Annotated in this window: 55 protein-coding genes and 1 riboswitch (1 of these 56 running past the window's edge); of the genes, 35 read left to right on the top strand and 20 right to left on the bottom strand. The window is 31.1% G+C overall.

Annotated elements, in window-relative coordinates; all coding sequences use genetic code 11:
- Together G0Q09_RS07960 and G0Q09_RS07955 are read right to left on the bottom strand one after the other, a co-directional pair.
- Positions 1-1,741, bottom strand: partial view of a fumarate reductase/succinate dehydrogenase flavoprotein subunit gene (locus tag G0Q09_RS07960; protein ID WP_219034493.1) — the 5' portion only. It extends 272 nt beyond the left edge of the window; the window shows 1,741 of its 2,013 coding nt (coding positions 1-1,741); the start codon lies at positions 1,739-1,741; its stop codon lies off the left edge, out of view.
- A gap of 17 nt (positions 1,742-1,758) precedes the next feature.
- Complete coding sequence (locus G0Q09_RS07955; protein WP_125349257.1) at positions 1,759-2,451, bottom strand: succinate dehydrogenase cytochrome b subunit; 693 nt, start codon at positions 2,449-2,451, stop codon at positions 1,759-1,761.
- 324 nt (positions 2,452-2,775) lie between these two features.
- Here G0Q09_RS07955 and G0Q09_RS07950 point away from each other — a divergent pair, with 324 nt between their 5' ends.
- From G0Q09_RS07950 to G0Q09_RS07915, 8 genes are all read left to right on the top strand, one after another.
- The gene (locus G0Q09_RS07950) at positions 2,776-3,276 is read left to right on the top strand and encodes an RNA polymerase sigma factor (RefSeq protein WP_038337221.1); all 501 of its coding nucleotides are present in this window, start codon (positions 2,776-2,778) and stop codon (positions 3,274-3,276) included.
- Positions 3,276-3,917 carry a DUF8845 family protein gene (locus G0Q09_RS07945; RefSeq protein ID WP_219034492.1) on the top strand — a complete coding sequence of 214 codons (642 nt, stop codon included), beginning with the start codon at positions 3,276-3,278 and terminating at the stop codon, positions 3,915-3,917. The genes G0Q09_RS07950 and G0Q09_RS07945 overlap by 1 nt, the downstream gene beginning before the upstream one ends.
- 21 nt (positions 3,918-3,938) lie before the next feature.
- Positions 3,939-4,250 (top strand): hypothetical protein, encoded by a 312-nt coding sequence (locus G0Q09_RS07940; protein ID WP_038337225.1) that lies wholly within the window; start codon positions 3,939-3,941, stop codon positions 4,248-4,250.
- 50 nt (positions 4,251-4,300) lie between these two features.
- A complete protein-coding gene (locus tag G0Q09_RS07935) occupies positions 4,301-6,685 on the top strand; it encodes a TonB-dependent receptor (protein ID WP_219034491.1) in 2,385 nt (794 codons plus the stop codon).
- Between the two features lie 7 nt (positions 6,686-6,692).
- Entirely contained in the window at positions 6,693-7,010 is a 318-nt protein-coding gene (locus G0Q09_RS07930) for a hypothetical protein (protein WP_038337229.1), read from the top strand.
- 53 nt (positions 7,011-7,063) lie between these two features.
- Positions 7,064-7,546, top strand: a complete 483-nt coding sequence (locus G0Q09_RS07925; protein WP_219034490.1) for a DUF4625 domain-containing protein — start codon at positions 7,064-7,066, stop codon at positions 7,544-7,546.
- Between the two features lie 100 nt (positions 7,547-7,646).
- On the top strand, positions 7,647-8,501 hold the full coding sequence (locus G0Q09_RS07920; RefSeq protein WP_219034489.1) for a BadF/BadG/BcrA/BcrD ATPase family protein: 855 nt from the start codon (positions 7,647-7,649) through the stop codon (positions 8,499-8,501).
- A 2-nt stretch (positions 8,502-8,503) separates the two neighbouring features.
- Positions 8,504-9,208, top strand: a complete 705-nt coding sequence (locus G0Q09_RS07915; RefSeq protein WP_115001095.1) for a formyltransferase family protein — start codon at positions 8,504-8,506, stop codon at positions 9,206-9,208.
- Between the two features lie 187 nt (positions 9,209-9,395).
- On the opposite strand, the gene G0Q09_RS07910 is transcribed toward G0Q09_RS07915, so the two are convergent.
- The 4 genes from G0Q09_RS07910 to G0Q09_RS07895 all read right to left on the bottom strand — a co-directional run bounded on the left by G0Q09_RS07910 (position 9,396) and on the right by G0Q09_RS07895 (position 14,360).
- Positions 9,396-9,920, bottom strand: coding sequence for a hypothetical protein (locus G0Q09_RS07910; RefSeq protein ID WP_219034488.1), 525 nt, complete (start codon positions 9,918-9,920; stop codon positions 9,396-9,398).
- 492 nt (positions 9,921-10,412) lie between these two features.
- Positions 10,413-11,975, bottom strand: a complete 1,563-nt coding sequence (locus G0Q09_RS07905; RefSeq protein WP_219034487.1) for an efflux MFS transporter permease — start codon at positions 11,973-11,975, stop codon at positions 10,413-10,415.
- Positions 11,976-11,979: 4 nt separating this feature from the next.
- Positions 11,980-13,026 carry an HlyD family secretion protein gene (locus G0Q09_RS07900; RefSeq protein ID WP_219034486.1) on the bottom strand — a complete coding sequence of 349 codons (1,047 nt, stop codon included), beginning with the start codon at positions 13,024-13,026 and terminating at the stop codon, positions 11,980-11,982.
- A gap of 2 nt (positions 13,027-13,028) precedes the next feature.
- The gene (locus G0Q09_RS07895) at positions 13,029-14,360 is read right to left on the bottom strand and encodes a TolC family protein (protein ID WP_257468115.1); all 1,332 of its coding nucleotides are present in this window, start codon (positions 14,358-14,360) and stop codon (positions 13,029-13,031) included.
- A gap of 161 nt (positions 14,361-14,521) precedes the next feature.
- Between G0Q09_RS07895 and G0Q09_RS07890 the strand changes: the two genes are divergently transcribed.
- The 3 genes from G0Q09_RS07890 (at position 14,522) to G0Q09_RS07880 (ending at position 16,513) form a co-directional block, all read left to right on the top strand.
- The gene (locus G0Q09_RS07890) at positions 14,522-15,334 is read left to right on the top strand and encodes an AraC family transcriptional regulator (protein WP_180904695.1); all 813 of its coding nucleotides are present in this window, start codon (positions 14,522-14,524) and stop codon (positions 15,332-15,334) included.
- 15 nt (positions 15,335-15,349) lie between these two features.
- Positions 15,350-15,877 (top strand): NADPH-dependent FMN reductase, encoded by a 528-nt coding sequence (locus G0Q09_RS07885; protein ID WP_180904696.1) that lies wholly within the window; start codon positions 15,350-15,352, stop codon positions 15,875-15,877.
- A gap of 90 nt (positions 15,878-15,967) precedes the next feature.
- Complete coding sequence (locus G0Q09_RS07880) at positions 15,968-16,513, top strand: NADPH-dependent FMN reductase (RefSeq protein ID WP_180904697.1); 546 nt, start codon at positions 15,968-15,970, stop codon at positions 16,511-16,513.
- A 61-nt stretch (positions 16,514-16,574) separates the two neighbouring features.
- Here G0Q09_RS07880 and G0Q09_RS07875 read toward each other — a convergent pair whose 3' ends face one another.
- Both G0Q09_RS07875 and G0Q09_RS07870 read right to left on the bottom strand, forming a co-directional pair.
- Positions 16,575-16,991 (bottom strand): OsmC family protein, encoded by a 417-nt coding sequence (locus G0Q09_RS07875; RefSeq protein WP_219034485.1) that lies wholly within the window; start codon positions 16,989-16,991, stop codon positions 16,575-16,577.
- Positions 16,992-17,307: 316 nt separating this feature from the next.
- On the bottom strand, positions 17,308-18,399 hold the full coding sequence (locus tag G0Q09_RS07870; RefSeq protein WP_219034484.1) for a M42 family metallopeptidase: 1,092 nt from the start codon (positions 18,397-18,399) through the stop codon (positions 17,308-17,310).
- 61 nt (positions 18,400-18,460) lie between these two features.
- Between G0Q09_RS07870 and G0Q09_RS07865 the strand changes: the two genes are divergently transcribed.
- The 6 genes from G0Q09_RS07865 to G0Q09_RS07840 all read left to right on the top strand — a co-directional run bounded on the left by G0Q09_RS07865 (position 18,461) and on the right by G0Q09_RS07840 (position 24,184).
- A complete protein-coding gene (locus tag G0Q09_RS07865) occupies positions 18,461-19,114 on the top strand; it encodes a DUF4294 domain-containing protein (protein ID WP_219034483.1) in 654 nt (217 codons plus the stop codon).
- A 72-nt stretch (positions 19,115-19,186) separates the two neighbouring features.
- Positions 19,187-20,170: a 6-phosphofructokinase gene (gene pfkA / locus G0Q09_RS07860; protein WP_280051123.1), complete on the top strand. Its 984-nt coding sequence runs from the start codon at positions 19,187-19,189 to the stop codon at positions 20,168-20,170.
- A 31-nt stretch (positions 20,171-20,201) separates the two neighbouring features.
- Positions 20,202-21,206: a type I glyceraldehyde-3-phosphate dehydrogenase gene (gap, locus tag G0Q09_RS07855; RefSeq protein ID WP_219034482.1), complete on the top strand. Its 1,005-nt coding sequence runs from the start codon at positions 20,202-20,204 to the stop codon at positions 21,204-21,206.
- 218 nt (positions 21,207-21,424) lie between these two features.
- Positions 21,425-22,021 carry an RNA polymerase sigma factor gene (locus tag G0Q09_RS07850; RefSeq protein WP_115001114.1) on the top strand — a complete coding sequence of 199 codons (597 nt, stop codon included), beginning with the start codon at positions 21,425-21,427 and terminating at the stop codon, positions 22,019-22,021.
- A gap of 322 nt (positions 22,022-22,343) precedes the next feature.
- Positions 22,344-23,309, top strand: coding sequence for an NAD(P)H-dependent flavin oxidoreductase (locus tag G0Q09_RS07845; RefSeq protein ID WP_115001115.1), 966 nt, complete (start codon positions 22,344-22,346; stop codon positions 23,307-23,309).
- A gap of 11 nt (positions 23,310-23,320) precedes the next feature.
- Positions 23,321-24,184, top strand: coding sequence for an acyl-CoA thioesterase (locus G0Q09_RS07840; RefSeq protein ID WP_115001117.1), 864 nt, complete (start codon positions 23,321-23,323; stop codon positions 24,182-24,184).
- A 159-nt stretch (positions 24,185-24,343) separates the two neighbouring features.
- Here the strand turns inward: G0Q09_RS07840 and G0Q09_RS07835 are convergent, their stop codons facing one another.
- From G0Q09_RS07835 to G0Q09_RS07800, 8 genes are all read right to left on the bottom strand, one after another.
- Entirely contained in the window at positions 24,344-24,583 is a 240-nt protein-coding gene (locus G0Q09_RS07835) for a hypothetical protein (RefSeq protein ID WP_115001118.1), read from the bottom strand.
- A gap of 3 nt (positions 24,584-24,586) precedes the next feature.
- Positions 24,587-25,432, bottom strand: coding sequence for an aldo/keto reductase (locus tag G0Q09_RS07830; RefSeq protein ID WP_115001120.1), 846 nt, complete (start codon positions 25,430-25,432; stop codon positions 24,587-24,589).
- 47 nt (positions 25,433-25,479) lie between these two features.
- Entirely contained in the window at positions 25,480-26,058 is a 579-nt protein-coding gene (locus G0Q09_RS07825; protein WP_125349248.1) for a hypothetical protein, read from the bottom strand.
- Positions 26,018-26,200, bottom strand: a complete 183-nt coding sequence (locus tag G0Q09_RS07820) for a hypothetical protein (RefSeq protein ID WP_125349247.1) — start codon at positions 26,198-26,200, stop codon at positions 26,018-26,020. The genes G0Q09_RS07825 and G0Q09_RS07820 overlap by 41 nt, the downstream gene beginning before the upstream one ends.
- A gap of 151 nt (positions 26,201-26,351) precedes the next feature.
- A complete protein-coding gene (locus tag G0Q09_RS07815; RefSeq protein ID WP_115001125.1) occupies positions 26,352-27,185 on the bottom strand; it encodes a hypothetical protein in 834 nt (277 codons plus the stop codon).
- A 29-nt stretch (positions 27,186-27,214) separates the two neighbouring features.
- Complete coding sequence (locus G0Q09_RS07810) at positions 27,215-27,955, bottom strand: MIP/aquaporin family protein (RefSeq protein ID WP_115001127.1); 741 nt, start codon at positions 27,953-27,955, stop codon at positions 27,215-27,217.
- A 12-nt stretch (positions 27,956-27,967) separates the two neighbouring features.
- Entirely contained in the window at positions 27,968-29,470 is a 1,503-nt protein-coding gene (gene glpK / locus G0Q09_RS07805) for a glycerol kinase GlpK (protein WP_219034481.1), read from the bottom strand.
- 57 nt (positions 29,471-29,527) lie between these two features.
- Entirely contained in the window at positions 29,528-31,087 is a 1,560-nt protein-coding gene (locus G0Q09_RS07800) for a glycerol-3-phosphate dehydrogenase/oxidase (protein WP_219034480.1), read from the bottom strand.
- 91 nt (positions 31,088-31,178) lie between these two features.
- On the opposite strand from G0Q09_RS07800, the gene G0Q09_RS07795 reads away from it, so the two are divergent.
- Entirely contained in the window at positions 31,179-31,955 is a 777-nt protein-coding gene (locus G0Q09_RS07795) for a DeoR/GlpR family DNA-binding transcription regulator (protein WP_219034479.1), read from the top strand.
- 75 nt (positions 31,956-32,030) lie between these two features.
- Here G0Q09_RS07795 and G0Q09_RS07790 read toward each other — a convergent pair whose 3' ends face one another.
- Entirely contained in the window at positions 32,031-32,633 is a 603-nt protein-coding gene (locus G0Q09_RS07790) for a DUF4126 domain-containing protein (protein ID WP_219034478.1), read from the bottom strand.
- A gap of 342 nt (positions 32,634-32,975) precedes the next feature.
- On the opposite strand from G0Q09_RS07790, the gene udk reads away from it, so the two are divergent.
- From udk to G0Q09_RS07730, 12 genes are all read left to right on the top strand, one after another.
- Entirely contained in the window at positions 32,976-33,644 is a 669-nt protein-coding gene (gene udk / locus G0Q09_RS07785) for a uridine kinase (protein ID WP_219034477.1), read from the top strand.
- Complete coding sequence (locus G0Q09_RS07780) at positions 33,644-34,033, top strand: FtsB family cell division protein (RefSeq protein WP_219034476.1); 390 nt, start codon at positions 33,644-33,646, stop codon at positions 34,031-34,033. The genes udk and G0Q09_RS07780 overlap by 1 nt, the downstream gene beginning before the upstream one ends.
- On the top strand, positions 34,026-35,300 hold the full coding sequence (locus tag G0Q09_RS07775) for a methylmalonyl-CoA mutase family protein (protein WP_219034475.1): 1,275 nt from the start codon (positions 34,026-34,028) through the stop codon (positions 35,298-35,300). Before G0Q09_RS07780 ends, G0Q09_RS07775 begins: the two co-directional genes overlap by 8 nt.
- 127 nt (positions 35,301-35,427) lie before the next feature.
- Positions 35,428-36,594 carry a THUMP-like domain-containing protein gene (locus G0Q09_RS07770; RefSeq protein WP_219034474.1) on the top strand — a complete coding sequence of 389 codons (1,167 nt, stop codon included), beginning with the start codon at positions 35,428-35,430 and terminating at the stop codon, positions 36,592-36,594.
- Between the two features lie 62 nt (positions 36,595-36,656).
- Entirely contained in the window at positions 36,657-38,834 is a 2,178-nt protein-coding gene (locus G0Q09_RS07765) for an FUSC family membrane protein (protein WP_219034473.1), read from the top strand.
- Between the two features lie 3 nt (positions 38,835-38,837).
- Positions 38,838-40,637, top strand: coding sequence for an ABC transporter ATP-binding protein (locus G0Q09_RS07760; protein ID WP_219034472.1), 1,800 nt, complete (start codon positions 38,838-38,840; stop codon positions 40,635-40,637).
- 60 nt (positions 40,638-40,697) lie between these two features.
- Entirely contained in the window at positions 40,698-41,372 is a 675-nt protein-coding gene (locus G0Q09_RS07755; protein ID WP_219034471.1) for a hypothetical protein, read from the top strand.
- Positions 41,373-41,426: 54 nt separating this feature from the next.
- A complete protein-coding gene (locus G0Q09_RS07750) occupies positions 41,427-42,815 on the top strand; it encodes a TolC family protein (RefSeq protein ID WP_219034470.1) in 1,389 nt (462 codons plus the stop codon).
- 1 nt (position 42,816) lies between these two features.
- Positions 42,817-43,800 carry an HlyD family secretion protein gene (locus G0Q09_RS07745; protein WP_219034469.1) on the top strand — a complete coding sequence of 328 codons (984 nt, stop codon included), beginning with the start codon at positions 42,817-42,819 and terminating at the stop codon, positions 43,798-43,800.
- A 7-nt stretch (positions 43,801-43,807) separates the two neighbouring features.
- The gene (locus G0Q09_RS07740) at positions 43,808-44,989 is read left to right on the top strand and encodes an ABC transporter permease (protein ID WP_115001148.1); all 1,182 of its coding nucleotides are present in this window, start codon (positions 43,808-43,810) and stop codon (positions 44,987-44,989) included.
- 35 nt (positions 44,990-45,024) lie between these two features.
- Positions 45,025-46,914: an ABC-F family ATP-binding cassette domain-containing protein gene (locus G0Q09_RS07735; protein ID WP_219034468.1), complete on the top strand. Its 1,890-nt coding sequence runs from the start codon at positions 45,025-45,027 to the stop codon at positions 46,912-46,914.
- A 67-nt stretch (positions 46,915-46,981) separates the two neighbouring features.
- A riboswitch (SAM-I-IV-variant riboswitch) is annotated at positions 46,982-47,081 on the top strand.
- A gap of 43 nt (positions 47,082-47,124) precedes the next feature.
- Entirely contained in the window at positions 47,125-47,370 is a 246-nt protein-coding gene (locus G0Q09_RS07730; RefSeq protein ID WP_219034467.1) for a hypothetical protein, read from the top strand.
- 57 nt (positions 47,371-47,427) lie between these two features.
- Here G0Q09_RS07730 and G0Q09_RS07725 read toward each other — a convergent pair whose 3' ends face one another.
- Positions 47,428-48,915 (bottom strand): helix-turn-helix domain-containing protein, encoded by a 1,488-nt coding sequence (locus G0Q09_RS07725; RefSeq protein ID WP_219034466.1) that lies wholly within the window; start codon positions 48,913-48,915, stop codon positions 47,428-47,430.
- Between the two features lie 117 nt (positions 48,916-49,032).
- Here G0Q09_RS07725 and aceB point away from each other — a divergent pair, with 117 nt between their 5' ends.
- Positions 49,033-50,619, top strand: coding sequence for a malate synthase A (aceB, locus tag G0Q09_RS07720; RefSeq protein ID WP_219034465.1), 1,587 nt, complete (start codon positions 49,033-49,035; stop codon positions 50,617-50,619).
- A gap of 77 nt (positions 50,620-50,696) precedes the next feature.
- Positions 50,697-51,974 (top strand): isocitrate lyase, encoded by a 1,278-nt coding sequence (aceA, locus tag G0Q09_RS07715; protein WP_257468114.1) that lies wholly within the window; start codon positions 50,697-50,699, stop codon positions 51,972-51,974.
- 51 nt (positions 51,975-52,025) lie between these two features.
- Here the strand turns inward: aceA and G0Q09_RS07710 are convergent, their stop codons facing one another.
- Positions 52,026-52,463, bottom strand: coding sequence for a hypothetical protein (locus G0Q09_RS07710; protein ID WP_219034464.1), 438 nt, complete (start codon positions 52,461-52,463; stop codon positions 52,026-52,028).
- A 9-nt stretch (positions 52,464-52,472) separates the two neighbouring features.
- Positions 52,473-53,663 (bottom strand): MFS transporter, encoded by a 1,191-nt coding sequence (locus G0Q09_RS07705; protein WP_219034463.1) that lies wholly within the window; start codon positions 53,661-53,663, stop codon positions 52,473-52,475.
- A gap of 293 nt (positions 53,664-53,956) precedes the next feature.
- Here G0Q09_RS07705 and G0Q09_RS07700 point away from each other — a divergent pair, with 293 nt between their 5' ends.
- The 3 genes from G0Q09_RS07700 to G0Q09_RS07690 all read left to right on the top strand — a co-directional run bounded on the left by G0Q09_RS07700 (position 53,957) and on the right by G0Q09_RS07690 (position 57,473).
- Positions 53,957-54,832 carry a helix-turn-helix domain-containing protein gene (locus G0Q09_RS07700; RefSeq protein WP_219034462.1) on the top strand — a complete coding sequence of 292 codons (876 nt, stop codon included), beginning with the start codon at positions 53,957-53,959 and terminating at the stop codon, positions 54,830-54,832.
- 93 nt (positions 54,833-54,925) lie between these two features.
- Positions 54,926-56,875, top strand: a complete 1,950-nt coding sequence (locus G0Q09_RS07695; RefSeq protein ID WP_219034461.1) for an oleate hydratase — start codon at positions 54,926-54,928, stop codon at positions 56,873-56,875.
- Positions 56,876-57,050: 175 nt separating this feature from the next.
- Positions 57,051-57,473, top strand: a complete 423-nt coding sequence (locus G0Q09_RS07690; RefSeq protein ID WP_219034460.1) for an organic hydroperoxide resistance protein — start codon at positions 57,051-57,053, stop codon at positions 57,471-57,473.
- The last annotated feature ends 198 nt before the right edge of the window (positions 57,474-57,671 follow it).

Below are 57,671 nucleotides of genomic sequence, written 5' to 3'. Positions count from 1 at the left end.
TTTCGTTAGCATCACCAGGAACTTTTACATCACGGTAGAATTCTTCACGTAAAGCAGCAATTTCAGTAATCGCTTCTTTTAAACCTTGAGCATTACGAGCCATACCTACTTTGTTCCACATAATATTTCCTAAACGTTTGTGGAAACTATCTACAGTTTTAGTTCCTTTATTGCTTAAGAAATGTTGAATTTGGTCTTTAACAGCCTTTTCAGCTTCATCAAATTCTGGTGTATTTGTAGGAATTTTACCTGTACGAATATCTGCTGATAAATAATCTGCAATTGTATAAGGTAATACGAAATAACCATCTGCTAAACCTTGCATTAATGCAGAAGCTCCTAAACGGTTAGCTCCGTGATCAGAGAAATTAGCTTCTCCTACTACGAAACATCCAGGAATTGTTGATTGTAAGTTGTAGTCAACCCAAACACCACCCATTGTGTAGTGAATTGCTGGATAGATACGCATTGGATTTTCGTATGGATTCTCATCTGTAATTTTCCAATACATTTGGAATAAGTTACCATATTTCTCCTCGATCCATTTTTTACCTAATTTCTCGATTTCAGCATCTGATGGATTTTGATCTCCGTTTGCGAAAGCAACTTCACGACCTTTTTTCTTGATCTCATCTGTAAAATCTAAGTAAACTCCTTCTCCAGTTTCATTTGCTTCAATACCATAACCAGCATCACAACGCTCTTTTGCAGCACGAGATGCAACGTCACGAGGAACTAAGTTACCAAATGCAGGATAACGTCTTTCTAAGTAGTAATCTCTGTCTTCTTCTTTGATATCAACTGCTTTTTTCTTACCAGCACGGATTGCTTCAGCATCTTCTTTCTTTTTAGGAACCCAGATACGACCAGAGTTACGTAAAGATTCAGACATTAAAGTCAATTTAGATTGATTTGTTCCGTGGATTGGAATACAAGTTGGGTGAATTTGTACATAACAAGGGTTAGCAAAATAAGCACCTTTTTTGTGAATTTTCCATGCTGAAGTTACGTTAGAACCCATTGCATTAGAAGATAAGAAATATACGTTTCCGTAACCACCAGTAGCAATAACTACTGCGTGAGCAGAATGTCTTTCGATTTCACCTGTAATTAAATTACGAGCGATAATACCACGAGCTTTACCATCTACAAGTACAATATCTAACATTTCGTGACGGTTGTACATTTGGATGTGCCCTAAGTGGATTTGCTGATTCATTGCTGAATAAGCTCCTAATAATAATTGTTGTCCTGTTTGACCTTTCGCATAGAAAGTACGAGATACTTGTACCCCACCAAAAGAACGGTTATCTAATAACCCACCGTAATCACGTGCAAAAGGAACCCCTTGCATTACACATTGGTCGATAATATTACCAGAAACCTCCGCTAAACGATAAACGTTAGACTCACGAGCGCGGTAATCACCACCTTTGATTGTATCGTAAAATAAACGGTAGATAGAGTCGTTATCTCCTTTATAATTTTTAGCAGCATTTATCCCCCCTTGTGCAGCAATAGAGTGCGCACGACGTGGTGAATCTTGATAACAGAAAGCTTTTACTTTATATCCTAACTCTGCTAAAGTAGCAGCTGCAGAACCACCAGCTAAACCAGTACCTACAACAATAACATCAATTTTATCACGGTTATTTGGAGCCACTAAGTTTAAGTGTGCTTTGTGTTCGCTCCATTGTTGTGCGATATCTCCTTGTGGAGATTTTGAATCTAATATACTCATTTCTTGATATTATTTAATTATTTAACAAAAAAATGGTAAACAGCGATGATAATGAAACCTGCTGGAATTAAAATTGAATACCATTTCCCGAAAGCAACAATTACTGGAGTGTATTTGTTGTGTCTTGCACCAATAGATTGGAATGCTGATGCAAATCCATGTTGTAAGTGTAATGATAAAAATACAAATGCAACAATGTAAATTACTAATCTTACAAAACTTAAAGCACCTTCTAATGTGAAAACGTGGTTTAAGTGATCCATAAAGTAATTTCCTTGAGCAAACTCAGGATTTGGAGCAATGTAGTGATCAGTAATTGTAGGAACCCAAAAGTCATACAAGTGTAATAATAAGAAAATTAAAATTACAGATCCAGAAACTAACATGTTTCTTGACATCCAAGAAGCATTTGCAGCACCATTATACTTTTGGTAAGCAACTGGTCCACGCGCTTTCTTGTTTTGCGCTTCTAATACAAACCCCATTACAAAGTGGTATACAACACCAATTAATAAAATAGGCTGCATTAAATATTGGATAAAAGGGTTATCACTCATGAAAGCCGAAACTTCATTGAACCCATTCGGATTAATAACAGATAATGCATTAATCACGAAATGTTGTAACAAGAACACGATCAAAAATAACGCTGAAAGCGCCATCGCGAACTTCTTACCAATCGACGATTTTAGTAATGATTCATTTGCCATAAAGCAATTCGTTTAATTTTTTAGATATTTCCACAAATTTAATCATCCCATTGCTCTAATCACAATGAATTATATCATTTCGTTAACAGATTTAGATAGTTTAGAATCATTCTTAGTTAATTAAGACATTTTAACAAATTTTCTAATTTTTTTTTGCTTAATAAATATTTAATTTCTATACTTGCAGTAGAAAAGTAGAACAACTTTTCATAGGTTTAAGTTAGTTAGGTTAATCCTCTTATAGTAATATAAGAGGGTTTTTTATTTTTTAGTTGTAACATTATTCTTTTTTTTACTACAAATAAAGAGCAACAGAATAATAGTTTGAATAATAAAGCAAAAATATTTACCGAATTAGTCGAGAAAAATCAGGGAATTATCCACAAGGTTTGTCGTATATATACAGACGACAAGGATTCTCATGACGATTTATTTCAGGAAATTGTATTGCAATTATGGCGCTCTTATGATTCCTTCAAAGGAGATTCAAAATTTAGTACATGGATGTATCGTGTTAGCTTGAACACAGCGATTACATTAATCAGAAAAAAAACAAAATCGAGTGAAACTGATTTTAATGAAGCTCAATTTTTAAATTTAAAATCAGACGACAAAGACGAATTTTTAGAAGAGCGTATCACACTTTTATACGCGGCAATTAGATTATTAAACGACGTAGAACGTGCATTGGTACTGCTATTTTTGGAAGACTTACCTTACAAAGACATTGCCGAAACTTTAGGAATTTCGGAAGTAAATGCACGAGTAAAGATGAACAGAGTGAAGATAAAATTAAAAGAAATAATGTCTAAAATGGAACAATAATGGAGTTAGATGACTTAAAATCAATTTGGGGTTCCATAAAGGAAGAAGAAAAGTTTGATCAAAATCAAATTTTTCAAATGTTGAAGAAAAAATCATCAACAACAATAAAATGGTTATTTATATTCACTTTTTTCGAATTTATCCTTTTTCTTGTCTACAATTTATATGTTTTAATTTCAGGAAAAAATTTTTTTAATAACGAAGTCAAAACATTAGTCGAAGAAAAAACAATTAACAATTACGAGATCGCTTCGGTTTTTAGTATTGTGATTACGTTTGGATTTTTGGTGATGGCTTATCGTTATTTCAAAAAAATAGATCTTAATCAATCTGTGGTCGATTTGATGAAAAACATTATTTCATTTCGTCGATTGGTGAACTTGTTTATTCTTTTCACCGTTTTAAGTTTAATTGTTTCTTCTGCCCCATTCTATTACGAATTAGGCCAATCTATTTATTTGGCAAAACACGCTCATGATATACAGCCAATTGTGAATAATGCTGCTGTTTATGGTTGGATTGCAATAATAACTGCTGTTGCTTTTATTGTGATTATAGGAACGGTTTATTATGGGATTATTTATTTTTTATTTTTAAGAAAACTTCAACAAAACATGAAAGAGTTGAAAGAAATGAAATAAAATCTTATTTTTGTAAACTGAATGAAAAAATTTATCCAATATATTATGCTTACGATTTCACTGTTTATGACAGTGTATCAGTCTGCGCATATATTGGATCATGCTCTAAATAAAGAGCACAAAGAGCTGAAAGACAAATTCTCTAACGTACACGATCATAGCTGTACAATTTGCCATTTCAATCAACATTTTATAGAAAATGATTCAGAAATTGAGTTATTTGAATGGTCACAATCATTTATCCAAAAAGATAAAACACTTTACACAACTCGTGTAAAACAAGCTGTATTACTTACTCAAAAAAGTCTTCGAGCACCGCCCTACGCAATTTAATTTCAGAAAAAACCACCTTATTTTTTTAACGTTATTAAATTATTGTATTTATGTCAATCAACATAAAATGTAGTATTGCAGCTACATTATTGTGCGGAACTGTGTTTGCACAAAACATTTTCGAAGGTCAAATTATAGATAAAAATCAAAAACCAATTCCTTTCGCAACTGTATATTTCAACAACGAAGAATATCACACAAATGCCGAAGGAAAATTTAGAATCGAAAACTTAAACAAAGGAAATTATCAAATTCAAATTGATGAGCAAGGTTACGAACCTTTTTCTCAAAATATTACGTTTGATTCACAACAAAAATTTGTTTTTACACTTACTTTTCACAAATCGTACAATTTAGATGAAGTTACTGTTTTAGGCCATCATCACGATTTTTCAACAGCTAATGTAGAACGTGTCGATCAATCTTATATTCAAGAAAATTATGCAGGATCGTTAGCAAAATCGCTCGAAAATATTGCAGGTGTCAATGCTTCAGGAATTGGATCATCAGCTTCAAAACCAATTATTCGTGGACTTGGTTTCAATCGATTAATTGTTGCTGAAAATGGTGTAAAACAAGAAGGACAACAATGGGGAGCCGATCATGGTTTGGAGATTGATGCACTAAATGTTGAAGATGTCGAAGTGATAAAAGGCCCTGCTGCTTTGGAGTACGGAAATGAGGCTATTGCTGGAGTTATCAAGATTAACAATAACAATTTACCAGCAAAACATTCACTTTCAGGAGAAGCAAAAACTTTGTATCAATCGATTAATGATAATTACGGAATTGGATTTAATTTAAAATCTCGAAACGATCATTTTTTCTATAAAATAAAAGGTTCGTATTCTGATTATGCCGACTACAGAACGACTACCGATCGCATTTATTATCTGAATCGCTATTTGCCAATTTACAATAAACGTGTTAAAAATACGGCTGGACAAGATTTGAATGCTGAAATACAAACAGGTTATATTGGCGAAAAATTTCGTTCAATTTTAACGGTTTCTAATGTTAATCAAAAAATTGGTTTTTTTCCTGGTTCGCACGGAATTCCTTCTGTAGATAGGCTTCAAGATGATGGAAATTATAGAAATATCGAATTTCCTTATCAAAAAGTTAATCATTTTAAAGTGATTTCCGAAAATGAATTTCGTTTAAATTCAAAAGATGTTTTAAAATTTTTGGCAAGTTATCAAAACAATCGTCGCCAAGAAGTTAGTTCGTTTCACACTCATTATGCGAATCAACCCGCTCCAACAAAAAATCCTGATTTAGAATTAGATTTTAATCTTTCTACTTATGATTCTCAATTAAAATTTGAACATAATCATAGCAAAAATTTCAAAACAATAATCGGTGCACAAGCACAATTGCAAGCCAATAATATTGCGGGTTACAATTATTTATTGCCAAAATATGATCGAAATATTTTTAGTGGATTTTTGATTGAAGAATTCAAAAAAGGAAATAAGTGGAAAGTTACAGCTGGTTTACGTTACGATTATTCGACGTTCAAATCGGAAGGTTATTTTGATGAATTTCTTTACAATTATTTGATTGAAAAAGGTAATTCTGAAGGCATTGCAGATTATTATGCAAATCGTAGCAAATCAATCGATCGTAGTTTCAGTAATTTAAACGGAATGATTGGTGCAACTTTTCAACCAAATGATTTATGGGATTTCAACTTGAATGTTGGAACAAATTTCCGTTTACCAACCGCTATAGAATTGGGTTCTAACGGAATTCATCACGGTAGTTTTAGACATGAACGAGGTGACGAAAATCTTGATATAGAAAAAGGAATTGCTGTAGATTTCAAATCTGTTTTTCACAAAAATGATTGGAATATTTCGCTAAGTCCGTATTTATATTATTTCAGCAATTATATTTTCTTAAAACCTTCGGGACAATTTTCGATTCTTCCTCATGGTGGACAAATTTATCAATATACACAAAGCAAAGCTTTGTTGACTGGTTTTGAATTTGAAGTTCGTAAGAAAATCAACGAAAATTTTGATGCAAATCTTGTGTACGAATATTTATACAATCGACAAATTACGGAAAATAAAAAATTCGGAAATTATCTTCCTTTCACTCCTGCAAATAATTTATTTGGACAAATTAATTATAAAATCAATCAAAATATTGCATTTTTAGAAGGTTTGAGCTTTTTTGCAAATGGAAAATATACATTTGAGCAAGATAAAATTGCACAAAATGAAGATATCACTCCAAGTTATTTCTTGGTTGGAATTGGAGGAAAAACGAAACTTAAATTCAATAATTTTAGTGCAAATTTAAGTGTTCAGGTTTCTAATTTATTCAATAAAAACTATTACAATCACACCAGTTTTTATCGTGCATTGCAATTACCAGAACAAGCTCGAAACATACAAATTATGTTAGGAATTCCGTTCGGAAAATAGTTGATACATGAAAAAGAAACATCCTATTTTTGGACTTTTCTTTAGTATTATTCTTTTTTCGATTCCAACTTTTAATCAATTACATTTTTCTTTAATCGATCATTCACAAGATTTTTCGAATCAAAAGAAAGAAATTATTCATCATCAATGTAATCATTTCACCTATTACTCTGTCTTTATTGACACGCATGATGAACCAAAAATAGAATCAAAACCGAACGAAGAATTTTACAGTAAAGAAAGTTTTGAACAAGTAGAAAAAATTAAACATTCTACAATTGAATATCATTTTACACGAGGTCCGCCTCAGGATTTTGTTTATTAATAAATCAACCAAAATCTTAAAAAAATAATATTCAATTCAAAAAAAATAAAACAATGAAAAATTCAATTTTAAACTATTCATTTATAACATTATCAGCATTATTCATTACATCTTGTTCATCAGATGATTCTTCATTAGATACAACAAAACCTGAAATTAATTTGATTGCACCTAAAGACCACGATGAATTTCATTTAGGCGAAACCATCTCAATTGATGCTATTTTGAAAGACAATGTAGAATTGGGAACGGTAAAAATTGAAATTCATTATGCAGGAGATGGACATACTCATAACCATCGTTCTGCTAGTGTACAAGAAGCTTCAAGTTCTACAAATACTCAATGGGAATTTACCAAAGAAGAGGCAATTCCTTCAGGTAAAAAGGAATATGCATACAATTATAAAGTTGCAATTCCTCAAGAAGGTATTGTAGATGGAGCATATCATTTAGGATTAATTTTAATTGATAAAGCAGGAAATCAATCCGAAACATACATCGAAATCGATATAGTTGACCATAGCCACGATCATTAATTTTTTTTTATATAAAAAGCCTGAAATTTCAGGCTTTTTTTTATGCGCATTGTTAAAAGAATGTTATTTTAGCACTCCTCAATTATATCAAAACAAAAAAATGATTGCAATAGCAGATAGCGGTTCTACTAAAACGGATTGGGTAATTTTAGATAGTGACCTTAATGAAGTTTTTAGAACAAGTACAATCGGATTTAATCCGTATTTTGTAACATCAGAAGATATTACGACTGAATTACAAAAAAATGAAGATTTTGCACCTGTTGCAAATGATTTTACAAAAGTCTTTTTTTATGGTGCAGGAACTTCCAGCGAAGCAATGCATGCTGTTGTTAAAGAAGGTTTAGAGAATTTCTTTACAAATGCAGAATTTGTCGTAGACCATGATTTATTAGCTGCTTGTTATGCCACTTACATGGGAAAACCTGCAATGGTTTGTATATTAGGAACAGGTTCTAATTCTTGTTATTTCGATGGAACATCAATGCGCGAAGAAACAAAATCTTTAGCTTATATCTTAGGTGACGAAGGTTCTGGAAATGACTTAGGAAAACGTGTATTACGCGCTTTTTACACAAAAAAAATGCCTCCACATTTAGCCAAAGCTTTTGATGATTATTATAAATTATCAGTAGATGAGTTAAATAAAAATGTGTACCAAAATAAATTTGCAAACACATATTTAGCATCTTTCAATAAATTTGTCGTCGAACATAAAAATGATCCATTTATTCAGAAAATTATTTATGATGCAATGTCTTCTTTTATCGAATATCAAATTATGCCTTACGAAGAAGCTCGTCATTCTGAATTAAATTTCATTGGTTCGATTGCTCATATTTACGAAGATGTTATTCGTTCAGTTGCGGCAGAATATCACTTAACAGTTGGTCATATTATTAGAAAACCAATTGATAATGTTGTTGATTATCACAAAAAATATTTGATTAAATAATCATGGCAACTCAACCAAAAATAGCAGTAATTTCTTACAATACTCCTCATCGCAAAACACAAGATGTTTTACACGGATTAAAAGCTAAAGGTTATCAAAATGTAAAAATATTTGCATTGCCTTTTGTACAAAGAGAAAATCCGTTCAAACCAATTTATCAACATCGTCCAAGTAAAGCGATTCAAGTAAATTTAGATGATTACTGTAATAGTTTTGGTTATAATTTTGATTTAACAACTGCTGAAACGTTGAATAATCAATTAAACGATTATAAAGCTGAATATGTAATTATTGCAGGTGCAGGATTATTACCAGATGAATTGGTTGAAAATCATAAAATTATCAATACACACCCAGGTTTTTTACCTTTGACAAGAGGTTTAGATTCATTAAAATGGGCAATCACAAAAGGAGTCGAAATTGGTGTTACAACTCATTTTGTAGACACAGAAGCCGATGCTGGTTTTTTGATTGAACAACAATATGTTCCTGTTTACGGGAATGATACGTTTCATTCTTTGGCTAATCGTCAATATGAAACAGAAATTGAAATGTTAGTTAATTCGATTGAATTAATACCAACACTTTCAGAATTCAAATCACTTTCATCAAATGAATTTGAAGCGACGCGCAGAATGCCAAAAGCTATCGAAGAAAATTTGATGCAAGCATTTGATACTTACAAAGAAAAATATAAAAGGGATTAAATATTTTTTAGAAAAAAATTAAAAAGCTAACCGAATTGGTTAGCTTTTTTGTTGAATCTATTTTTTAATTTGATTTTACTATCTTTAATAAAACAATTAAGATGAACAAAGAAAAACCTTTGAGCGAATTAACATTAGAAGAATTAAATGATAAAAGAAAAAAAGTTAATAAACTTAATCTTAGCATTCAAATTCCTTTATTACTCATTGCAATCGTTTTATTAATTCTGAAGATGACAAACAAATATGATATCAATGTAACATTCGTTATTTTATTATCATGTTCTGTAACTTTTATTCCTCTTATAACAGGTTTAGCGAAAATAATTAGCGGAACAATAATACATCCTTCGAGATAAGATGTTGTCCCTTGTATCACACGAAGTAAATAAATCAATTGCGTATTTGTTGTCAATGAAATCAGTAACATTAATACAATATTGATAATCGTCATAAACAATAAATAGGAACGAATATTAAAGAACTGAAAAAGCCGTTCGTTAATAAAAAGCCCACATACAATTGTTGCGTAAGCCAAAGAAAAAATGAATTGTAAATCGTCTACATCAACATCTAGAAATGAAGCTGTAAACGTACTATTCATATTGAAAAGTGAGAGAATCATCACATGCGGAATCAACGCGGCAATGAGAATTGGAAGCACCAATTTTTCTGGTATCCATTTCTTGAAAATGGGATGTTGATTGTGCATTGAGTTATTTATTCAATTTTACAATCAAGTTCAAAACATTCATTCGAAAGTTTGTCTAATTAAAAATATTTTATTGATTTCGTGATTATCTTACCTAAAAAGTAAAAAAAGGAAGCTGCCTGAGAAAAGTCAAAAGGCTAAAATGTGATTCTGAATAATAAATCGTTAAAATACGATGATTCATTTTTATAAAACTATAACAAATTTAAAATCAATAAAATACAATTAATATTTTCTATAACATTAATCATTTTTCGTTTGATTTATTTTGATGGCAAAAGTAAGTGCTGTCTCAGAAAAACAAGTTGATTATTTAAGAATAAAATTTGTTCATTTACGCCATTTTTAAATTTAAAAAACTTTAAAACATCTCCTTTTTACGGGATAATTTAGATAAAACATTCATTTTTAAAAATTTGTCATAAAAAAACGTACTTGATTCTATTAAATCAAATACGTCAATTAAATTAAAAGTAATATATAAAAATTATTTTAACGATGTAAAAGTCTATTTTTTATCGGTTGATAAAGAATGACAAAAATTGCAGCAATAATTCCCACAACAAACAATGTTCGGAAAATCTCAATATTACTAACCAACAAAGCTTGGTTGTACAATTTTGCTTTTAAAGCTGCAGCAGTAATACTTTCTGCTTCGTTTGGAAGATGATTCGCAATATTTTTATTGAACAAATTATTCCATTGTTGTTGGAAAATAGGACTCGTTTTATCTAAATTTTTGGTCATCAAAAATTGATGTTTAGTCGTCAAATATAAAATTGCATTTTGCATTAACGAAAAACCAATTGTTGTAGTCCAAAAACGAATCGCCGTACCTGCTTGTGCCGCACTACCAGTAATAGAAGGATGTACAGAACCTGTAATATACAACACTAATGGCGTAAAAATAACACCTTGCGCAATTCCTTCTAACATCAATGTTGGCGCTATTGCCTCGACTTTTGTGTCTGGATAAAACAAATAACTAAACCACAACATGCTCATGGCTAAAAGTACAAATCCAAGAAAAAATATTTTTCTGAAATCAACTTTATTCTTAACCATAAAAAATGAAAATACAACACCAATGATAGAACCTGCCACATTAAAATATTGAATCTGCAACACATATTCCCATTGCCATTTCCAAACTGTCGACATAACTTGGTAAATATTGCTCATCCCAGCACGCAGAGTATAGAAAACAAAAAACATTAATATTCCTAAAATGACACGTTCTGATTTGAAAATCTCAAAATGGAACAAAGGTCGTTTGGCTGTTTTTTGATGCAATAAAAATAAACCACTAAAAACGAGTGTTGATGCAAATGCTATGATAATAATTGGCGATTCGAACCAATAATATTTTTTTCCGTAAATCAAGAAAAATGCACCAGAAATTAGGGAAATAATCATCAAAAAAATTCCTCCTAAATTTAATTGATACAATGGTTTTTTAGGAAACATTCTGTTGTGATTAAAGAAAAATACATAAATAATTAATGCAACAACATGAAAACTCATAATCGTATACACCATCATATTGTGGTTATAATTCTCAATCGCAAACTTCACAATAGAAGTCGTGAATTTATCTCCTGTTAACATTACGCCGTACAAAAACGAATAAGCAATCAATTTTGAATGTTCACTTTTAATATTCGACATAATGATTGGTAACAAAATACAACCTTCGAAAAGCGATAAAGGTCCTTGAATGAAACGCAGAATCAAAATCAATTCTGTATTTGTCGTCAATGTCATTCCAAACAATACCAAAATGTTGAGCATGGTCATTGTTAGCAAATAACTTCTGATATTGAAAAAGTGAAAAAATCGAACGTGAATAAATAAGCCACAAACAATAGTGGCATACGCCATCGAAAAAAGGAACTGCAAATCATCGACCTCCAAATCCAAAAATGATGCTGTAAACGTACTATTCATGTTGAATATCGTCAAAATCATCAAGTGAGGAAATAGCGCAAGGATAAAAATTGGCACAACCAATTTTTGCGGAACCCATTTATTGAATATTGAATTTTGTTGTGACATTTATTTAATTTACTTTTTCTGCGGAAACATTTACATTCATTCCGGTACGTAATTTTTCGTTATTTTTAGACTCTTTCAGAATTATTTTTACAGGAAAACGTTGTTCAATTTTCACGAAGTTCCCTGTTGCATTATCAGGTTTTATCAAAGCAAACTCAGACCCAGAAGCTGGCGAAAGTGATTCAATTTTTCCTTCAAACTCAATGTTTTTGTAAGCATCAGCTTTTATAATAACAGGTTGATCCAAATCGATTTCTCCAATTTGCGTTTCTTTAAAATTCGCAACAATCCATTTCTCTTTCGAAACCACTTGTACTAAGGCTTGTCCTTCTTTTATTAACTGACCTTCTTGAATATTTTTTGTTCCAACCCAACCATCATAAGGCGCCACAACATAGGTATATGAGAGAGTAAGTTTGGCATCATTCAATTGGGCTTTTCGTTGTAAAATTTGAGTTTTTGCAGGCGCAACTTTTGTTTGTTCAGCAGACGCACTAACATTTACTGCATTACGTTGTTGTTCCAAAGCACTCAAACTTGCTTTTGCTTGTTTATATTTTGCTTCAACTTCTTCAAATTGTTGCACAGTTGCAGCATCTTCTTGTACTAAATTTTTGAAACGATTATAATCTTTTTCCGTTCTCCAAACCTCTATTTTAGCAGCTTCTATATTTGCATTAACAATATTAACATCACTTGATTTTGTATCTACCGCTTTTTCGTAGGTTAAAACAGATTGCGAAGTCGATTCTAAATTTGCTTCGGCAATATCAATCTGATTCTGAAACTCTCTATTGTCAATCACAACAAGCGTATCACCTTTGTGCACAAATTGATTTTCTTCGAAATTTACTTTTTTGATAAAACCAGAAACTTTACTCGAAACTGGTGTAATATATTGTCGCACTTGCGCATCATTTGTATTGACATGTGAACTCGAAAAGAAATAAAACCAAGCCACTGCAGTGATTCCTATGATAATAAAAATCCAAGCAATCGCCGAAAGCGTTCTATTCATTCGTTTTTCTCCTTTTGTCTGTTGTTTTCCCATTTTTATAAGTTTCCTAAAACGTATTGTAATTGATAGTATTTTAATTGTTTGTTGATCTGCAATGAAATCAAATTCGATTGAGCCTCTAAATAAGCGTTATCTGCATCGATAAGTTCTGTAATCAAACTCAATTTGTTGACATATTTTGTTCGAACAATTCGATAATTTTCTTTAGCTTGACCAATTGCTTCTTCCGCAATTTTTATTTTATCGATCGATTCTTCTAATCGTTTATTCGCTGCAAAAACATCGTGTCGAATTTGTTCTTCTTTCTCTTCTATTTCTAATTTTGCAATTGAAATGTTACGATCTGCGATTTGCATTTTTTGTTTATTTTTGAAAAAATTACTCAACGGAATCGAAACATTTACCCCAACAGAACCGAATCTGTACAAATATTCTTCTGGAGGAAAAAACATAAAGTTTGGATAATTATATCCATATTCAGCACCAGCAGTTATTTTTGGTAATGTATTGGCTTTGGTAATTTTCTTATCAATTTCTTTCAAATTCAAATCATCTTTCGCAATTTTCAAACTTTCACTTTGATCCATTGCTTCCAAAATCATTTCATCAACTAACCCCAAATGCTCTTCATTTGTAAACAAATCATTGGTATCAATATGCATTTCTTGATTTTCTGGTAAAGCCAAAATTGTTTTGATTTGATGTTCGATAATCGAAATTTCATTCGCCAATTCTGTAAAAGACATTTTATGATTTGACAATTGCAATTCTGTTCTCAAAACTTCGTTGTACGTAACCAAACCATTTTTTTTCAAGGATTCTGTTTGCTTTATCACAACCGAATCTTCTCTCATTTTATCCGAAATCAACTTTTGTTGCTCTTGTAAATGCAACGCTTGTAAATAAGCTGTGATAACTTGCATTCTCAATTCTCGCTCATCTTTTCGAACTTGTAGTTTCGAAATATTAGTTTCTATTTCAGATTTTTTCTCTTCATTTTTTAATTTTCCTCCCAAATAAATTGGAATTTCAGCCGAAAGTGTAAAATCATATTTCACACGAGGAACAGCATATTTTGTAGAAGGTTTTAGAACACCGTCTTCGAATTGGCGTAAATTACTCAAAACATTAAAACCAGTGTGAAAGTCTACATCTGGTAATTTTTCGTTTTTAAGATCTTTCTCTTTTAATTCAGCAATATTAGTTTTTAAAGCGCTAATTTGTAATTTTTTATTATTTTGAAGTCCAATTTCAATTGCTTTGCTTAATTTCAGTTGGTTATAGTCTATTTCATTTTGAGCATAACTCAACCCACTCAGCATTAACAACAATGTAAGCAACTGATATTTAACGAATTTAAATATCATTTTGTATTATTTATAAGTCTGTTATTGATTTTTAGTGATGCAAAGTTACATTGAAAACATGTTTACCCTCTTGATAAAAAAAGAAAATAATTTGCTCATTTACGCCAAAATAAAGTAATTTGCAAAAGCAAAATATTTCACTTTATAAAAGTATAAAAACAATGTTGTTTGATCAGTTTTTTTTTAACGAAGTTGACAAATCTAAAGTCCATTTTTACATACAACATGCACATTTAGATACTATAGGAACGCGCGTACATGAGCACAAAAAAGCACAATTATTATATGCAGAAGGCGGAATTGTACACGTTTTTGTAAACGACAAACATTGGTATTTGCCTGCGCGATGTTTTATGTGGATTCCTGCAAATACGCCACATTCTATCTTAACGAATAGTAAAACAGGCGATTTGTATAATTTTTATTTCAAGACCGAAAAAGAAGAAAACGATTTTTATTCGATTACAAATATTTATTACACGAATGAATTGTTAAGGGAAATGATATTGTACACCAAAAATTGGAGTGGATCAATTTCAGAAAAAGATCCTGCAAAATATGATTTTGTAAAAGCCATTCGATCTATTTTACCCGAAATGGAATCGAACAAGTTACCCGCGTTCATTCAACATCCATTTCCAAAAGATCAGAAATTGATTGATATTGCTCGATTTTTGATGAAAAATATCGAAAAAAACTATACAATAGATGAAGTTGCGCAACAATTTGGTTTGAGTACGCGAACATTATCCCGAAAATTCAAAGATAATATGGGAATGAATTATGTCCGTTTTCTACGTGCATTACGTATCACAAAATCATTGGAATTGATTGCAGAAAACAAATATAATATGTACGAAATTGCAATGTTAGTTGGGTATAATTCGTTGTCTTCTTTCAGTAATATTTTTCAGAAAGTTTCGGGAATTCGACCAACGGAATATGCGCAATTATTACACACAAAAAAACAATAACTTAAGATAAAAACTATGATTATTAAAGCTTTTGCTGGTAGTAACAGCTCTACTTCTATCAACAAACAATTGGTAACTTATGCTACTTCATTTTTAGATGAATTTGAAATTGAAATTTTAGATTTAAACAATTATAATATTCCAACTTTTGACATCGATATTGAAAAAAGAGAAGGCTTTTCTGATGAAATAAAACGTTTTTATCAAACTTTGATTGATACAGATGTTTTATTGATTTCTTTAGCGGAGCACAATGCAAATGTAACCGCGGTTTTCAAAAGTTATATGGATTGGTGTTCTCGCATCAATCATAAATTTTTGGAAGGAAAGAAAATATTTGTCATGAGTACTTCTCCAGGAAGTTATGGCGCTAAAAATGCACTAGAAAGTGGATCTAAATTATTGGTAAAATTAGGTGGAGAATTAATCGAAAATTATTCATTACCAAAGTTTAAAGACAATTTCCAGAACGGAAAAATTATAAATGAAGAATTTGATGCTGAATTATTCGCTAAAATAAATGAGTTTAGAAAAAAAATATAAGTTTTTATCTTTTCCTAACATAGGTCAATAAAATTTATCGTTGCTTGCAATAACTTTGCTTCATCAAAAATAAAATAACTCAATTAGAATATGAAAATTTTAGCTTTCGCTGGTAGTAACAGCAAAAAATCAATCAATAAAGAATTATTAAATTATACTTTAAATCAAATCGAAAATGCAGAAATCGATTTAGTTGACATCAATGATTTCGAGATGCCTATCTACTCTATTGACCGTCAATTAGAAAATGGATTTCCACAAGAAGCACAAGATTTCTACAACAAAATCAAAGATGCAGAAGGTGTTGTAATTTCTTTGGCAGAGCATAATGGAAACTTTTCTGTCGCGTTAAAAAACATTTTGGATTGGGTTTCTCGTATTGAAATGCCATATTTGAAAGATAAAAAAGTATTGTTATTAAGTACATCTCCAGGTGCTTACGGAGGTGGAAATGTAATGGAAGTTGCGACAAAATATTTTGGAATGTTTGCAAGTGGAGAAATTGTAGCAAGCACGACTTTCCCATCTTTCAACGATAATTTCCGAAATAGTGAAATTGTAAATGAAGAATTAAAAAATAAAGTATTAGCGCAAGTTAATATCTTTCAAGATGCTTTAACTGCTGTTGAAGCTTAATTGAAAATGTATGTATTGAAAAAAGGTCTTTCGAACGAAAGACCTTTTTTTTGTTATCAATTTAATTCACATTTATCTCGTAGGTGATATCAATTCCTCCATTTGCAAGCATATCATGTACACTACAATACTTCTTAACCGCTAATTCAGCAGCCTTATTTGCTTTATCTAAATCAACATTTCCTTTTAAGAAAAATTTGATGTGAATATTTGTAAAAATATTTGGAATTTCATCTCGACGCTGACCTTCAACCTCAACTTTAATATCTTCAATTTCTTGACGTTGTTTTTTCAAAATTTCATTCAAATCAAAAACACTACAACTTCCCAAAGCAATCAAAACCAACTCCATTGGGCGAACTCCTTTTCCTTCTCCTCCAATGGATTCTGGTCCATCAATATTTACTTTTACCGAAGAACTTGACGCAGTCGCTTCATAGTGAGAAGCCTGATTTACTCTATTTAATTCAATTTTCATCTTATTTCTTTTAAAGTATAAAAATAATCATTCTCTAAAGATTTATTCTAATATTTGATTGAATAATGATTTTCTGAATAAATTTTAGCTAAATTTAAATTCAATTATAGAAAATTTTGATGAAACTGCTCAAAAAATACTTGAAAACGGAAGAATAATAGCATGCCTAAATTTGCTATTCCTGAAATCTCTTGACAAAGATATTTTTTTAGATACAAATAGCAATGTTTTTGGAATTTTTGAAGTAGATCGAAACACAAAATAGCAACAAAGGCTGTCTCATGACAGCCTTTATCTTTTTTAATCACTTTATAATTTAAACAGTATGATATTTAAAACTTTGTTCGTTTTTAATTGTTTTCACTGATTCGTAAATCAACTCGATGACATTTTTTACATCAGCTTGATGAACCATTTCTACAGTTGTGTGCATATAACGCAACGGCAACGAAATTAAAGCCGAAGGTACACCACCATTACTATATGCAAAAGCATCTGTATCCGTTCCTGTTACACGAGAACTTGCAGCACGCTGAAAAGGAATATTGTTTTTCTCAGCTGCATCAATAATTAATTCGCGTACATTGTTTTGCACAGCAGGCGCATAATAAACAACTGGGCCATCACCACATTTTTGCTCACCTTCTTTCGATTTTGTAATCATTGGTGTCGTTGTATCGTGTGTAACATCTGTAATAATCGCAACATTTGGTTTGATTGTTTGCGTAATCATTTCCGCGCCACGCAACCCTACTTCTTCCTGAACCGCATTTACAACGTATAAACCAAAATCTAATTGATCTTTATTTTCTGCCAATTTACGCGCAACCTCAGCAATCATAAACCCTCCCATTCTATTGTCTATCGCACGACAAACAAAATAACGATCGTTCAATGTAAAAAATTCATCAGGATAAGTAATCACACAACCAACGTGAATTCCAAGTTCAAGAACTTCTTCTTTTGATGTACAACCTGTATCAATCCAAATTTTATCTGGAGTTGGCGCTTCATCTTTTCCTGCTTGACGCAAATGAATTGCTGGCCAACCAAAAACTCCTTTTACAATTCCTTTTTTGGTATGAATATTAACCACTTTAGAAGGTGCTATCATATGATCTGATCCTCCGTTACGAATCACATAAATCAATCCATCATCAGAAATATAATTCACAAACCAAGAAATCTCATCAGCATGGGCTTCAATCACAACTTTATACTTCGCTTCAGGATTTATTACACCATAAGCAGAACCGTAATTATCTGTTTTTACTTCATCTACATATGGTTTGATATAATCCATCCAAACTTTTTGTCCTTCACTTTCAAAACCTGTAGGTGAAGCTGTATTTAAATATTTTGTCAAAAAATCCAAAGATTGTTGATCAAACAAATTATTTGTACTCATTTTAGTTTATTTATCTAACAAATGTACTAATTTTAGGAACAATTTTTGAACTAATTCTGATATGAAATTTTATATCTATCATATAACTTTACTACTTACTTTTGTTGGATTATCTAATGTTAATGCTCAAATTTTTGGGTTAGATTTAGGTGGAAAAAATCCTGCACAAGAAATTAAAAATGATTCAATTAATTTAGATGAATTTGCATTTAATCCTTTAGACACAATACATCTTAATGAAATGAATAGCTATTCGGTTCATTTAAAAACTGATTTAGAAAAAAAATATTATTTATGGCTAAGAAAACGCGTTCGCGATGTTTGGCCGTATGTAAGAACTGCTGTTAGAGAATATAATTATGTATCGGATACGATTCAAACAATGGATAAAAGACGAGATAAAAAACGTTTTATTAAATCTCGTCAAAAGGATTTGGCTGATCAATTTGAGAATCAATTAAAAAATATGTCAAGTTCTCGTGGACAAATTCTTACTAAATTAATCTATAAAGAAACAGATAAAACAACATACGATATTATAAAAGAATTACGTGGCGGATTGAATGCTTTTCTTTATCAAGCAGCAAGTGGCGCGTTTAATATTGATCTGAAACAAGCTTATGATCCGAAGCGAACACGAGAAGATTTGTATATTGCGGTTATTCTTCAACGAGATTTTGCAGACGGAACGTTAAAACCTGTCGACGAAGATTAATTTATCTTTCATACTACCAATTATAATAATATTCTGATTTTTTATTATATTTGATTTAATAAAGGAAAAAACGTGGGAAACAATATAAAAAGAATTGGTGTATTAACCTCTGGAGGTGATGCGCCTGGAATGAATGCGGCCTTACGTGCCGTTGTAAGAGCATGTAAGTACTACGATATCAAATCAGTAGGAATCCGTCAAGGTTATGAAGGTTTGATTAACAATGATATGATTGAACTTGGACCTCGTTCAGTGAAAAATATTATCAATCAAGGTGGTACAATTCTTAAAACTGCTCGTTCTTTAGAATTCAAAACTACAGAAGGTCGTCAAAAAGCATATAATCATCTAAAACAAAATAACATTGATGCTTTAGTTGTAATTGGTGGAGATGGTTCTTTTACAGGAGCAAATATATTTCATCAAGAGTTTGGTGTTCCATTTATTGGAATTCCAGGAACAATTGACAATGATATTTTCGGTACAGATTTTACAATTGGATACGATACAGCTTTGAATACTGTAATTGATGCAATTGATAAATTAAGAGATACTGCTACATCACATGATCGTGTATTTTTTGTGGAAGTAATGGGACGCGATGCAGGTTTTATTGCTTTAAATAGTGGAATTGCTTCAGGTGCACAAGATATTTTGATTCCAGAACAACGTGATAGCGTCGAAGAATTATGTTCTTCTTTAGAACGTTCAGAAAAATCTGGAAAAAAATCAAGCATCGTTGTAGTTGCAGAAGGTGAAAAATTAGGTGGAGTTTTTGAATTAGCAAAACAAGTTCAAAATAGTCATCCAGAATATGATATTCGTGTCACAGTTTTAGGACACATACAGCGTGGTGGTTCTCCATCTTGTCACGATCGTGTTTTAGCAAGTCGTTTAGGAATTGCTGCTGTTGAAGGTTTACTGGAAGGTAAAACAAATCTTATGGCTGGTATTCGCTCTAATAAAGTTGTATTTACAGCGATAGATGAAGCCATCAAAAAACACAATGAGATTGATGAAGAGTTAATCAAAGTAGCTAATATTTTAGCGATTTAAACATTTAATATAAAGGGAAATTATATATACTATGTCAAAAATTAAAATTGGAATCAACGGATTCGGAAGAATTGGTAGCCTTGTTTTCGGGGTTGCTATTGAGAGAAACGATATTGAAATCGTAGGTATTAACGATTTAGTAGACGTTGATTATTTAGCTTATATGCTAAAGTATGATTCAGTTCACGGAAAATTTAACGGAGAAGTTAAAGTAGAAAACGGAAACTTAATTGTTAATGGACAAACAATTCGCGTTACAGCAGAAAGAGATCCAGCAAACTTGAAATGGGACGAAGTTGGAGCTGATATCGTAATTGAAGCAACAGGTTTATTCTTAACAAAAGAAACTGCAGGAAAACACATCGAAGCTGGAGCGAAAAAAGTTGTTTTAACAGGTCCTTCTAAAGATGATACTCCTATGTTTGTAATGGGGGTTAACCACGAATCTGTAACAGCAGAAGATACAATCGTTTCTAACGCTTCTTGTACAACAAACTGTTTAGCTCCATTAGCGAAAGTAATTCACGAAAATTTCGGAATTGTAGAAGCTTTAATGACTACAGTTCACGCAACTACTGCAACTCAAAAAACAGTTGACGGACCATCAATGAAAGATTGGAGAGGTGGACGTAGTGCAATGGTAAACATCATTCCTTCATCTACTGGAGCTGCGAAAGCAGTTGGAAAAGTAATTCCAGAATTGAACGGAAAATTAACAGGAATGTCTTTCCGTGTACCAACTGTTGATGTCTCTGTAGTTGATTTAACAGTTAAATTAGCAAAAGAAACAAACTACGACGAAATCAAAAAAGTAATGCGCGAAGCTGCTGAAGGAGATTTGAAAGGAATTATAGGATACACAGAAGATGCTGTTGTTTCTCAAGATTTCGTAGGTGATACAAGAACATCTATTTTCGATGCAGAAGCTGGTATCATGCTAAACCCTACTTTCGTTAAATTAGTTGCTTGGTATGATAACGAAATTGGTTACTCAAACAAAGTAGTTGATTTAGTTCAACACATCGCAAAGATTTAATTCTTAATTAATAATTAACAAAAAGGCTGTTCTCAATAAGTGAATGGCCTTTTTTGGTTTAGACTTCTAAAATTTTAAGAAAATTTTATTTTTTTTTAAGACTTTTTATGTTAATTCACTTGTTTTGATTCAAACTTTGATTATATTTGAATCACTTATAAAAAAAACAAGAAGCCTATAGATAAAAAATCTACTTACTAAACCAAATTATCTACCTTATGAATTACGAAGAAGACTCATTGCTAATCAAAGACTATGTTGATGGTAATGAATATGCTTTAGAAATTTTAATTGAGAAGTATAAAAGTAGAATCTATAGTTTCATTTTCTCAAAAGTTTTAGACAAAGATATCACTGAAGATATTTTCCAAGATACTTTCATAAAAGTTATTCTTACACTAAAAAGTGGCGGATATAATGAAGAAGGAAAATTTTTACCTTGGCTAATGCGTATTGCGCATAATTTAACTATTGATTATTTTCGAAATATTAAGAAAATGCCTGCTGTTAGAGAAACTATAGGTAAATATGATGACGAATATAATATTTTCGATTTTATTGGAAATTCTGACGAATGTTCCGAAACCAAAATCATTAAAAAGCAAATTGAAAATGATTTAAGATACCTTGTTACTTTATTACCAAGTGATCAAAGAGAAGTCTTAGAACTGAGAATCTTCAAAGAATTAAGTTTCAAAGAAATTGCGGAAGAAACAAATGTTAGTATTAATACAGCATTAGGAAGAATGCGCTATGCAATTATCAACTTAAGAAAAGTTATCGAAAATAATAACATTATTTTAACAATCGATTAAAAAATAAACTTATCTATTTAACGTTTTTAAAGTAAATAAGTTTTTATGATTGAATTTTACTCAGAAAAATTTGAACCAAAACAATCAACGATTGAAAAATTATTAATGTTTTCAAAATCAATTTCAGCATTGAAATTAAATAACGTGAAGGAAATAATAATCCTAAATTTAAATTAATCGAACACTGCTTTTATCAAATAAAAAATCCTGAAAATATTAAACATTTCAGGATTTTTTTATGCAAATAAATTAATCTTTTCTGAAAATCATAACTCAATTTATAACTATATTGCATCCTATACCACATCAAAAAAATTTTAGTATGACCCTACAAGAATTTAAAAATAGTTTAGATTTACCTTTAATCACTTCACCTATGTTTCTTGTTTCTCGAACAGAATTAGTTATAGAATCTTGTAAAAATGGTGTTTGTGGAACATTTCCTTCATTAAATGGTAGAAAACCAGAAGATTTTGAACAAATGCTAATTGACATCACAACTCAGTTAGAACAATTCGAAAAAGAAACTGGAAAAAAAGCAGCACCTTTTGGAGTAAATTTAATTGTAAATAGAACCAATCCAAGAATTGAAACTGATTTAGCTTTATGTGTAAAGTATAAAGTTCCATTAATCATAACATCTTTAGGAGCAGTAAAAGAATTAGTAGACACTGTACACAGCTATGGAGGAATAGTCTTTCATGATGTTATAAAAAAACGTCATGCTGAAAAAGCTGTAGAAGCTGGTGTGGATGGAATTATTGCTGTAGCTGGTGGCGCAGGCGGACATGCAGGAACTGCTAATCCATTTGCTTTAATCGATGATATTAGAACATTTTATAACGGCTGCTTAATTCTTGCTGGTTCATTGAATAATGGAAATGATATATTAGCTGCAGAAACAATGGGAGCAGATTTTGCATACATAGGAACTCGTTTTATAGCTACAAAAGAAGCAGCTGCAGATAATAAATACAAAGATATGATAGTAAATTCCTCATTTGAGGATATTATTTACACTGACGGTGTTTCTGGTGTTAATGCTAATTTCTTAAAACAAAGTATCAAACATTCCGACATTAATATCGAAGATAAAAAAGAAGAGGATTTTTCTAAACTAACAGATCATGATGACCAAAAAGCTTGGAAAGATATTTGGTCTGCCGGTCATGGCGTTTCTGGTATACATGATGTTCCTACAGTAAAGGAATTAATAACTAGAATGAAAAATGAATATAAAACTGCCTTAGAAAAGAATGTCCAACGCTTAAACAAATTAAAATTTTAATCTAACATAAAATGAAAACAACACAAGAACTCATCGAATTAATTTCTCTAAAAAAGTTAGAAAATAATCTATTCGAAGGAAAAAGTTCTTTTATGGGAAGTCCTCATGTTTTTGGAGGACAAGTTGTAGCACAAGCATTAAATGCTGCATACCAAACAGTAGACACAGACAGATTTTGTCATTCATTACATTCATATTTCATTTTAGCTGGTCAATTAGACGAACCAATCTATTATGAAGTTGCTATTTTAAGAGATGGAGGAAGTTTCAGTACAAGAGTAGTAACAGCAAAACAAAATAACGAAGCTATTTTTGTAATGGCATGTTCTTTTCAATTAAAGCAAGAAGGTTACGAGCATCAAGAAGAAATTCCAGATGTAAAACAACCAGAAGAATTAATCAGCTGGAGACAAATTGCAGAAATGTTCGGAGATTTTTTACCAAAAGCTACTAAGCAATTTATAATGGCCGATAGACCAATAGATTTTAAACCTGTCGAAACATTAAACCTTGCAGAAAAAAAAGATTATGAAAGTTATAGCAATGTTTGGATGAATTTTAATGATGCGCCAGAAAACTTACCCTTGCAAGTTGTTCATCAGTTAATCGCTTACAGCTCTGATTATAATTTATTATCTACAGCGTTAAAACCTCATGCTTCTAAGGCTCATTTTGGTAACACTCAAATGGCAAGTTTAGATCACTCCATTTGGTTTCACAGAACTCCAAATTTACAAGATTGGATTTTAGTGAGCGTAGATTGCCCAAGTACAATGGATACAAGAGGGTTTACAAAAGGAGAACTATTTAACAGATCAGGTGAGCTAATTTGTAGTGTTGCTCAAGAAGGTTTAATTCGACCAAAAACAAAATAAATACATCAAAAAAAAACCTCATAATATACTATTATGAGGTTTTATATTTATTTAGGCGTTCGAGCGGGTTTTCCTCAATATCTTTTCTAATTGATAATTTAACTGAAATAAAAATACATCCAATTAGAAAAGGATACCGCTTCACCTCCTAACGCAAAGTCAATCAAAAATAATTTTTGTTCCTTTACTTATACTATCTTGCATAATAAAATCAATAATCTCTTGATTTATATTTTCTGATAATACAGAACGTTTTTTAAAAATTAATAAATCAGCATAAAATACTGGTGGATGAAAGACTAATTCTCCTGAAACTCGTATAAAAACATTAACGGTCTGATTAGAATAATTAATTAATATTTCTCCTCTAGAAACAATTGAATAAGTTATTTGTTTCATCAATTATTTCTTATTTGCAAAGTAATCTAAAAAATTATTTGGATCAGCACCTGTTCTTTCGTTTGAATTCAATGAATCAATTTTATGAATATCATCCAAAGAAAGTTCAAAGTCAAACAATAAAGAATTTTCTTTTATTCGTTCTGGATTTACACTTTTTGGAATTGTAGCTATCCCTTTTTGTAGATCCCATCTTAAAATAATTTGAGCAACAGACTTATTATATTTTTTAGCTAAACTTTTTAGTATTTCATTTTCTAACAATCTCCCTCTCATCAATGGAGCCCAAGCTTGGTAAGCAATTTGATGATCTTTACAATAATTAACCAATTCTTGTTGAATCAACCTTGGATGAAATTCATTCTGAACAACCATCGGTTTATAAACGCAATTCTTCTGAATTATTTCTAAATGATGTTGCAAACAGTTAGAAACTCCAATAGATTTTACTAAACCTTCTTCATATAAAAATTCTAAAGCTTTCCAAGATTCAATTAATTTATCAGCGACTGGCCAATGAATTAAATACAAATCAATATAATCTAAATTCAGGTTTTTAAGTGATTGATGAAAAGCATTAATTGTTTTATCATATCCCATATCATCTATCCAAACTTTTGTAGTAATAAATAATTCTGAACGATTGATTTTGTAAGAATTAATTGCTTTACCAACTCCTATTTCATTATTGTAATAAGATGCTGTATCTATAAGACGATAACCTTCATCTAAAGCTGAATGAATAGCAGTTATAACCTCATCACCTTCATTCGTTTTATAAACACCCAATCCTAAAATTGGTAAATGAAGACCATTATATAATTTTATTTTTGTGTCTATATCAATCATAATTTGAATTTACGAATGAATTTACAATAAATAAATCTCTTAAAAAACTAGAGACCTAAATATAAATAAGTATTAACACTCATACTTAAAGGTCTAACATCTAAAGACTGTTGTGTTACTCCCCCGTTAATAGATTCTGTTGTAGCAGAAACTGTATGACTATGATCTCCTGCATTTGATGTTTGATAAGTACCTGAAGTATCATCTGCAATATTTGTTAAATTACCATTTCTTGTCATCTCATAAGATGTATTTCCCCTATCTGTATAATTATGATTATGTGACCCTGCAACATTTGTAGAAGCTGATGCAGATAAAGTAACATTTGGAAGCTGACCTCTAGTAAGAGTTTTAGTATTAGAATTTGACAATCCTCCAAGCGTTGTATTATTCTGTACTAAATAAGCATTTGTTGCATCAGGTAAATTAGTAGAAAAACCTAAAACACTAGCTTGTGCTTGCTGAGTAGACATTAAACTACTTACTGAACGTCCGTCCAATTTAACCCAACCATTATGGTCACTAGTAATAAGGCTATACTTAATATCACCAGTTAAATTAGTTGCTACAGCAATTGTTTTCCATTCAGGTGAATTTGAAACACCATTTGATGTAAGTACCTGCACTACCTTGACTTGTAGCATTACCACCAACATTCAATTCATTAGTAACTTGTAAACTACCATTTACATGAAATGTTTTCTGAGGTGTTGAAGTATTAATACCAACCTGTGCAATTGCTATGTCCACAATTAGACTAGCAATCATAATTAATAATTGTTTTTTCATAAAGTTTTAATTATTTGTATTTCAAATTTATACAATTATGTATTATAGTTATTTAACTTTCTTTTTTTTCAGGAAAATAAATAAAAAAAGGGACTAATAAATAGTCCCTTTTATAATTAAATAAAAAATATTAAAAAATATTAAACGCAAGTTGAATATTGCCAGAGTCATTAATTGGACTCCAAGAAGCTGTAGCAGTTATAGGTAATTGATATCTACCAAAATTAAGTGTTTTACCAATAATAAAACCTACGTTTGCTAAACCTGATTTAGGTCCATAAAAGTTTTTTCCTTTATCTTCTTTTTCAGGTGATAAAGCAAATGCTCCAGCAGCATACAAATCTAAATTAACTAATTTACTTTTCACCACAGGATAAGAGGCTTGTACATAAGAAGAATAAAGATTTTTCTCATTTTCAATTCCTCTATCTCTACCATGAATCACAGTAGACCAATATAAATTTAATGGAATTTTATCAGAAATTGTATATGACACAGAAAGATCTAAAAAGTGACCTGTTTTATCTCCATTATATTCAAAAAAATCTTTATTATTCCATGTAGCATTAGTGGAATAATTATAAATATCCCAAAGAGCAAAAGTTAAATTTTTCACTGGAGAATAAGTTACATAATAATCAAATTCTCTATATTCTCCAGTTGTTCCGTATCCTCCCCAAACTCCTGCTTTTAATTTACCATCTGCCGTACCAACTCCTGCATCTATAGCAAAAACGGTAGAATTTGTAACAGCTAAACCTCTCCATAAATGCATTGTTTTTAATTGACCATGTAAATAAAATGGAGATAATTCTTGCTGAAATTCTTCATTTAAAGACACCTTGCTTTTTTCATCCTCATTTATTTTAAGATCTGCAACATCATATGACTGAGAAAAAATACTAACTGGAGTTAAAAAAACAAAAGTTAGTAATATATTTTTTAGTGAAGTTATTTTATTCATGTTGTGTGGTTTTGAAATGAATAATTATATTAACTAGACAAAAAGTTAAATAATAACGCTGCAAAAACAGCTCCTAAAATTGGTCCTAAAATTGGAATCCATGCATATCCCCAATTACTTGAACCTTTACCTTTCATTGGTAAAAGAGAATGCATAATCCTCGGCCCAAAATCACGAGCAGGATTAATTGCATAACCAGTTGTTCCTCCTAAAGATAATCCAATAGACCAAACAACGAAAGCTACTGGTAAAGCACCAACTGATCCTAATCCTAATTTCACTTCTTCTGTACCCGAAGTACCTTTAGCATCAGAAAAATAAAATACACAAAAAACCAATACAAATGTTCCCAAAATTTCAGAAAGGACATTTCTAAAATTATTTGGAATTGCTGCCCCTGTAGAAAAAACACCTAATTGAGAACTTGGATCATCTGAAGAAGCATCAAAATGATCTTTATACATTGCCCAATTTAAAAATGCTCCTATCATCGCTCCTAATAACTGAGCAAGAATAAATAATGGTACTTTAGACCATTCAAATTTATTTGCTAATGCTAAACCTACAGAAACTGCAGGATTTAAATGAGCACCACTCACAGGACCTGCAATTACAACTCCTGCAAAAACAGCCAAAGCCCAACCTGTTGTAATAACAATCCAACCAGAACCATGACCAATTGTCTTTTTCAAAGCAACGTTTGAACAAACACCACCACCTAAAAGTATTAGGACAGCAGTTCCTATTAATTCAGCTGAAAATTCATTCATAATTCAATTGATTTAATCTTCAATCCAATTTTGAGTTCTTTTTACAGCCTTATTCCAGAATTTCAATAAGTCAGCTCTTTTATCTGAATTCATCTCTGGTTTAAAAACTCTATCCTGCTTCCATTGAACTTTTATCTCATCAATATTTTTCCAATATCCAACAGCTAAACCTGCTAAATATGCAGCACCAAGAGATGTAGTTTCCAAAACTTTAGGACGAATAACTTCATTTTCAATCAAATCAGCTTGAAATTGCATTAATACATTATTCGCACAAGCTCCGCCATCTACTCTTAATTCTTTTATTTCCCCTTCAACATCAGATTTCATACTCTTAATTAAATCATCAACCTGAAATGCAATTCCTTGGATAGCTGCTTTGGCAATATGAGCCTGTGTCGTACCACGAGTAATTCCAAAAATTGCACCTCTCGCATATTGATCCCAGTAAGGAGCACCAAGACCTGTAAGAGCTGGTACAAAATAAACACCACCATTATCTTCCACAGATGCAGATAATCTTTCACTTTCTGGTGCAGATGAAATTATTTTAAGACCATCTCTCAACCACTGAATAACAGCTCCTCCTACAAAAACAGAACCTTCTAATGCATAAGTTGTTTTACCGTCTATTTGCCAAGCAACTGTCGTTAATAAATTATTTTTTGAAAAAACTGGTTTTTCACCAATATTCATTAATAAAAAACAACCTGTTCCGTATGTATTTTTAGCCATTCCTTCCTCCACACACATTTGTCCAAATAATGCAGCTTGTTGATCTCCAGCAATACCAGAAATTGGAATTTTAGTTGAAAATAACGTTGTTGATGTTGTTCCATAAATTTCACTACTACTCTTTACTTCAGGTAGCATAGATTTGGGAATATCAAATAAATTTAACAATTCATCATCCCACTCCATTGTATTAATGTTATAAAGAAGTGTTCTTGAAGCATTAGAAACATCCGTAATATGCATTTTTCCTCTAGTAAATTTCCATACAAGCCAACTATCTACAGTTCCAAAACATAATTTCCCTTGTTCTGCTTTTTCTCTTGCTCCATCAACATTATCTAAAACCCATTTAATCTTTGTAGCACAAAAATATGAATCAATAACAAGACCTGTCTTTTCTTGTATAATATCTTTATACCCTTTTTCTTTTAATGAGTCACAGTATTTTGATGTTCTTCTATCTTGCCAAACAATTGCATTATAAATAGGATCTCCTGTTTCCCTATCCCATACTATAGTTGTTTCCCTTTGATTTGTAATCCCAATAGCTGCGATATTAGTTCCATTTAAATCTGATTTAGCTACAGATTCAGCAGCTACTGAAGATTGTGTATACCAAATTTCATTTGGATCATGTTCTACCCAACCTGGCTGGGGAAATATTTGCTGAAAATCTTTTTGAGATACTGCTACAATTTCTCCATCGTGATTGTAAATGATTGCTCTAGAACTTGTAGTACCTTGATCTAGCGCAAGAATAAATTTTTCTTGTGTTTCCATTTTGTGGTTTTAAATGAGAATAATAATTTTAAGAGGTTTCAGTAGAGAGGTTTTATATTAAAATTGATAAACCTTGGCTAATTCTTTAAAATCAGCAACTTCATTATCAATCCAAGATTTATCTTTTCCTAATTCTTTTGCCATTACTGTTGCTACTTCTTCCGCAACAGATACTGCTCCATGAGCATCCAATAAAAGTAATCGTAAACGTCTTGCTAAAACATCTTCTAATTTTAGTGCCATTTCTTTACGAACCGCAAAAGCTACACATGCATAGGTATAATCGTATTGAGGTAATAATTTTTCAGCAAATTCAGGATTTTCAGCCTCAAGCTTTAATATTTCAGCTCTGTCAGAACCATAGAAATATAAATCTTCATTATGATTAATTGTAGTATCATAACCATGAATATGAAGCTCTTCTGTTTTACATGGTTTATTAGGAAGTTTGTTCAACTGAATTACTTTATCAATTGTATCTTGAGCCATTCTTCTAAATGTTGTCCATTTCCCTCCAATAATCGTAATCAAATCACTATCAGAAACAATAATTTTATGACTACGAGAAATTTCTTTTGTATTTTTTCCATCACCTTGAGGAGCAGCCAATGGTCTTAATCCAGCAAATATCGCCAACACATCATCTTTTGTTAGTTTCTTTGTTAAATATTTTTGAGCTGTCGTTAGAATAAAATCAATTTCTTCATCTAACGCTCTTGGTTCTAATTCTGCATGATCTCTTAATGTATCTGTCGTTCCTAAAATTAATTTATCGTGCCAAGGAACAGCAAATAATACACGTCCATCACTTGTTTTAGGAATCATTAAAGCATTCTCTCCTGGCAAGAAACTTTTATCAATTGTGATATGAACACCTTGACTTGGCTTTACCATATGTGGAGCTCCTGGCTTATCTAATTGTAAAACATTATCTGCATAAACTCCAGTTGCATTAATTACAACTTTTGCATTAATTTCAATTATCTCATCAGACTCTAATGTTTTTATTTTCACACCAGACACTTTACCATTTGTATCTTTTAGTAATCCAACAACTTTAGTGTAATTTAAAACACAAGCCCCGTTTTCTACAGCTGTTTGTGCAACATTTAATGCCAATCTAGCATCATCAAATTGCCCATCTTGGTAAACAACACCTCCTTTTAAACCTGCAGGTTTAACAGTTGGCAACATCTCCAATGTATTTTTTGAATTAACATATTTAGATTTTCCTAAACTTAATTTACCTGCTAAGAAATCATAAAATTTAAGACCTACTGTATATAATATATTATCGAAATAAGTATAATTAGGAATTACAAAAGACGTATTTCTTGTAAGATGAGGAGCATTCTTTAATAATAAACCTCTTTCATGACAAGCTTCTTTCACCAAACCTAAATCTCCTTGCGCCATGTATCGTACACCTCCGTGCAATAGTTTTGTCGCTTTACTCGATGTTCCTTTTGCAAAATCTGCTTGCTCTACTAAAAGAGTTTTATATCCTCTAGTCGCTGCATCCATAACACAACCAAGACCCGTTGCTCCTCCTCCAATCACAACAACATCCCAATCATTAGATGATTTTATCTGATTTAATAATATATTTCTTTCCATAATTATCTATTTCGTAATCAAAAGTAACAAAAAATAATTAATTAAAAATAAAAAGTTTCTTAAATTTGAAATACATTAAAAATTGATTATCATGATACAGATCGAAACAATGGCGCAAAGACATAATTATATTTTAGATGAATTAGAAAAAAACGATATGCTAAAAGTTTCTGATCTAACAAAGATGCTTAACGTCTCTATTGTTACTATCAGAAAAGATCTTAAAACACTAGAAAACAAAAATTTAATTTACAGAACTCATGGTTTGATTTACAAATCAAATCCGTATACACAAGACATTAATGTAACAGAAAAGAGTCTAATTAATGCAGATCAGAAAAAAGAAATTGGAAAGTTTGCAGCAACATTAATTGAACCTAATGATGCTATTTTAATTGCTTCTGGTACAACTGTTCTTCATTTTGCCAATGCTATTAATGTTACTTCTGGGAAACTTACTGTTGTTACTTCTGCTATGAATGTCGCTTTAGCATTAAGTGGAAAAGCTAATGTAGAAGTTATTCAGTTAGGTGGTGTTGTTCGACCAAACTCTACTTCAGTTGTTGGACCATATGCGGAAGAAATTCTGAAGAATCTTTCATTTACAAAGTTATTTCTTGGGGTAGATGGTGTAGATGCTAATCATGGCTGCTCAACATCTAACTTACTAGAAGCCAACTTAAACAATAGCATGATAAAAGCAGCTCAAAAAACAATTATTTTAACTGACAGTAGTAAATTTGGAAAAAAAGGATTTGGAAAAATTTGCGATTTAAATGAAGTAGATCATATCATTACTGATACAAATATTACTGAAAAATCTCGAAATGCAATTGATAATCTTGGAATTGAACTTACAACAGTTTAAGGTTTCTTTTTATTTTCATTCATTTCCTTTCAATAAAAAAAGCGTTACATTTTGTAACGCTTTTTGTTTCTATTCTTAAGATTCTAATTGTAAATTCGTCTGTCTTCGTTTTACACTTTTAAAAGCTTTGTAGCAAACATATAAAACAAATATAACAAGTAAAAAAGCTAAAGGAGCAAATACAAATGCTGCAATCGTTAACACTATTGAACCAAATGTTTCTCCCGTATTTACTAAAAAGTTTCCTGCTCCTGCAGTTGTGGTTGTTGAGACTGCTCTAGCAGCGGCAGTTGTTCCGCTTATTGCAGCAGCAGTACCTCCTCCTGCAATTATAGCCAATACCCAAGTAGCTACTTCATTCATCTCTGGCAAAGTAATCCCTACAGCTAATGTTCCAGCTATTGTTGCTAAAGGCACAGCAATCATATCTAATGTATTATCGATAATAGGAATATAATAAGCTCCTACCTCAACTAGCATTGCGACAGATAGCGTAGCTAGTGTTGATGTATTTCCAATCCACATCCAGCTCTGGTCTACATTAATATAATCTCCTCCTAACTTTACAGCTAAGCTGAGCACAAATAGTGGTAAAAAAACTCTAAAACCTGATGCGGCTGCCAGTCCTATTCCCAAGAAGAGGGCGAATAGGGTGTTTAATGATAATAATTCGTTCATTTTTTTTGTCTTTGTAATGGTTTTGATTATATAAATATACTAAATAAAAAAATTATAATTAGGGATTTTTTTCTTTCCTTTGCACTCGATTAATAATACATGAGTACTGTGAAGTACTTTTTTTGTGTCAAAAAATTAAAAATGTTTAAGAAGTCTCTAAATAATCGATTAAACAAAGAATCAATCGCAATGCAGATTGTTGACACTTTATTTTTATTAAACACAACAACCATCAACTCTACAAATAAAAATCATATACCAAGTCAAGATTCATTCATATTTTATTTTAAATTCTGAAAGGAAAATTTTATCTTTAATGAAATTTTAATGTTTAGTCTTGCAATGAATACTAATAAAAAAATTAAAAATCATAATAAAAAAAAGATGCTAGTAATTGGAATTGCAGGTGGAACAGGTTCAGGAAAAACTACTGTTGTTAATAATATTTTGAGAGACCTAAACGCCGAAAGTGTAATTGTTATTTCGCAAGATAATTATTATAAAGATCATTTGGATTTATCTTTTGAAGAACGCTCAAAAATAAATTTTGATCACCCAAGATCAATTGATTTTGAATTATTAAAAGAACATGTTTCATTATTAAAAAGTGGTATTTCTATAGAGCAACCAGTTTATTCATTTATTACTCACAGCAGAAAAGACGAAACAATTCTTACTCACCCACAAAGTGTTATTATTGTTGAAGGAATTTTAGTTTTAACAGATCCAGAATTAAGAGATTTATTTGATGTTAAAATCTTTGTGCATGCAGATTCTGACGAACGTTTAATTCGTCGCGTACGCCGTGATATACAAGAACGTGGGCGCGATTTAGACGAAGTTTTAACACGTTATCAAAAAACGTTAAAACCTATGCATCAGCAATTTATAGAACCATCTAAAAACTATGCAGACATTATTATTCCGAATATGAAAAAGAAAAATTCTGTCGCAATCAAAGTTTTATCAACTGTAATTAAAGAAAAACTCAACTCGAAAACTACTGTATAATGAAAGAAAAATCGGAAGAAATCTTTGACAAAGAACTTACACCAGAAGTACCGAAAAGAAAAATTAAGGATACACGTGTATTCAAATTTGTTTGGAATCCTTACTTTGTTCTAACGGTTGCGTTTGCTGTTTGGATGATTTTTTTCGACCAAAATTCTTTTTTCGTACATCGCGAGTTGGATAAACAAATCAAATTATTAGAAGTTGATCAACAATATTACCAAGAACACTTGGATACTGAGTCTGAAAAATTAAATCAACTAAATAGTAATCCTGCTGAAATTGAAAGGATTGCAAGAGAAAAGCATTTCTTGAAAAAAGATGATGAAGATATTTTTATCATTCAGCAAGAAAAAGTTACGAAGCCGCAAAATAAAGAAAATGAGTAAGTTATTTGAAAATTTTGATTCTATTTCTGAAAAAGAATGGAAAAATAAAGTTCAAGTCGAGCTAAAAGGTTTAGAATATAATGAAACTTTGGTTTGGGGAACGAACGATCAAATAAATGTAAAACCATTATATACAAAGGATGATGTCGATTATTCGGCTGTACAACCATTACCAAAATCCTCAAAAGATTGGAAAATTATTTCGAAATATACTGGAAATAAAAACCAAGATTACAGCTTTTTGTATGGATATTTGATTAATCAAAATCAAATTGATTCATCGTTAGAACTTCCTAATTATCTAGATTTATTTATTAAATATAATGGAACTTCTGATTTAAAATCGCTTGAAAATCTTCCAAATCTGAAATATTTAGATTTAGATATTTATGGATATTTGGCACAGAATGGACTTTGGCAAAATGATTCAGAAAAAGCATCAAAAGAATTGGTGAAAGAAGCTTTGGCATTGAAAAATTTCGAAAAAGTAATTTCAATTCAAGGAGATGTTTATCAAAATGCTGGAGCAAATCATGTTCAACAAATTGCGATTACACTTGCACATGCAGTAGAATATTTAGAAAATTTTGGAGCTGATATTGCGGACAAAATTTATTTTAAATTTGCTGTTGGAAGTAATTATTTCTTCGAAGTTGCGAAATTAAGAGCATTTCGCTTTTTATGGAAAATGATTTTGGAGCAATATAATAAAGAAAGTGAAGCATTTATTTTCACTTCAACATCCGATCGCAATAAATCTAAATTAGATATTTACAACAACGTTATTCGCTCTACAATAGAAGCTTCTTCGGCTATCTTCGGATCAAGTGACGCTATTTTTGTTGGATCATATGATGAAGTTAATAAAGAGTCTGATTTTGGATTAGAATTAGCCGCAAAACAACAATTATTGTTACAAAAAGAATCTTATTTGAATCAATTTACTGATCCTGCTGCTGGTTCTTTCTACATTGAAAGTTTGACAAATCAAATGGCTGAAAATGCGTTAGAATTGTTTAAAACAATACAAAATGTAGGTGGATTTGTGAATGCTTTACAAAATGAAACTATTCAAGATTTTATTTACACAAGCGCGAAAAAAGAGCAAAAAGATTTCGATGAGCAAACCATTAAATTAATTGGTGTAAACAAATTTAGAAACCCTGCAGATGTGATTGAGAAATCGCCAAAAGAAAAAGTGGTAAAACAAGCACTTTTTGTTCCGATTGTTCCAACTCGTTTGGCAGAAAAAGAGGAAAAAAAATAGTTTTTACATGAATTGGATGCCAATTTCATTAAAAGAACTTAATAATATAATCGAAACTTCAGTAGCTGTGATGGATACTGAAGTTTTGTGTTTAATAAAATAATATTTTACGTCAAAAAATAACATTTTGAATCCAACTATTTTAACAAAAGAATTTCAAGATTATCTGAAAATAATCGAACATGAAGACATCAAATCTATAGGTTTGAAAAAATCGTTGTTTGAAGAAATTTCTTCTGCTGAAATTGCACAACAATTGAAAGGAATTCAAGTTTCAAAACATAAATTTCCAACACTTTATTCGACAGAAAATATTTATTTTCCGCCTTCAATTAATTTGGAACAAGCAAGTTCAGAAGCCACAGCAAATTATAAATCAACTTTAGTTAAAGGAAAAAATTTGATTGATTTAACCGCAGGTTTTGGAATTGATACCATGGCTTTTGCAAAGAATTTTGACAAAGTATATCACATCGAACAAAATCCTGAATTGAGTGAGATTGTACAACATAATGCTAAAATTTTAGCGCCAAATTTAGAAACCTATACAGGAACTTTTCAGTCTTTTTTTGAAGAAAATCCTACATTAAAATTTGATGTTATTTATCTCGATCCAGCAAGAAGAAATTCGAGCGGAAGAAAATTTATTTTAGAAGATTTAGAGCCAAATATTTTAGAATGGATTCCAACTTTTTACGAAAAAACGGAGAAAATTATCATCAAGCTTTCGCCTTTATTAGACATCACTTCTACCCTACAACAAATTGATTCAATTTCTGAAATACACATTGTTGCATTAAAAAATGAAGTGAAAGATTTTCTAATCATTTTAGATAAAAATTCTTCGACAAAAAATCCTTTGATAAAAGCTGTTAATTTAGAAAATAATCAACCCGAATTTTCTTTTCATTTTGAAGAAGAATATAGTGCGAATGCAAGTTTTGGAGGAATTCAACGTTATATTTACGAACCAAATGTTGCGATTCTAAAAACTGGTGCTTTCAAATTATTGAGCGAAAAATTCAATCTTCATAAACTTCATCAGAATACTCATTTGTATACTTCGAATGAACTTTTAGAGAATTTTCCTGGAAAAATTTACTTGATTGAAGAAGAAATTAAAAATCAAAAAAAAGAAATTCTAAAAACAAAAGCGAATTTATTAGTCAAAAATTACAATCAGCCAATAGACGTTATCAAGAAAAAATTCAAAATTATTGATGGCGGTACAACAACTTTAATTTTTACTCAAAGCATTGATGGGTTTCATATTCTAAAAACTTCACGAGTTTAGTTGGGTTTCGAAAAAAGTTGTGTTAATTTTATACAACAATTTTCAACCTTAAAAAATTACACTTGAAAATCATCAATAAAATTGAAAACTTTATCTACGGAGAAGCGCTTTCAGATGGCTTAAAAACTTCCTTAGCGATTATCATTCCGCCTATCGTAGCCAGCTTGTTTGGCGATTTATATGCCGGTGTAACGATAAGTCTTGGTGCAGTTTTAGCACACATGACGGATACACCTGGTCCATTTAAAGAACGCCGAAACCTGATGTGGCTTTCCGTGCTCTTGATTTTCCTTGTTTCATATTTCACCAAAACGATTAACAGTTACCCAATATTTCTAGGTATTTGTTTAACACTTATCGTATTCTTTTCTAACATGTTAACCGTTTGGGGACAACGTACAAGTGCGCTTGGAATGGTCATTATGATGTCAATGGTAATGAATATGAATGATTTACGACATGAGTTAAGTCCTCTTCATATTGCACTTTTTGTGACTGCTGGAGCAGCTTGGTACACTATTTTTAGCCTAGCTATTAGTACCTTTCGTCCTTATCGTATGGCGCAGCAAAACTTAGCTGACACAATGATTCATATTTCTGAATACATTCGAATCAAGGCTTCTATGTTTGATAAAGATTCAAATTACGATGATATTATCAAAAAATTAATCGATGAACATGTTGTAATTAACGAAAAACAAAGTTTAGTTCGTGAATTAGTTTTTTCGAACAAAAAATTGGTAAAAGACCAGACACCAATTGGGCGTTCGATTGTGTTTATTTTCTCTGATTTGGTGGATATATTTGAGAATGTAACAGCAAATCAATACGATTATGTAAAAATTCGAGAAGTTTACGGTGATACAAAAGCAATGCGCAAAATCTATAATTTAATGAATAAATTAGCGCATGAGCTTAAAATGATTGCTTATCATATTAACTCGAACAAACGTCCTAAACAACCTACTTTTGACTTTGAAGTTGAGTTGAAAAAGATTGATGATGCCATCAAAGAATTATATGCAGAAGGACAAAAACCAATCGTTTTATCTAAAATTTATATCAATCTAAAGCAAATTGTTTATAAAATAGAGTTTATCCATAAATTTTTCTATGATGATTCATTCACTGAAAAAAAGAAAAATCCACTGGATCATGCCGAACATTTTGAACCTACAGTTGATTATTCTTTACGAAAATTAAAAGATCATCTGAATCTAAAATCTTCAATTTTTAGACATGCAATTCGTGCATCAATTGTAATGTTATTAGCTTATGGCGTCACATTTATTATTCCGATGACTTACCATAGTTACTGGATTTTGATGACAGTTTTAGTAATTTTAAAACCTGGTTTTAGTGTAACAAAAAAACGAAACTTTCAGCGTTTGAAAGGAACAATTGGCGGTGGATTAGTTGGAGTTTTAATATTATTGATAATTCCTCAACACAGTATCCGATTTGCTTTAATGCTTATTTTCATGTTAATGGCCTACACTTTTATTCGTCACAAATATGCAATTGGTACATTTTACTTAACCGCGTATATTCTTATTTCGTTTAGTTTTTATTCGCAAAAAGATTCATTGTATATTATTCAAGAACGTTTTATTGATACACTTGTTGGAGGATTTATGGCGTTTATTTCGAGTTATTTGATTTTACCAACTTGGGAAAAAAATAATATGAACGAATATATTCAAAAAGCATTGATTGCAAATTATGAGTTTATCTATTTGGTTTTTAAAAAATTAGCCGACAACGAAGTTTCTACAACAGATTATAAATTAGCTAGAAAAGATGTTTTTATTGCAATGGCAAATATTAATTCAGTTTTTCAGCGTGTAATTTCTGAACCGAAAGGAAAACAAGAAAATGCTAACGTACTGAATAAATTCACCATTTTCAATCAATCATTTGTCTCATATTCAGTTGGTTTAGTTAAAATTTTAAAGAAAAACAATTCCGTTATTTTAACTTCAGAACATATTCGATTGATGAAGAAAATTTTGCAATTATTGTTACAAAACATTCGGCTTTACGGTGAATATGAAACAGAAAATTTACCAAAAACAATAGAGTTTAGAGAAAAAACTGTTGTTTATACGGAAATTGAAACAGAGGCTTTGCAAAATGATTCTGAACTGATTGAAGATTTGTTAGAGTATTTATACGAGATTGCTTACGATTTTACAAAAGTTGGTCACGTTTTTGTGAAAGAACAACCGTTAAAAGAATAAAAAATGACAATCATCCAGCTGTTTAAAAATCTACGTCCATTTGTAAAACCTTATCGTTCTTTGGTTGTCGCAACTTTGCTCCTAACCTTAGTTGGATCTTTTACTTCACAAGTAAATGCCCTTATTTTACAATATACCGTAGATTCTATAAATGGTTTGGTTGAAGCTGGAAAAGGATTAAAAGAAGGTCTGAAAATCATTTCGTTTATTTCAATTGTTTTGATGACAAAAGAAATCTTGAATGCTTTTATCACATTTGGTCAAAAATATTATGGTGAAAAACTTCGAATTTTTGTTTCGCAAGATTTAGCACAAACCATTATCGAAAAGATTTTGACGTATCGAATGGCATTTTATACAAATCAAGATAATCAAGCAGGAAAACTTCAAACCCGTATTGACAGAGGAATTGAAAGTCTGACGCGTTTAGTTCAAAACTTTTTCATCGATATTCTTCCACTTTTTGCCAATTCAATTGTTGCTTTAATTTTGATGTTCAATGCTAATTTTTATGTTGGATTGGTTGGACTTTGTATCGTTCCGATATATTTCATCATCACGCAACAACAAGCGAAAAAGCTGAGTGGTTGGCGACGAAACTTAAGAGGTTATCGTGAACAAAAATCACAAGGAATTATCAGCATAATTGATTCAATTACAGTAATTAAATCATTTAACCGAGAAGATATAGAAGGTAAAAAACAACTTGATTTGCAAAAAGAATTGACGAATAATCAAATGCAAACACGCAAAACAAGCTTCTTTTTTGATGGTTTAAAATCTTTTATCGAGCAGTTTGGCGTAGTGATTATCATTATTTTAACTTCGTATTTGGTTCTTGATGGACAAATGACAATTGGTGCAATTATGTTTCATATTTTGTTGTTTAACAACGTTTCGGCTCCAATTCGCCAACTGCATCGTATTTATGATGAAATGAATGATGCTATGATTTATTCGGAAAGTTTCTTTGGTATTTTGAAAGCAGACAACGAAAAAGAATCATCTGGAAATTATATTCCAACAAATCTAAAAGGAAAATTCGAAATTCAAAATGTTGACTTTTCTTATCCAAATGGTTACAAAGCCTTGAAAAATATCAACATGACAATTCAACCCAATAAAATTACTGCTTTAGTTGGTTTGTCTGGTGCTGGAAAAAGTACTGTCATTAATTTATTAGATAAATTTTATCAACCTGATGTTGGAAAAATTCTATTGGACGGAATTGATTTAGAAGAATATGACACACAATTTTTACGAGACAATATTGGTTTGGTTTTACAAAAAAATCACATTTTTAATGGAACTATTGAAGAAAATATACGATACGGAAATGTAAACGCAACTTTCGAAGAAATAGAAGATGCCGCAAAACGTGCTTATATTCATGAACAAATTATGGACTTGCCAGAAGGTTATCAATCCAAAGCCTTATTGTTATCTGGTGGTCAACAACAACGCATCGCCATAGCACGTATGTTTCTAAAAAATCCCCCAATTATTTTCTTGGACGAACCTACTGCAAGTTTGGATGCAATTGCCACGGAACAGATTAAAAATAGTTTGGATGCCATCAAAAAAGATCGAACAGTTATCATTATTTCGCATAGTATTTCTCAAATTATCGATGCCGATTATACGTACGTGATGAAACAAGGCGAAGTTGTAGAACACGGGATTCATGAAGATGTCTACAAAATGAACGGCACTTATAAAGAGATTTTTGATGCGATGGCAAAAAGCTTAAACATTGAAAAAATTGCCAAAACTTTAGACGATGAAGAAGAAGAAAATTATTAGCAATAATTTTATTATAAAACATTATAAATCACTACCTTTAAAGAGGTAATAGGATAGTGTATGAAAAAATTAGTTTATTTTATTGTTTGGGTATTGTTTTCTACCCAATCTTGCGAGCAAAAAAAAGAAGCTCCAAAAGAATTAGCACTTAATACGGTAACTTACGAAAGTGCTTTAGATGTTCCTGTAAATAAAGTTGGTGTTCTGATTAATGTAGATTCCCTTGGTTTTTTCGATTATAATTCTCAAAATTTAGATCAAAGCATTGATTCAAAATCAATTGAAAATCAGCTTAAACAAATAAATTCTAAATTTGATATTGTAAAAATAATTCGTGATAAATCTGAAAAAATATTAAACGATAACAAATATACTTATCAAATGATTGATAAATTTGATAAAAAGTTAGTCCCGAATGAATTAATCACAAAGGAAAATGTAAATCAAGTTAAATTTAATGATTTAAAAAAAGCGATTAATCAAGATGATTTAGTTTTGATTAATGTAAAATCGGGTCTTGATTATGATCCTGCCAACAAACAGAAATACATCGCAAAAACATATGTCTATATTAATATTTTAGATCTTAAAAATAAAACTTTAAAGTATAGTGAAACTGCTGGAGGAACGAAATATTTTGATAAAGATATTAATAAAATTACAACTGATTATTTACAAAAAATGATAAAAGAATCTTTAAATGAAACAATAAATCTTATTGATAAAAAATATTAAATTTCTTTTAATTGGTCTAGTTTTTGTTATAAAAGATTTAAAAAAAATAATTATATGTTAAAAAATTTATTTTGGAGTTTTTTTTCAAGTATAACTTTAAGTCAAATTGGTTATTCCCAAGATATTATAAATCCACAACTTAAAGCTCCTATTATTAATGCTATTGAAACAAATTATGGCATTAAAAATAAGTTTTTAGAAATAGAAAAAAATAAATTCCAAATGGAAGAAATAAAAGGAAAATTAAAACCTGATGTCTCTGCCTTAGCACTTGGAAGTTTTTTCTATTCAAATGGAACAATAGATATACCTACAAAATCATTAGATCACTTAGGAATTATACTTTTTGAAGAAAATCAAAACTTTAACACTTCTATGTTTATTGGATCTATTGGTGTAAATGCTAAACAAGTTATATTTTCTGGTTTACAAATACCAAATGCTATAAAAGCAATCGAAGAAAAAAATGTAGCTTTTGATTATTTAGCTGAATCAGAAAAAGAAAGTATAGCTAAAGATGTTATACAAACTTTTGATCAAATCATGTTGTTAGATAAAATACAAGAATTAATAAATAGTTCTTCTAAAAGGTTAAATAAAGAACATTTAAAAGTTCAAAAAGCAATACAAAATGGATTAGCAATACCTTATGATAGAGAAAAAATAAAACTTGCTTTATTAGAATTAGAAACTAAACAAATAGAGTTAAACGGAACAAAAAAATTATTGTATGATAAATTAACTACTTTAACTCATCTTCCTACAGATAATTTAGAAATCATCCATTATAACTTATCTCCAATTGATTTATTTTCTAATGAATATTCACTAGAAAATAAACAAGAAATAAAAGCTCTAGAACATTCTATAAAAGCTTATGAGTTTCTATACAAAAAGGAAAAAGGAGCTCATCTACCTCAAGTTTTTGCATTTGCAAATAGTAATTACTCCTCTATTTTTGGACAAAGAATGAATCTAAGAAACGCTGGCGAAAACAATAAGGATGTAAACTTAAAAGTTAATCAATTAACTTTTTTTCCAAATATTCTTGTAGGTGTTGGAGCAAAATGGGAAATATTTGATGGAGGACAACATAAAAATAAACTTTATCAAGTAAAATCTGATATAAAAATCAATGAAAATAAACTTGAAGACACTAAAGAAAAGTTAAACCTTCTTCTAAAGAAAAATAAAATTGATTATGAAACTTCTAATGAAAAACTTAAAGTAAATGAACAGCAAAATACTGTTGCAACAAACAATCTTGATATTGCATCTAAAAGATTTGAACAAGGATTAATTGATGTAACAGAAAGATTATCTGCTGAGAATGATTATTACAAAGCTAATTTAGGTTATTACTCACAAATTTTAGATCAACGATCAAAAACATACGAGATATTACATACATCAGGCGAATTATTGAATAAAATTTTAAACTAACATGAAAACTATTTTACCTTATATATATACAATTACTGGAATTTTATTATTATCAAATTGTAAATCTTCAGATACTACTACAGAACAATCTATTTTTCAAGGAAAAGTAGAAAGAGATCAAATTTCTGTTGTCACTAAAATACCTGGAAGAATAAAAGAATCTTTAATACATGAAGGTGATCAAGTAAAAGAAGGACAAACTCTATTTATTCTAGAACTTCCTGAAGTTGATGCTAAAAAAAGTCAAGCTGAAGGAGCTGTATACTCTGCAGATGCTCAATACGAAATGGCGAAAAAAGGCGCTACAAACAATCAAATCAAACAATTGAGAGCTAAGGTTAATGCCTTAAAAGAACAATTAGACTTTGCAGAAAAATCTAATAAACGTCTTAAAAATATGCTTAGAGATAGTTTAGTTCCTCAGCAAACTTATGATGAAGTTTACACTAAATATCAAGGAGCTAAAAATCAATATATAGCAGCAGTTGCTGAATTAACTGAAGCTGAAGATGGAGCTCGTATAGAACAACAGCATATGGCTTTAGGGCAAAAAGAAAGAGCATTAGGAGCATTAAAAGAAGTTGGTGTTGCTGATGATGAAAAAAATGTCAAAGCTCAACAAGATATGACAATTGAAACAATTAACTTAAGAGTTGGTGAATTGGCATCTGCTGGATATGCAATTGCAAGTGGAATATTAGATCAAACAACTTTTTTCCGTTTTTCTATTCCAGAAAACTTAGCTGGAAAAGTAAAAAAAGACCAAATAGTTACAATAACTGTCCCTTATAAAAACAATCTTAAATTAAAAGGAAAAATTGTATATATAAAAGCTTTAAGCTCTTATGCAAATATTAATACACCTTATCCTGATGTTAATCAACAACAATCATTATATGAAATTAAAGTTGTGCCAACTGATGTAAAAGCAGCTGCTCAATTATTTACTCAAGCTAATGTATTGTTAGATTTAACTACAAAATAGAAAAAAGATGAAAAATATATTTCATTTAATTATTCGAGAATTCAAACTTTTTTTTAAAAATCCTGTTCTCCCTGTTCTATTCATTGGAGCGCCAATATTATATGGTGTATTAATAGGAAATGTATATAAAAAAGGGAGTGTAACTAATTTACCAATTGTTATTGTTGATGAAGACAATACAACAACTAGTCAAAAGGTTATACAAATGATTGATGATAATGAATCATTAAAGGTAGCTGAAATATTACCTTCCACATTCAATACCAAAGATATTGCATTAAAAAATGGTGCAGATGTTGTTCTTGTTATTCCTAGAAATTTTCAATCAGACATACTACAACAGAAAAATCCTGAAATTGTATATTTTGTTAATGCTTCTAATACATTAACATCAAATACCGCTTCTATTGCAGTAGCAACAGTATTAGGAACAATGAAAGCTGGTATAACAATTCAATCACTACAGAAAAAAGGCGTTCCTGAATTTGCAGCAGCTCAAAATTATGAGCCATTTAAATCAACAATGATAAGACAAAATATACGAAGTGGAAACTACTTGTATTTCATGCTTCCTGGAGTTTTATTAACTGTATTTCAACAAGTTTTATTATTAGGCTTAGCATTGTCATTTGCTCAAGAATTTGAAACAGGCACTTTTAAAGAATTAGTTTCTAAAGCATCAAATCCATTCAAAATACTATTTGTAAAAACGTTTCCTTATATTTTTATGTCAATATTCATTTATCTTTTATATTATGGATTTGGGATGTTTTATGATATGAAATTAGAAACCGAATTTTGGCCATTTTTCACTTCTTCTCTTGCATTCATTTTAGCCGTTTGCTTTTTAGGATTTTTAGTCAGCATTCTCCTTCCAAGCCAACTAAAAGCAACCGAAGTTTTGATGGTTGTTGCAACACCAAGTTTCATTTTAAGTGGATTTACATGGCCTTTAAGTCAAATGCCAAAATGGATTCAAGCAATTGCAGATTGCATTCCATTAACACATTATTTGAAAATATTCCGAATACTTTTCATCGAAAAAGGCGATCCTGCGTTAATTCAACCACATTTAAATAATCTAATTGTAATAGGAAGTATTTGCTTTGTCTTATCTTTGGCTATTCTAATCGTTAAAATAAGAAAAGCTAAACAATCGATGAAACAAATCGAAACAGAAAAGATTTAGCATCTTTTTTTAATTTACAAAACAGATAATAAACCATGAATTTTCTTACAGTTGAAAATCTAACCAAATCATACGGAATCAGAACTTTATTTGAAGATGTAAATTTTCATGTAAATGAAGGAGACCAAATCGCATTCGTAGCAAAAAATGGAAGTGGAAAATCTACTTTACTTAAAATTTTAGCTGGATTAGAAACTGCCGATTCTGGCGAAGTTCGTCCAAATAAAGGTGTTAAAATCTTGATGTTGGATCAAAGTGATGACTTTGACGAAAACTTGAAAAGTGAAGAATATATTTTCAATCATTCGAATGAAGTTTTAGATGTTGTTCGTCAATATGAAAACATGATCGAAAATGACCCAACAAATCCTGATTTAATTGATTTAATGGGAAAAATGGATGTTTTAGATGCATGGAAAGTTGAGCCAACAATCAAAGAAATTTTATCAAAATTGAAGATTGATTTCTTGGATCAAAAAATTGGAAAACTTTCTGGTGGTCAGCGTAAACGTATTTCTTTAGCGAAGTTTTTGATTGATTTAAGTTTCGAAACTGGATATGTTCTTTTAATTTTAGATGAGCCTACCAACCATCTGGATATAGAAATGGTGGAATGGCTTGAATATTTCTTGAACAAAGAAAACAAAACATTGATTTTGGTTACGCACGATCGTTATTTCTTAGATGCAATTTGTACCAAAATTCTCGAAATGGAGGACAAAACATTGTATGTACATTCGGGAAATTACGAAACTTATATTACGAACAAAGCATTGCGTATCGAAAATCAAAATGCAACAATTGACAAAGCGAAAAACCTTTATCGTAAAGAGATTGAGTGGATGCGTCGTCAACCACAAGCGCGTACAACAAAGTCTAAATCTCGTATTGACGCGTTTTATGATACCGAAAAAGTAGCTAAACATAAAATTGTCGATCAACAAGTAAAATTAGAGATGGTAATGACGCGTTTGGGTCAAAAAATCATCGAAATGGAACATGTTTCGAAAGCATTTGGTCAAAAGAAAATTTTAGATGATTTCTCATATATTTTCGCTCGTGGTGGAAAAATTGGTTTAGTTGGAAAAAATGGAGTTGGTAAAACGACTTTCCTAAAAATGTTAGAAGGAATCGAAACTATGGATTCTGGAACAATTGAACGTGGAGAAACCTTAAATATTGGACATTTCAAACAAGATGGAATTGATTTCAAAGAAGATGAGCGCGTCATAGAATTTGTGAAAGATATTGCCGATTTTTTCCCGCTTGCAAATGGAAAAGAAATGCGTGCAGAGCAATTCTTAGAAATGTTTTTGTTTACGCCAGAACAACAACATACTTTTATCTCAAAGTTGAGTGGTGGAGAGAAAAAACGTCTGCAATTATTAGCAATTTTGTATAAAAATCCTAACTTTTTGATTCTCGATGAGCCAACAAACGATTTAGATTTACCAACTTTGACGGTTCTTGAAAGTTTCTTAGAAGAATATCAAGGTTGTTTATTAGTTGTTTCCCACGATAGATATTTTATGGATAAAGTGGTTGATGAATTAATGATTTTCGAAGGCGAAGGAAAAGTTTCTCGTTATATGGGAACGTATACCGAATATCATATAGAAAATAAAAATAAACCTGAGTCAGAAGATAAAAAAGCTGAAAAAGAAATTTCAATTCAAGAAAAAGTAGAATCAAAAGAAAAAATAAAAGAAGCCAAACCAAGAAAATTATCGTTTAAAGAACAACGAGAATTAGAAGAAATTAATAAATCTTTACCAATTCTTGAAGCCAAAAAAGAAGAATTAACAAATTTACTTTCCGACCCAAATTTAGGTTATGACAAAATCGCAACTATTGGAGATGAACTACAAAAAATTGTAGATGAATTAGAGGAAAAAGAATTCCGTTGGTTAGAATTATCCGAATAAAAATATTGAAAAGGAACTTTTTTGAGTTCCTTTTTTTGTTTTTAAAATTTATGCCTATATTTACTCTATCAATCATCAGGAGTTTCTGAAAAATCAGAACACCAACCGAGCCAAAACCGCGCTACGGTGGTATAGAATGAGGGCAAACGCCAAAATAAAAGGTTATTCTCCACTCTATCCTGTTGTTTTTATCATTAAAAAATTAAAACAATGGAAAATCTAAAAAATGAATTTGTCGTATTATTTCGTGAATTAACTGACAACGAATTAATCGAACGCTTTAATCAAAATGTAGGAAACAGTTCTTGGAATTCTGCAAGAAGATGTTATGTCAAAACATTATTCAACGAATTACAATACCGTAATTTTGATTGCACAACCATAGAAAGAGGAAACACATTTTCGCTTCAACATCATGTAATATTAGTTGAAAATAGATTAGAATATTTAGATTAAACATAAAAAAAGGAAAACTTAATTTAAGTTTTCCTTTATATTTTACGGTAGATAATATTACTTACTCTGCTCTTTTATAAAATCATTAATCGTAACATTTAATCGTTTATTTCGGATATCTTTTTCAAAACGAATTGGTTCAGCAACACGTTCTGCACAGTCTTTCATACCACAATTTTCACACGTAACCGCAACTTCTTTTACAGGAATTGATGGGGCATTCATAAATTTAACTTTACGTTGAGCTGATTTGTACAACACACCTATCGTTACGCTTCGTAAATAATTTGGATTAAATGGATCTTTCGTTGCTGAAGAAATCACATAATATTTTTGATTATTATTGAACGGATACAACGAAATTTGTGCAGAAATCTCATGATGATCATCTTGATGTTTTTCCAATTCTTTCAAAACATTTAACGAAACCCAACGACGACAATAATGCTCATCCGTTTCATTTGCTTGTGGCGATTGTTGTTGATTAAGGTGAAGTTCTTTCGTTAATTTATATGAATTTGAACCAACTTTTGCTGACAAACGCAAGAAAAACAAATCACGAATATTAAAATGTTTGGGTAACAAATTTGTCATTCGTTGATAAACCGTTTCAGGTGATTCGGTATATTTTCCAAGAATTTCTTGAAATTTAGACAAATCATGATGCTCTATAGCAAACAAATTCTGCATATCCTTCAACAGTTTTTCTTCTGGTAACAACAAAGCTCCAGCAAAATAAGATGCATAAAAATTGTTTAACAATTGATCAAAATTATCAAAACTTGCCCACGAAAATGTATACAAACGTTCCTTCAAATCAAGATAATTATAGCCTAATTCTTTCGCTAAAATAAATCGTTTTTGATCATTGTCAGAATTAATATTGATATACAACAGCTTTTTCTCTTTGATAAAAATAGAACGTAATTTCGCTAAATCCTTCCCTCCTAACGAAGTGAAATCTTCATAAAGAATGGTATAATTATATTCTTCTTTCAGAATTTCTTCCATCGTTTCATTTTTTACAAAATCTTCTGATTCAATCAAATATTCTTGTAAAAAACTCTTTGCAGATTTTTCAATTTCAGGGAAATAATTATCATTTGCTTCCTGAAAAGACCTCAACGAAGCCAAGAAAAAACTTTCGCGTGTAAGATTGTAATTATTACCTATTTCAATCAACGTAGAAATGAACGCATTTACCTTCATTGGTGCGTTAGAAATGATCTCAATTAAATCTCTTTCTTCAATTCCGAAGAGTTCCAAAGGAATTTCTTGCAATAAATTTGATTGTAGAATCTCAGCGACTGGCGCTAAATTCTTATCCAATTTTAAAGAAACTATCTCATCATAAGGAATTTCCAACGCTTCGGCAAGAGCAACAATTTTATCAGTTTTTGGATATTTTTTACCTTTTTCGATCTCATTCAAATACGATTTCGAAAGTCCAGTTAACTTAGATAACTTAAACAATGACAAATCTTTAGCCATTCTTACTTGTTTTAGTTTTAACCCAAAAATTAATTTAATGTATTCTTCTTGCATAATTTTTTCAAAAATATTTGGTAAATGTAAACGAATTTTTATAATTTAGCGAACGTTCGCTGGAAGTAAAATTCCGCTCGAATAACCAAAACCAAAATTACAACAAAAACACAAAAAATGGATACTATTACAAGTGAATTAAAATTATCGCAGAATAAGCTGGATAGTTATCCAGATATTTTGACAACCGAAGTGGTTAATTTTTTAACAGCTTTACACAAAAATTTCAACGAAAGACGTTTAGAACTTTTGGCGAATCGACAAGAAAGACAAATCTTTTTTGATTTGGGTAATTTTCCAACTTTTTTGTCAGAAACAAAAGAAATCAGAAATGGCGATTGGACAGCAGCTCCTATTCCAGCTGATTTACAAGACAGACGCGTTGAGATAACTGGTCCTGTTGACCGTAAAATGGTAATTAACGCGTTAAATTCAGGCGCTAATACATTTATGGCCGATTTTGAAGATAGTAATTCTCCCACATGGGATAACAATCTTCAAGGACAACAAAATTTAAGAGATGCAGTAGATGGTACTATTTCATTCGAAAATAATGGAAAAAAGTATCAATTAAACGAAAAGACTGCTGTCTTGCTTGTAAGACCGAGAGGTTTACATTTGAATGAAAAGAATATCATAATAGATAAACAAGAAATATCAGGCTCACTATTTGACTTTGGTTTATATTTTTTCCATAATGCACACACGTTACTTTCCAAGCAAAGTGGGCCTTATTTCTATCTTCCTAAATTAGAACATCACCTAGAAGCACGCTGGTGGAACGATGTTTTTGTTTTCGCACAAAATTATTTAAACATTCCACAAGCTACGATTAAAGCTACAGTTTTGATCGAAACTATAACAGCTTCTTTTCAGTTAGATGAAATTATTTACGAATTAAAAGACCACATCGCAGGCCTTAACTGCGGTCGTTGGGATTATATATTTTCTTATATCAAAAAATTTAAGAAACACCCAAATTTTATTGTTCCAGATCGTTCACAAGTTACGATGACTTCGCCTTTTATGGCTGCATATTCGCAAGCAGTTATCCAACGTTGTCATAAACGAAACATACATGCAATTGGTGGAATGGCTGCTCAAATTCCGATTAAGAATGATGAAAAAGTCAATGAAATTGCCTTTGAAAAAGTGAAGAATGATAAACTTCGCGAAGTAAAAAATGGACACGATGGAACGTGGGTTGCGCATCCTGCTTTGGTAAAAGTCGCAAAAGATATTTTTGACGAATATATGCCACAAGCTAATCAAATTTCCAATAAGCGAGAAGATGTTGTAACAACTGCCGAGGCTTTGTTAGAATTGCCAAAAGGAACAGTTACAGAACAAGGAATTAGAGACAATATTAATGTCGGAATTTTATACATCGAAAGTTGGTTATCTGGAAAAGGAGCCGCAGCTTTATATAACTTAATGGAAGACGCAGCAACAGCAGAAATCTCTCGTACGCAGGTTTGGCAATGGTTAAGCCAGTCGATTACGTTAGAAAACGGATGCGAATTTAACAGTGACAAATACAAAAAATTAAGAGCCGAAGAGGTTCAAAAAATAAAAAAATTAGTTGGTGAGGAAAACTATTTGAACGGAAGATTTGAAGAAGCTATTTCAATCTTTGACGAATTAGTTTTATCGCACAAGTTTACCGAATTTTTAACATTAGAAGCCTATAAGTATATTGATTAAGCCCTTATAACCAGACACACACAAAAAGAAATACACACACAACACACATTCATAAACAAAACACAAAAAACACAATTATGAGCAATCAAGAAAGAATTCAAAAGATTCGGCAGGATTGGGAAACTAATCCACGCTGGACAGACATTGTTCGTCCTTATTCAGCAGAAGATGTTATTCGATTAAGAGGTTCTTTGGACATCGATTACACTTTAGCAAGATTAGGTGCTAAGAAACTTTGGGAAGGTTTAAATTCGAAGCCATTTATGGCGGGTTTAGGCGCTTTGAATGGTAATCAAGCCATACAAGAAGTGCAAGCTGGTTTGGATGCAATTTATCTTTCGGGATGGCAAGTTGCTGCAGATGCAAATCTTTCGGCAGAAATGTACCCAGATCAATCATTGTATCCAGCCAACTCGGTTCCAATGGTGATAAAACGTATTAACAATGCGTTGCGTCGTCGCGATGAAATACAATCTGTTACCGAACAGGGAAACATTGATTATATGGTACCAATTGTTGCCGATGCAGAAGCTGGATTTGGAGGAAACTTGAATGCTTATGAATTGATGAAACAAATGATAGAAGCTGGTGCTGCTGGCGTTCATTTCGAAGATCAATTGTCATCAGCCAAAAAATGTGGTCATCTTGGAGGAAAAGTTTTAGTTCCAACACAAGAAGCAATTAACAAATTGGTTGCAGCTCGTTTAGCAGCAGATGTTTGCGGCGTTCCTACTCTATTGGTTGCAAGAACTGATGCAGAAGCTGCGAATTTGATTACTTCGGATATTGATGAAAGAGATCAACCTTTTATTATACAAGGAAGTAGAACTTCTGAAGGTTTTTACAATGTGAGAAATGGTTTGGAACAAGGAATTAATCGAGGTTTAAGCTATGCGCCTTATGCTGATTTAATTTGGATGGAAACATCTAATCCAGATCTTGGAATGGCAAGAGAATTTGCACAAGCGATTCGAGAAAAATATCCAAATCAGATGTTAGCTTATAATTGTTCGCCTTCATTTAATTGGGCAAAACATTTAACAGAAGCTCAAATGGAAACATTTCGCGAAGATTTAGCTGAAATGGGATACAAATTCCAATTCATCACTTTAGCAGGTTTCCATGCGATGAATACCTCTATGTTCGAGTTATCACGTGCATACAAAGCCAAAGGAATGGCGGGATATTCGGCATTACAAGAAAAAGAATTTGCGTTACAAGAAGAAGGTTTTGCAGCTGTAAAACACCAATCTTTTGTAGGAACACAATATTTCGATTACGTACAAAACACAGTGCAACAAGGCATTTCATCTACTACAGCTATGGCCGAAAGTACGGAAGCCGCACAATTCTAATACATACTTTTCAATTAGAAAGGACGTACCGCAACTACGTCCTTTTTTATCTTAATTAATTTTACTAATTACAAAAACTTTTCCATTCATTTCGAACGAATCTTGTTCCGATATCCCAACCAAGATTCTAGCCAAAGGAGTTTGAGTTGATAGGACAAATATCTTTTTATTCTCGAAAATAATTTCCCCAAAACTACACGCCATACAGAAATTTCCCATCGTAGTTTCAACATAACTACCTAAACCAATGGTTTTGTTCTCCACAATTTTTATTTTAGAAAACACGTCTTGCTGAATTAAAACTTCATTCAATTGATTTTGAATTCGAGTAATTTCCTGTTGCATCATTTCGCGCGACGTTTCATACTTATCACCCATACTACTTTTAGTATCGTTGTTTGAAGCACGTAAATCGTCAATCAAACCATTCAAATACGTTATTTTATCTTCGATTTGTTGTGCTATAAATTGATATAATTCTGCTTTCATTTCTTTCAATTAAATTGTTTGAGGCTTATTCTTAAATCTCAGCATGTAAATGGTTCCCAAAAGACAGATAAATGCCGAAACATAAATCACCATCGGAATGCGATCCAAATAATCCTGAAAATACCAACCCGCACACAATGCTCCAAGTCCTATCCCCGCTTCCATCGCAATATACATTGTTGCCATCGCCTTTCCACGTTCATCAGGTTTACTAAAATCTATTGTCCAAGCATTTAGTGCAGGTGAAAGAATTCCGGTTGAAATGCCATACATCAACCCCCCTAAAATCAACCCTATTTTTGCATCAATAGAAGCCAAAAGTACCAATGCAATAATCAATAAAACTAAGCCTAATTTTATCACCAACACACGCCCTTTTTGGTCAGATATCTTACCTGCAAAGAAACGAACCATCATAGATGATATTGTAAATACCATAAAGAAAACCCCTTTATTTTGAAAACCTAAATGTTCGGTCCAATCTGGAATTAATGTCAATATAGAACCATAAGCAACATACGAAAGAAACGTAATCAATGCCGCTGGCAAAGCTTCTTTTGCAAAAACATCTTGCTTCGAAATCTTTAATAATCCGAACGAAAATTTTTGTTTATTTTGCAAGGTCTCTTTCATATTGAATAAAATCAATATCGATAATAATGCAAAAAACGAAGACGTAAAAAACATCACATTAATCGATGTATATAATGTAATTGTACTTCCCAATGCAGGTCCAATTGCCATTCCGATACTGAAACAAATTCCGTGCAAGCCCAATGCTTCGCCCCAACGTTCGCGCGGAATAATATCTGCAATATAAGCTGCTGTTGCAGTGGGTTTGAAACCTGTCGAAAAGCCGTGTACCAATCTCAAAAATAAAAAACCTGAAACGGTTGTTAAAACAGGATATAAAATTCCGCACACAAAACAGACAATAGAACCGACTGCCATAATAGGTACCCGCCCCACTTTATCGGTTAATTTTCCACTAAAAGGTCTCGAAATTCCCGCTGTCAAGGTAAATAATGCAATAATAAATCCTTTGTATTCTGCTCCTCCCATGCTGCTTAAATAAGCAGGTAGCTCGGGAATCATCATATTAAAACTCGCTGAAAACAACAACGAACTCAAACACATTAAAATAAAATGGAGATTATAAACGGGATCTAAATTTAATTTTTTATTAATGGCAGAAAACATAACGGATTTTTTGCAAAGGTAATTTATCTTAACCGAAACAAACTACACAATCCAAAAGTATTACTTGTTACAAAAAATTACTACATCATTCAACATTGTTAGCCGATATTTCATTGATTATATTCATGAAATTTCTTATTTAAGAACTACTTAGTTGATATGAAAATAACTTTTACATTAGAATACAGTTAAAATACCTTATTGTATTTAATTACTTACTAAACAATTCTTATTTTAGCTTTATCAATTCTACTACCCTAAAAAAACGATCTGACCAACTATTATTTTCAAGCATGAAAAACTATGAAAACCTAAAAGAGACCTTGTCTTTTTATGGCGTAAATTGTAATAAACTATATTATATCTCATCAGGAAATCCAATTTTTGCGTTTCCTGAAAGATCTTTTCGAATCGACTTTTATGCATTTTGTATTTGTTTATCTGGCTCGATAGAAGTTGAGATAGATTCTCAGAAATATTTTATTACTCAAAACGAATTCTTAATTTCTGCTCCTTCTACTGTTTTGAAAATTCTAGATACTAACTCTAATTTTAGAATGAAATTGTTGTTTTTTGAGAAAAACTTTCTCCTTAAAAACATTTCTAATCCTTTCTTTATTGATAAACTTAATTTGTTTACACATCAAAACTTTACAGTTTGTAAGGCAAATAAAAAAGATGCGAATCATCTTTTAATGTTAATCAATTATCTTCAAGAACAACGAGAAAGAAATGTTTTGTTCTTAGAAGATATTATTCGATCGATTATTTTTACTTTACTTCTTGAAACTGCCTCTATAATTGCTGAACAATATTCAAAAGTAAATAAAAATTATTCCCGCGAAATCAACACTCTATTTTGTAAGTTTACACAACTTGTTCAAGAAAATGTTATCGCTCACAAAGACGTACAGTTTTATGCAGATCAATTGTTTATTACAAATAAATATTTGATTCACCTTGTAAAAAAAGCAACTAAGAAAACTCCACATGTTATTATTGACGAGTATTTATTAAAAGAAGCGTATGTTTTGCTTGGCTACTCAGAGAAAACAATTGTCCAAATAGCATTAGATCTAGGTTTCAACTCTTCTTCATCTTTTGGTCGGTTTTTTAAAAAATACACTTCAATTTCTCCTCAACAATATAGAAAACAACAACATATATAAAAAAAGAAATTTGGGATACAAATGACGAATTTCGGGATACTTTAGAAAAGTAATAAAGCGTAATTTTATTCTAGAATCTTAAAATAAATAATTATGGATAAAGTTACTTCAAAATTTGACAACGTTTTAAATCATTCTACTATCTACGGAAATATTGATCATCAACCAGATGCAAGTAAAGAAACACCAAGAAACACTCCAGAAAAATCTTATCCCTTCTCTGATCAAATAGGAAATTACCAACGCAATAAAGGAATTCCTACAAAATCTTATAAGGACAGTAAGGTATATATTGTGGGAAGTGGTATTGCAGGTTTAGCTACTGCCTATTATTTTATTAGAGACGGACATTTCACTCCAGAGAATATCACATTTATAGAACAACTTCAGGTAGAAGGAGGTTCGTTAGATGGAGCTGGAAATGCAAAAGATGGTTACATAATTCGAGGAGGTCGAGAAATGGATTGTACCTACGAGAATTTATGGGATATTTTCCAAGACATTCCTGCATTAGAGTTACCAGAACCTTATAGTGTTTTAGACGAATATAGATTAGTAAATGATAATGATTCTAATTATTCTATTGCACGTTTAATTCATGAAAAAGGGAAAGTAAAAGACTTTAGTAAATTTGGTTTGAATAAGAAAGATCAATTAGCTATTATCAAACTTTTGTTAAAGAAAAAAGAAGAGTTGGATGATATAACAATTGAAGATTATTTTAATCAATCATTCTTAGAAAGTAATTTCTGGACATTTTGGCGTACAATGTTTGCCTTTGAGAATTGGCATAGTTTACTAGAATTCAAATTATATATGCATCGCTTTTTACATGCGATTGATGGTTTAAATGATCTTTCTTCATTGGTATTTCCTAAATACAATCAATACGACACTTTTGTTACGCCATTAGGTAAATGGTTAAAAGAAAAAGGAGTAAAAATTCAGTTAAATACACTGGTTAAAGATTTAGATTTATTAATTAATACAGAAGGAAAAGTAGTCAAAGGAATTATAACAGAACAAGATGGACAAGATGTAATTATTCCTGTCACACCAAATGATTATGTTATTGTAACTACTGGTTCTATGACTGAAGATACTGCGTATGGAGATAATACAACGGCACCAGTTTTAGCGATAGATAATAATACTAGTGGTCAAAGTGCAGGGTGGAAACTATGGAAAAACCTTTCTGCTAAATCTCCTGTTTTTGGTCGTCCAGAAAAATTTTGTGGGAATATTGAAAAATCGTCATGGGAATCTGTTACTTTAACTTGTAAACCTTCTGCATTAGTAGAAAAACTAAAAGAATATTCTGTTAATGATCCATATTCAGGTCAAACTGTTACAGGTGGAATTATTACCATTACAGATTCTAATTGGTTAATGAGTTTTACTTGTAATCGTCAACCACATTATCCTACACAACCAGATGATATTTTAGTACTTTGGGTTTATGCATTATTTATGGATAAAGAAGGAAACTACATTAAGAAAACAATGCCTACTTGTACAGGAAACGAAATCCTAACAGAATTATGTTATCATTTAGGAATTGAAGACCAAATAGACGACGTTATTGAGAATACAATCACTCGTTCTGCTTATATGCCTTACATCACATCTATGTTTATGCCTAGAGCAAAAGGAGACCGCCCACAAGTAGTTCCAGATGAGTGTAAGAATCTAGGTTTAGTAGGTCAATTTGTAGAAACCAATAACGATGTAGTTTTCACAATGGAAAGTTCTGTTCGTACCGCACGTATTGCAGTTTATGAATTACTTAATTTAAATAAGCAAGTTCCAGACATTAATCCATTACAATACGACATTCGTCATTTATTAAAAGCAACTAAAACGTTGAACGATGATAAACCATTTATGGGTGAAGGTTTATTAAATAAAGTTTTAAAGGGAACTTATTTTGAACATATTCTACCTATTGGATCAGATTCTCCTCAAGAGGAAGAAGAAAAAGAATCTTTTCTATTAGAACAATTTGGTAAATTCAAAGAATGGGTAGGACATTTTAGAGGTTAAAATCACTATCAATTCAACATTGATTATCAGTAATATAAAATCAATAAAAGCTTCTAAATTACTAAAGATTTAGAAGCTTTTTGAGTATTACTATATTTTTTTCTATTTAAAAACAGATCTCGAAAATTTTAAAGAGACCCTAACCCAATTAATCAATAATTTAAAAAAATAACTTATGAAACCCATGTACACTACCTGTGTAACCGCAAAGGGTGGAAGAAACGGCCAGGTGAAAAGCGACAATGGCGTTATAGATTTAGCAGTACGAATGCCAAAAGCACTTGGTGGCGCGAATGATGATTTCGCTAATCCGGAAATGCTTTTCGCGGCAGGTTATTCCGCATGTTTTGACAGTGCCCTTAACAGAGTCATTATGCTATCAAAAACCGAAACCGGTGAAACCACCGTAACAGCCAAAGTAAGCATAGGCCGAATTGAAAATGGCGAATTCGGGCTTGCCGTGGAACTCGATGTGAATATCCCAGGTGTTTCGCTGGAAGAAGCGCAAGAACTTACAGAAAAAGCACATCAAATTTGCCCTTATTCTAATGCCTCCAGAAACAATATCGAAGTGAAATTATCGGTGACAAATAATTAGCGTTTCCTTGCACTTGCAAAGCCAACAATTTAACTCCCAATGTGCATAAGCTTCCGGATTTATTTCAACATTATGGGTTTACCGTAAAATTTTTTAAAAATACCGAAGAGACTTTTAGAAAGGCCTCTTTTTTTGTTCATGTTGTTTTTCTAAATTTTAGACTACAAACTAACAAAAAAAATACGGATTTTTAGGATG

It is taken from the genome of Empedobacter falsenii, from assembly GCF_019308355.1.
Taxonomy (GTDB): Bacteria; Bacteroidota; Bacteroidia; order Flavobacteriales; family Weeksellaceae; genus Empedobacter; species Empedobacter falsenii_B.
Note: the sequence above shows the minus strand (reverse complement) of the source record. Positions and strands in the feature narration are given on the sequence as shown.

What these genes read in the sequence shown, in the direction of transcription:
- G0Q09_RS07955 (WP_125349257.1), bottom strand. Translation starts at nt 2,451, where the DNA reads ATGGCAAATGAATCATTACTAAAATCGTCGATTGGTAAGAAGTTCGCG.
- G0Q09_RS07945 (WP_219034492.1), top strand. Translation starts at nt 3,276, where the DNA reads ATGGAGTTAGATGACTTAAAATCAATTTGGGGTTCCATAAAGGAAGAA.
- G0Q09_RS07940 (WP_038337225.1), top strand. Translation starts at nt 3,939, where the DNA reads ATGAAAAAATTTATCCAATATATTATGCTTACGATTTCACTGTTTATG.
- G0Q09_RS07935 (WP_219034491.1), top strand. Translation starts at nt 4,301, where the DNA reads ATGTCAATCAACATAAAATGTAGTATTGCAGCTACATTATTGTGCGGA.
- G0Q09_RS07930 (WP_038337229.1), top strand. Translation starts at nt 6,693, where the DNA reads ATGAAAAAGAAACATCCTATTTTTGGACTTTTCTTTAGTATTATTCTT.
- G0Q09_RS07925 (WP_219034490.1), top strand. Translation starts at nt 7,064, where the DNA reads ATGAAAAATTCAATTTTAAACTATTCATTTATAACATTATCAGCATTA.
- G0Q09_RS07920 (WP_219034489.1), top strand. Translation starts at nt 7,647, where the DNA reads ATGATTGCAATAGCAGATAGCGGTTCTACTAAAACGGATTGGGTAATT.
- G0Q09_RS07915 (WP_115001095.1), top strand. Translation starts at nt 8,504, where the DNA reads ATGGCAACTCAACCAAAAATAGCAGTAATTTCTTACAATACTCCTCAT.
- G0Q09_RS07910 (WP_219034488.1), bottom strand. Translation starts at nt 9,920, where the DNA reads ATGCACAATCAACATCCCATTTTCAAGAAATGGATACCAGAAAAATTG.
- G0Q09_RS07905 (WP_219034487.1), bottom strand. Translation starts at nt 11,975, where the DNA reads ATGTCACAACAAAATTCAATATTCAATAAATGGGTTCCGCAAAAATTG.
- G0Q09_RS07900 (WP_219034486.1), bottom strand. Translation starts at nt 13,026, where the DNA reads ATGGGAAAACAACAGACAAAAGGAGAAAAACGAATGAATAGAACGCTT.
- G0Q09_RS07895 (WP_257468115.1), bottom strand. Translation starts at nt 14,360, where the DNA reads ATGATATTTAAATTCGTTAAATATCAGTTGCTTACATTGTTGTTAATG.
- G0Q09_RS07890 (WP_180904695.1), top strand. Translation starts at nt 14,522, where the DNA reads ATGTTGTTTGATCAGTTTTTTTTTAACGAAGTTGACAAATCTAAAGTC.
- G0Q09_RS07885 (WP_180904696.1), top strand. Translation starts at nt 15,350, where the DNA reads ATGATTATTAAAGCTTTTGCTGGTAGTAACAGCTCTACTTCTATCAAC.
- G0Q09_RS07880 (WP_180904697.1), top strand. Translation starts at nt 15,968, where the DNA reads ATGAAAATTTTAGCTTTCGCTGGTAGTAACAGCAAAAAATCAATCAAT.
- G0Q09_RS07875 (WP_219034485.1), bottom strand. Translation starts at nt 16,991, where the DNA reads ATGAAAATTGAATTAAATAGAGTAAATCAGGCTTCTCACTATGAAGCG.
- G0Q09_RS07870 (WP_219034484.1), bottom strand. Translation starts at nt 18,399, where the DNA reads ATGAGTACAAATAATTTGTTTGATCAACAATCTTTGGATTTTTTGACA.
- G0Q09_RS07865 (WP_219034483.1), top strand. Translation starts at nt 18,461, where the DNA reads ATGAAATTTTATATCTATCATATAACTTTACTACTTACTTTTGTTGGA.
- gap (WP_219034482.1), top strand. Translation starts at nt 20,202, where the DNA reads ATGTCAAAAATTAAAATTGGAATCAACGGATTCGGAAGAATTGGTAGC.
- G0Q09_RS07850 (WP_115001114.1), top strand. Translation starts at nt 21,425, where the DNA reads ATGAATTACGAAGAAGACTCATTGCTAATCAAAGACTATGTTGATGGT.
- G0Q09_RS07845 (WP_115001115.1), top strand. Translation starts at nt 22,344, where the DNA reads ATGACCCTACAAGAATTTAAAAATAGTTTAGATTTACCTTTAATCACT.
- G0Q09_RS07840 (WP_115001117.1), top strand. Translation starts at nt 23,321, where the DNA reads ATGAAAACAACACAAGAACTCATCGAATTAATTTCTCTAAAAAAGTTA.
- G0Q09_RS07835 (WP_115001118.1), bottom strand. Translation starts at nt 24,583, where the DNA reads ATGAAACAAATAACTTATTCAATTGTTTCTAGAGGAGAAATATTAATT.
- G0Q09_RS07830 (WP_115001120.1), bottom strand. Translation starts at nt 25,432, where the DNA reads ATGATTGATATAGACACAAAAATAAAATTATATAATGGTCTTCATTTA.
- G0Q09_RS07820 (WP_125349247.1), bottom strand. Translation starts at nt 26,200, where the DNA reads ATGATTGCTAGTCTAATTGTGGACATAGCAATTGCACAGGTTGGTATT.
- G0Q09_RS07815 (WP_115001125.1), bottom strand. Translation starts at nt 27,185, where the DNA reads ATGAATAAAATAACTTCACTAAAAAATATATTACTAACTTTTGTTTTT.
- G0Q09_RS07810 (WP_115001127.1), bottom strand. Translation starts at nt 27,955, where the DNA reads ATGAATGAATTTTCAGCTGAATTAATAGGAACTGCTGTCCTAATACTT.
- glpK (WP_219034481.1), bottom strand. Translation starts at nt 29,470, where the DNA reads ATGGAAACACAAGAAAAATTTATTCTTGCGCTAGATCAAGGTACTACA.
- G0Q09_RS07800 (WP_219034480.1), bottom strand. Translation starts at nt 31,087, where the DNA reads ATGGAAAGAAATATATTATTAAATCAGATAAAATCATCTAATGATTGG.
- G0Q09_RS07795 (WP_219034479.1), top strand. Translation starts at nt 31,179, where the DNA reads ATGATACAGATCGAAACAATGGCGCAAAGACATAATTATATTTTAGAT.
- G0Q09_RS07790 (WP_219034478.1), bottom strand. Translation starts at nt 32,633, where the DNA reads ATGAACGAATTATTATCATTAAACACCCTATTCGCCCTCTTCTTGGGA.
- udk (WP_219034477.1), top strand. Translation starts at nt 32,976, where the DNA reads ATGAATACTAATAAAAAAATTAAAAATCATAATAAAAAAAAGATGCTA.
- G0Q09_RS07780 (WP_219034476.1), top strand. Translation starts at nt 33,644, where the DNA reads ATGAAAGAAAAATCGGAAGAAATCTTTGACAAAGAACTTACACCAGAA.
- G0Q09_RS07775 (WP_219034475.1), top strand. Translation starts at nt 34,026, where the DNA reads ATGAGTAAGTTATTTGAAAATTTTGATTCTATTTCTGAAAAAGAATGG.
- G0Q09_RS07760 (WP_219034472.1), top strand. Translation starts at nt 38,838, where the DNA reads ATGACAATCATCCAGCTGTTTAAAAATCTACGTCCATTTGTAAAACCT.
- G0Q09_RS07755 (WP_219034471.1), top strand. Translation starts at nt 40,698, where the DNA reads ATGAAAAAATTAGTTTATTTTATTGTTTGGGTATTGTTTTCTACCCAA.
- G0Q09_RS07750 (WP_219034470.1), top strand. Translation starts at nt 41,427, where the DNA reads ATGTTAAAAAATTTATTTTGGAGTTTTTTTTCAAGTATAACTTTAAGT.
- G0Q09_RS07745 (WP_219034469.1), top strand. Translation starts at nt 42,817, where the DNA reads ATGAAAACTATTTTACCTTATATATATACAATTACTGGAATTTTATTA.
- G0Q09_RS07740 (WP_115001148.1), top strand. Translation starts at nt 43,808, where the DNA reads ATGAAAAATATATTTCATTTAATTATTCGAGAATTCAAACTTTTTTTT.
- G0Q09_RS07735 (WP_219034468.1), top strand. Translation starts at nt 45,025, where the DNA reads ATGAATTTTCTTACAGTTGAAAATCTAACCAAATCATACGGAATCAGA.
- G0Q09_RS07730 (WP_219034467.1), top strand. Translation starts at nt 47,125, where the DNA reads ATGGAAAATCTAAAAAATGAATTTGTCGTATTATTTCGTGAATTAACT.
- G0Q09_RS07725 (WP_219034466.1), bottom strand. Translation starts at nt 48,915, where the DNA reads ATGCAAGAAGAATACATTAAATTAATTTTTGGGTTAAAACTAAAACAA.
- aceB (WP_219034465.1), top strand. Translation starts at nt 49,033, where the DNA reads ATGGATACTATTACAAGTGAATTAAAATTATCGCAGAATAAGCTGGAT.
- aceA (WP_257468114.1), top strand. Translation starts at nt 50,697, where the DNA reads ATGAGCAATCAAGAAAGAATTCAAAAGATTCGGCAGGATTGGGAAACT.
- G0Q09_RS07710 (WP_219034464.1), bottom strand. Translation starts at nt 52,463, where the DNA reads ATGAAAGCAGAATTATATCAATTTATAGCACAACAAATCGAAGATAAA.
- G0Q09_RS07705 (WP_219034463.1), bottom strand. Translation starts at nt 53,663, where the DNA reads ATGTTTTCTGCCATTAATAAAAAATTAAATTTAGATCCCGTTTATAAT.
- G0Q09_RS07700 (WP_219034462.1), top strand. Translation starts at nt 53,957, where the DNA reads ATGAAAAACTATGAAAACCTAAAAGAGACCTTGTCTTTTTATGGCGTA.
- G0Q09_RS07695 (WP_219034461.1), top strand. Translation starts at nt 54,926, where the DNA reads ATGGATAAAGTTACTTCAAAATTTGACAACGTTTTAAATCATTCTACT.
- G0Q09_RS07690 (WP_219034460.1), top strand. Translation starts at nt 57,051, where the DNA reads ATGAAACCCATGTACACTACCTGTGTAACCGCAAAGGGTGGAAGAAAC.